The sequence below is a fragment of the Chryseobacterium sp. BGARF1 genome (assembly GCF_001677955.1).
GTDB lineage: Bacteria > Bacteroidota > Bacteroidia > Flavobacteriales > Weeksellaceae > Chryseobacterium.
Genome location: NZ_LELA01000089.1, coordinates 1 through 57,671 on the forward strand (window position 1 = coordinate 1; position 57,671 = coordinate 57,671).

47 protein-coding genes and 1 pseudogene (1 of these 48 running past the window's edge) are annotated in these 57,671 nt (G+C 32.9%); 12 read left to right on the plus strand and 36 right to left on the minus strand.

All coding sequences use genetic code 11. The annotated features are described in order from the left end of the window. The first annotated feature begins 225 nt into the window (after positions 1-225). From AB671_RS16480 to AB671_RS16490, 3 genes are all read left to right on the plus strand, one after another. A complete protein-coding gene (locus tag AB671_RS16480) occupies positions 226-1,017 on the plus strand; it encodes a S1/P1 nuclease (protein WP_066676642.1) in 792 nt (263 codons plus the stop codon). Positions 1,018-1,484: 467 nt separating this feature from the next. Beyond that, positions 1,485-2,351 carry an RNA polymerase sigma factor RpoD/SigA gene (locus tag AB671_RS16485; RefSeq protein ID WP_034757900.1) on the plus strand — a complete coding sequence of 289 codons (867 nt, stop codon included), beginning with the start codon at positions 1,485-1,487 and terminating at the stop codon, positions 2,349-2,351. Positions 2,352-2,640: 289 nt separating this feature from the next. Further along, positions 2,641-3,759: an FAD-dependent monooxygenase gene (locus AB671_RS16490; protein ID WP_066676640.1), complete on the plus strand. Its 1,119-nt coding sequence runs from the start codon at positions 2,641-2,643 to the stop codon at positions 3,757-3,759. Between the two features lie 31 nt (positions 3,760-3,790). On the opposite strand, the gene AB671_RS16495 is transcribed toward AB671_RS16490, so the two are convergent. The 7 genes from AB671_RS16495 to AB671_RS16525 form a co-directional block, all read right to left on the minus strand. Beyond that, on the minus strand, positions 3,791-4,264 hold the full coding sequence (locus AB671_RS16495) for a DUF3347 domain-containing protein (RefSeq protein ID WP_066676638.1): 474 nt from the start codon (positions 4,262-4,264) through the stop codon (positions 3,791-3,793). 54 nt (positions 4,265-4,318) lie between these two features. Continuing rightward, positions 4,319-4,684 carry a hypothetical protein gene (locus tag AB671_RS16500; RefSeq protein ID WP_066676637.1) on the minus strand — a complete coding sequence of 122 codons (366 nt, stop codon included), beginning with the start codon at positions 4,682-4,684 and terminating at the stop codon, positions 4,319-4,321. A 31-nt stretch (positions 4,685-4,715) separates the two neighbouring features. Continuing rightward, entirely contained in the window at positions 4,716-6,944 is a 2,229-nt protein-coding gene (locus AB671_RS16505; protein ID WP_066676635.1) for a TonB-dependent receptor plug domain-containing protein, read from the minus strand. A 43-nt stretch (positions 6,945-6,987) separates the two neighbouring features. Next, on the minus strand, positions 6,988-7,797 hold the full coding sequence (gene kdsA, locus AB671_RS16510; protein ID WP_066676633.1) for a 3-deoxy-8-phosphooctulonate synthase: 810 nt from the start codon (positions 7,795-7,797) through the stop codon (positions 6,988-6,990). Positions 7,798-7,959: 162 nt separating this feature from the next. After that, complete coding sequence (locus AB671_RS16515) at positions 7,960-8,484, minus strand: DUF1697 domain-containing protein (RefSeq protein WP_066676631.1); 525 nt, start codon at positions 8,482-8,484, stop codon at positions 7,960-7,962. A gap of 67 nt (positions 8,485-8,551) precedes the next feature. Then, on the minus strand, positions 8,552-10,039 hold the full coding sequence (locus tag AB671_RS16520) for a hypothetical protein (protein ID WP_066676630.1): 1,488 nt from the start codon (positions 10,037-10,039) through the stop codon (positions 8,552-8,554). 90 nt (positions 10,040-10,129) lie between these two features. Next, on the minus strand, positions 10,130-13,615 hold the full coding sequence (locus AB671_RS16525) for a DUF2723 domain-containing protein (RefSeq protein WP_066676629.1): 3,486 nt from the start codon (positions 13,613-13,615) through the stop codon (positions 10,130-10,132). Positions 13,616-13,840: 225 nt separating this feature from the next. Here AB671_RS16525 and AB671_RS16530 point away from each other — a divergent pair, with 225 nt between their 5' ends. From AB671_RS16530 to AB671_RS16540, 3 genes are all read left to right on the plus strand, one after another. Continuing rightward, the gene (locus tag AB671_RS16530) at positions 13,841-14,878 is read left to right on the plus strand and encodes a PLP-dependent cysteine synthase family protein (protein WP_066676628.1); all 1,038 of its coding nucleotides are present in this window, start codon (positions 13,841-13,843) and stop codon (positions 14,876-14,878) included. A 74-nt stretch (positions 14,879-14,952) separates the two neighbouring features. Next, the gene (locus AB671_RS16535; RefSeq protein WP_066676627.1) at positions 14,953-16,215 is read left to right on the plus strand and encodes an aminotransferase class I/II-fold pyridoxal phosphate-dependent enzyme; all 1,263 of its coding nucleotides are present in this window, start codon (positions 14,953-14,955) and stop codon (positions 16,213-16,215) included. Positions 16,216-16,392: 177 nt separating this feature from the next. Further along, a complete protein-coding gene (locus tag AB671_RS16540) occupies positions 16,393-18,588 on the plus strand; it encodes a B12-binding domain-containing radical SAM protein (RefSeq protein ID WP_066676625.1) in 2,196 nt (731 codons plus the stop codon). Between the two features lie 273 nt (positions 18,589-18,861). Here AB671_RS16540 and AB671_RS16545 read toward each other — a convergent pair whose 3' ends face one another. The 3 genes from AB671_RS16545 to atpD form a co-directional block, all read right to left on the minus strand. Next, on the minus strand, positions 18,862-19,692 hold the full coding sequence (locus tag AB671_RS16545; RefSeq protein ID WP_066676624.1) for a hypothetical protein: 831 nt from the start codon (positions 19,690-19,692) through the stop codon (positions 18,862-18,864). Between the two features lie 80 nt (positions 19,693-19,772). Beyond that, entirely contained in the window at positions 19,773-20,057 is a 285-nt protein-coding gene (locus AB671_RS16550; RefSeq protein WP_066676671.1) for a FoF1 ATP synthase subunit delta/epsilon, read from the minus strand. Positions 20,058-20,137: 80 nt separating this feature from the next. Then, on the minus strand, positions 20,138-21,646 hold the full coding sequence (gene atpD, locus AB671_RS16555; RefSeq protein ID WP_066676669.1) for a F0F1 ATP synthase subunit beta: 1,509 nt from the start codon (positions 21,644-21,646) through the stop codon (positions 20,138-20,140). A gap of 205 nt (positions 21,647-21,851) precedes the next feature. Here atpD and AB671_RS16560 point away from each other — a divergent pair, with 205 nt between their 5' ends. After that, a complete protein-coding gene (locus AB671_RS16560) occupies positions 21,852-22,772 on the plus strand; it encodes a bifunctional riboflavin kinase/FAD synthetase (RefSeq protein WP_066676623.1) in 921 nt (306 codons plus the stop codon). On the opposite strand, the gene AB671_RS16565 is transcribed toward AB671_RS16560, so the two are convergent. Beyond that, entirely contained in the window at positions 22,769-23,122 is a 354-nt protein-coding gene (locus AB671_RS16565; protein WP_066676622.1) for an MmcQ/YjbR family DNA-binding protein, read from the minus strand. The genes AB671_RS16560 and AB671_RS16565 overlap by 4 nt on opposite strands. Before the next feature lie 163 nt (positions 23,123-23,285). On the opposite strand from AB671_RS16565, the gene AB671_RS16570 reads away from it, so the two are divergent. Next, positions 23,286-23,942 carry an NAD(P)H-binding protein gene (locus AB671_RS16570; protein WP_066676621.1) on the plus strand — a complete coding sequence of 219 codons (657 nt, stop codon included), beginning with the start codon at positions 23,286-23,288 and terminating at the stop codon, positions 23,940-23,942. Between the two features lie 227 nt (positions 23,943-24,169). Here the strand turns inward: AB671_RS16570 and AB671_RS16575 are convergent, their stop codons facing one another. Both AB671_RS16575 and gyrA read right to left on the minus strand, forming a co-directional pair. After that, positions 24,170-25,219, minus strand: a complete 1,050-nt coding sequence (locus AB671_RS16575; protein ID WP_066676620.1) for a tetratricopeptide repeat protein — start codon at positions 25,217-25,219, stop codon at positions 24,170-24,172. Positions 25,220-25,248: 29 nt separating this feature from the next. Beyond that, complete coding sequence (gyrA, locus tag AB671_RS16580; RefSeq protein WP_066676618.1) at positions 25,249-27,840, minus strand: DNA gyrase subunit A; 2,592 nt, start codon at positions 27,838-27,840, stop codon at positions 25,249-25,251. 148 nt (positions 27,841-27,988) lie between these two features. On the opposite strand from gyrA, the gene AB671_RS16585 reads away from it, so the two are divergent. Then, the gene (locus tag AB671_RS16585; protein ID WP_066676617.1) at positions 27,989-28,303 is read left to right on the plus strand and encodes a DUF4286 family protein; all 315 of its coding nucleotides are present in this window, start codon (positions 27,989-27,991) and stop codon (positions 28,301-28,303) included. Positions 28,304-28,373: 70 nt separating this feature from the next. Here AB671_RS16585 and AB671_RS16590 read toward each other — a convergent pair whose 3' ends face one another. From AB671_RS16590 to AB671_RS16630, 9 genes are all read right to left on the minus strand, one after another. Next, complete coding sequence (locus AB671_RS16590) at positions 28,374-28,655, minus strand: hypothetical protein (RefSeq protein ID WP_066676616.1); 282 nt, start codon at positions 28,653-28,655, stop codon at positions 28,374-28,376. A 103-nt stretch (positions 28,656-28,758) separates the two neighbouring features. After that, complete coding sequence (locus AB671_RS16595) at positions 28,759-29,253, minus strand: GNAT family N-acetyltransferase (protein ID WP_066676615.1); 495 nt, start codon at positions 29,251-29,253, stop codon at positions 28,759-28,761. A gap of 3 nt (positions 29,254-29,256) precedes the next feature. Next, positions 29,257-29,769 (minus strand): DUF421 domain-containing protein, encoded by a 513-nt coding sequence (locus AB671_RS16600; protein ID WP_082987337.1) that lies wholly within the window; start codon positions 29,767-29,769, stop codon positions 29,257-29,259. Between the two features lie 100 nt (positions 29,770-29,869). Next, the gene (locus tag AB671_RS16605) at positions 29,870-30,274 is read right to left on the minus strand and encodes a hypothetical protein (protein ID WP_066676613.1); all 405 of its coding nucleotides are present in this window, start codon (positions 30,272-30,274) and stop codon (positions 29,870-29,872) included. A 243-nt stretch (positions 30,275-30,517) separates the two neighbouring features. Beyond that, a complete protein-coding gene (uvrA, locus tag AB671_RS16610; RefSeq protein WP_066676612.1) occupies positions 30,518-33,346 on the minus strand; it encodes an excinuclease ABC subunit UvrA in 2,829 nt (942 codons plus the stop codon). 203 nt (positions 33,347-33,549) lie between these two features. Continuing rightward, positions 33,550-34,476, minus strand: a complete 927-nt coding sequence (locus AB671_RS16615; protein ID WP_066676609.1) for a DUF3829 domain-containing protein — start codon at positions 34,474-34,476, stop codon at positions 33,550-33,552. Between the two features lie 22 nt (positions 34,477-34,498). Beyond that, on the minus strand, positions 34,499-36,376 hold the full coding sequence (locus tag AB671_RS16620) for a type VI secretion system baseplate subunit TssF (protein ID WP_066676607.1): 1,878 nt from the start codon (positions 36,374-36,376) through the stop codon (positions 34,499-34,501). A gap of 23 nt (positions 36,377-36,399) precedes the next feature. Next, positions 36,400-36,840, minus strand: a complete 441-nt coding sequence (locus tag AB671_RS16625) for a GPW/gp25 family protein (protein WP_066676605.1) — start codon at positions 36,838-36,840, stop codon at positions 36,400-36,402. 643 nt (positions 36,841-37,483) lie between these two features. Next, a complete protein-coding gene (locus tag AB671_RS16630; protein ID WP_066676603.1) occupies positions 37,484-38,896 on the minus strand; it encodes an APC family permease in 1,413 nt (470 codons plus the stop codon). 142 nt (positions 38,897-39,038) lie between these two features. On the opposite strand from AB671_RS16630, the gene AB671_RS16635 reads away from it, so the two are divergent. Beyond that, positions 39,039-39,548, plus strand: coding sequence for a DUF4920 domain-containing protein (locus AB671_RS16635; protein ID WP_066676601.1), 510 nt, complete (start codon positions 39,039-39,041; stop codon positions 39,546-39,548). 92 nt (positions 39,549-39,640) lie between these two features. Here AB671_RS16635 and AB671_RS16640 read toward each other — a convergent pair whose 3' ends face one another. Continuing rightward, entirely contained in the window at positions 39,641-40,750 is a 1,110-nt protein-coding gene (locus AB671_RS16640; protein WP_066676599.1) for a M14 family zinc carboxypeptidase, read from the minus strand. 853 nt (positions 40,751-41,603) lie between these two features. Between AB671_RS16640 and AB671_RS16645 the strand changes: the two genes are divergently transcribed. Continuing rightward, positions 41,604-42,131 carry a helix-turn-helix domain-containing protein gene (locus AB671_RS16645; protein ID WP_066764834.1) on the plus strand — a complete coding sequence of 176 codons (528 nt, stop codon included), beginning with the start codon at positions 41,604-41,606 and terminating at the stop codon, positions 42,129-42,131. Between the two features lie 653 nt (positions 42,132-42,784). Here the strand turns inward: AB671_RS16645 and AB671_RS16650 are convergent. The 6 genes and pseudogenes from AB671_RS16650 to AB671_RS16680 all read right to left on the minus strand — a co-directional run bounded on the left by AB671_RS16650 (position 42,785) and on the right by AB671_RS16680 (position 51,526). Further along, positions 42,785-42,967, minus strand: a complete 183-nt coding sequence (locus tag AB671_RS16650) for a hypothetical protein (RefSeq protein WP_066764839.1) — start codon at positions 42,965-42,967, stop codon at positions 42,785-42,787. 2,693 nt (positions 42,968-45,660) lie between these two features. Beyond that, a complete protein-coding gene (locus tag AB671_RS16660; RefSeq protein WP_066676814.1) occupies positions 45,661-46,680 on the minus strand; it encodes a T9SS type A sorting domain-containing protein in 1,020 nt (339 codons plus the stop codon). A 189-nt stretch (positions 46,681-46,869) separates the two neighbouring features. Then, positions 46,870-48,036 carry a proline dehydrogenase family protein gene (locus AB671_RS16665; RefSeq protein WP_066676816.1) on the minus strand — a complete coding sequence of 389 codons (1,167 nt, stop codon included), beginning with the start codon at positions 48,034-48,036 and terminating at the stop codon, positions 46,870-46,872. 63 nt (positions 48,037-48,099) lie between these two features. Continuing rightward, the gene (locus AB671_RS16670) at positions 48,100-49,029 is read right to left on the minus strand and encodes a UbiA family prenyltransferase (protein ID WP_066676819.1); all 930 of its coding nucleotides are present in this window, start codon (positions 49,027-49,029) and stop codon (positions 48,100-48,102) included. A 10-nt stretch (positions 49,030-49,039) separates the two neighbouring features. Then, positions 49,040-49,966 carry a mevalonate kinase gene (locus tag AB671_RS16675; RefSeq protein WP_066676823.1) on the minus strand — a complete coding sequence of 309 codons (927 nt, stop codon included), beginning with the start codon at positions 49,964-49,966 and terminating at the stop codon, positions 49,040-49,042. A gap of 74 nt (positions 49,967-50,040) precedes the next feature. Beyond that, positions 50,041-51,526: pseudogene (locus AB671_RS16680) on the minus strand (MFS transporter). An 84-nt stretch (positions 51,527-51,610) separates the two neighbouring features. Between AB671_RS16680 and AB671_RS16685 the strand changes: the two are divergent. Continuing rightward, complete coding sequence (locus AB671_RS16685) at positions 51,611-51,781, plus strand: hypothetical protein (RefSeq protein ID WP_157444232.1); 171 nt, start codon at positions 51,611-51,613, stop codon at positions 51,779-51,781. 15 nt (positions 51,782-51,796) lie between these two features. Here the strand turns inward: AB671_RS16685 and AB671_RS16690 are convergent, their stop codons facing one another. The 7 genes from AB671_RS16690 to AB671_RS16720 all read right to left on the minus strand — a co-directional run. Next, entirely contained in the window at positions 51,797-52,975 is a 1,179-nt protein-coding gene (locus tag AB671_RS16690) for an acetyl-CoA C-acyltransferase (protein WP_066676827.1), read from the minus strand. A gap of 24 nt (positions 52,976-52,999) precedes the next feature. After that, positions 53,000-53,386 carry a hypothetical protein gene (locus AB671_RS16695; protein WP_066676829.1) on the minus strand — a complete coding sequence of 129 codons (387 nt, stop codon included), beginning with the start codon at positions 53,384-53,386 and terminating at the stop codon, positions 53,000-53,002. Positions 53,387-53,557: 171 nt separating this feature from the next. Then, positions 53,558-54,643: a hypothetical protein gene (locus tag AB671_RS16700; protein ID WP_066676880.1), complete on the minus strand. Its 1,086-nt coding sequence runs from the start codon at positions 54,641-54,643 to the stop codon at positions 53,558-53,560. 76 nt (positions 54,644-54,719) lie between these two features. Continuing rightward, positions 54,720-55,403, minus strand: a complete 684-nt coding sequence (locus tag AB671_RS16705) for a hypothetical protein (protein WP_066676830.1) — start codon at positions 55,401-55,403, stop codon at positions 54,720-54,722. Next, entirely contained in the window at positions 55,369-55,923 is a 555-nt protein-coding gene (locus tag AB671_RS16710) for an RNA polymerase sigma factor (RefSeq protein ID WP_066676831.1), read from the minus strand. Before AB671_RS16710 ends, AB671_RS16705 begins: the two co-directional genes overlap by 35 nt. 109 nt (positions 55,924-56,032) lie before the next feature. Continuing rightward, entirely contained in the window at positions 56,033-57,415 is a 1,383-nt protein-coding gene (locus AB671_RS16715) for a nucleoside permease (RefSeq protein WP_066676832.1), read from the minus strand. A gap of 21 nt (positions 57,416-57,436) precedes the next feature. Then, positions 57,437-57,671, minus strand: the 3' end of a protein-coding gene (locus AB671_RS16720; RefSeq protein ID WP_066676833.1) for a bifunctional nuclease family protein. The gene runs 365 nt beyond the window's last position; the window shows 235 of its 600 coding nt (coding positions 366-600); the start codon falls outside the window, past its right edge; its stop codon occupies positions 57,437-57,439.

Here is a 57,671-nt window from a genome sequence, read left to right on the forward strand (position 1 = left end):
TCTCAAATTTTCATATTTAAAGATGTAATTTAATCTAATTTATTGATTTTCTAGTGTATTAATCTTTATTAAAATAGGATTTTTTAAAATTTAAAAAAAATTCAGGCAAAATTTAAAAATGAACTTTACATAAAATTAACAGTGCAAAAACCAACAAAAAATTATTTTAAAGGTAAATTTCCGTAGGGCTTACTTATCTTTGCAATTCGAAAATTATTTAAAGAAATGAAAAGTATTTATTCTAAAATTTTGCTTTTGGCATTCGTTGCAAGTTCTGTGTATTCTTATGCATGGGGATTAACGGGTCACAGAGTGATTGCTGAGATTGCAGAAAACCATCTTTCAGGAAAAGCAAAGAGAGAAATCAGAAAAATGTTGGGGCAGGAAAGAATGGCGTATTGGGCAAACTGGCCAGATTTTATTAAGTCTGATACTACAGGTGCCTGGAAACAAGCTTCAGCTTGGCATTATGTAAACATTGATCCCCAGACAGACTTTGTGGCATTTGAAAAAGATTTGAAAGCTCAGGCAGGAGCTAACCTTTATTCTCAGGTTAAGGTTTTATCTAGTCAGATTAAGGATGAAAAAACTTCTGAAAAAGACAGAAAAATTGCTTTAATTTTTCTTATTCATATGATGGGAGATTTGGCACAGCCAATGCACACCGGAAGATCAGGAGATCTAGGTGGAAACAAAATTAACGTTACTTACTTTGGAGATAAAACAAATCTTCACTCAGTTTGGGACGGAAAATTGGTAGATTCACAAAAATACAGCTACACAGAATATGCAAAGCTTTTGGATATTAAATCTAAGGATGAAGTAAAGCAAATACAATCTGGAACGTTAGAAAACTGGTTGTACGATTCTCATCAAATCGCTAATAAAATTTATGCTCAAACTCCGGATGGGTCTAAATTATCTTACGATTATCAGTATAAATTCAATGATACCATGGAAAGACAGCTTCTTTACGGAGGTTTAAGATTGGCGAAATTGTTGAATGATTTGTTTTAAGAGTTGATAGCTGATGGTCTTTAGTTGATTGTCAAACGACTTATATAATAGAGCGGAACTTCGATTTCGCTTTTTTTGTTCAGATACTTTTCTACTAAATCTCATAGGTTTCCGAAACCTATGAGGTTTTATGACCTTACGTTGTCACTAGCCCCGATAGAAACGACATCCTTTTTGGTGGCTGGTGCAACGAAGTGGAAGCGGCTACCAAAAAGATATAGTGGATAGTGGGAAAAAGCTTCAAATAAAATAAACGTGATTTGCATGAATTAAATATTTCATCATAAAAAAATATATTTCAGAGAAATTTTGATCTATAATCCTTGTTCTGAGGTAGAAGATTGATAATTTACAACTTTTTTTTTGAAATCATTTTAATTAAATAAAAAATAATTGTAACCTGTGTAACCTTTTTAATGTTTCAAACGTATAATATAATAGCAACTCTATTTTTGAGAATAAAATAAATGAGACAATTAAAAATAACCAAGCAGGTTACCAACAGGGAAACCGCTTCATTAGACAAGTATTTGCAGGAAATTGGTAAAGTAGAACTAATTACAGCAGACGAAGAGGTAGATTTGGCACAAAAGATCCGTGCAGGCGACAGAGTCGCATTGGAAAAATTGATCAAGGCCAACCTTCGTTTCGTAGTATCCGTATCGAAACAGTACCAAAACCAAGGTCTTTCTTTACCCGATTTAATTAATGAAGGGAACTTAGGATTGATGAAAGCTGCAAAAAGATATGACGAAACCAGAGGTTTCAAATTTATCTCTTATGCGGTTTGGTGGATTCGTCAGTCGATCTTACAGGCTTTGGCAGAGCAGTCTAGAATTGTAAGATTGCCTTTGAACAAGATTGGATCGATTAACAAAATCAACAAAGCTTACGCTCACCTTGAGCAGGAAAACGAAAGACCACCTTCTCCGGAAGAATTGGCTGAAGTTCTTGACATGAGCGAGGAAGATATTAAAGAATCTATGAAAAACTCCGGAAGACATTTGTCTATGGATGCGCCTTTGGTAGAAGGTGAAGATTCTAACCTTTATGACGTTTTACGTTCTGGAGAATCTCCAAGCCCGGATAAAGATTTGATGCTTGAATCTCTTCAAATCGAGATTGAAAGAGCATTGAACACTTTAACTCCGAGAGAGGCTGATTTGGTAAGATTGTATTTCGGATTAAACGGAAAACATCCAATGACTTTGGAGGAAATCGGAGAAACTTTCGATCTTACGAGAGAAAGAGTTCGTCAGATTAAAGAAAAAGCAATCAAGAGACTAAAACATAATACAAGAAGTAAGATTTTGAAGTCTTATTTAGGTAAATAATTTTTAGTTTAAATAATTATTAAGCGGAGTTTGATTTTTTCAGGCTCCGTTTTTTTGTGGCAATTTTTTAAGTATCTTCAACTCATTAAAAAAAATAAATTAAACAGCATGTTTGTCATTCAAAACGAAGCATAGCGAAGTGAAGAATCTCAACAATGAATATAATTATTAAACGAATTGAAAAATTGAAATATACCTTTGCCACGAATGCACGAATTTTTCTAATTATTATTAAAATTATTCGGGCATTCGTGGCTTACAAATTTAAAAGCAAAACTAAAATCATTAAATGAATCAAATTTCAATCTTCGGAGCCGGAATTGGAGGTTTAACTTTAGGAAATATTCTAAAACAACACCATTTAGATTTTACCATTTATGAATCTGCTCCGGAAATAAAACCTGTCGGAGCCGGAATTATGATGGCTGTGAATGCGATGAAGATTTTTGATAAATTGGGTTTAAAAGAGAAAATTGAAAGCCAAGGAAATAAAATTCACGGAATATTTATTACGGACGAGAAGCTAAAAACTATTTCTACAACGAATGTTTTGGCTTTAGAAAAGAAATTTAATTCTTGTAACGTTGCTATTCACAGAGCAGAACTTCAGAATATTTTAGCCGAAAATTTAGGTTTTGGAAACATTAAACTCAATCATTCTTTACAGCAAATTCAGAAGAAAGAAAACTACTTTTTAGAATTTGAAAATGGTTTTACAGCAGAAAGTAAAATCGTTTTTGGAGCCGATGGAATTCATTCTAAAGTCAGAAATAAAATCTTTAAAACCGGAAACATTCGAAATGCCGAGCAAAAATGCTGGCGTGGTTTAACCGATCTTGAACTTCCCGAAAAATACAACCATCATGCTTTAGAAATCTGGGGAAAAGGAAAACGTTTTGGTTTTGTAAAAATTTCCGACAAAAAAGTCTATTGGTATGCTTTGGTGAATGAAAATAAATTTACAGAAAATATTGATTTAACAGAAACCTTCAACGATTTTGATTCTTTGGTTTTGGACATTTTAAAAGCCACAAAACCAGAAAATATTATTCTGAATGATATTATCGACCTCGCTCCTATTCCGAAATGGTATGCTGAAAATCTTTGTTTGATTGGTGATGCAGCTCACGCAACAACTCCCAATATGGGACAAGGCGCTTGTCAGTCGATTGAAGACGCGTATGTGATTGGTAAATTATTAGAGAAAAATAAAAACTTCAATTCTGTTTTTGAAGAATTTCAGAATATCAGAAGAAAAAAAGTAGATACGATTGTTAAAAATAGCTGGACGATTGGTAAAATTTCTCAATGGGAAAAAGGAAATCAACTAAGGAATTTTTTGATGCGTTCGATTCCTGAAAGTATCAATCAGAAAATGGTAGAAAAGATTTTAAAGCTGGAGATATAAAAAAAGAAACTCAAATTGAGTTTCTTTTTTATTATTTTATTTCAGATTTTATCGAACCGCATTTAAGCATCGAACTTCCGTAGTAAGGATTGACAATTTGTTTTTCATTACTTAGCCAACTTCCATCCGCCATCGGACAATATTGTACGAAAATGGTTTTATCAGAAATTTTATTTTCTTTAGCAACAGCGATCATCACATCAGATAATCTGTAAAACGGTTTTCTCTGTGCATCGATATTTTTTGCTGATGAAATTGTTTTTGCATCTGATTTTAATGAATTCAACTTTTTCTCGTCTAAAGATTTTGAATTGACTGATGAAGCTGTTTTCAAAAATTCTCCGGCTGCAGCCGATGTTTTCTTAGGATCATCAGAAGCCAAAGCAGATTTTACGGAAATGTAATTCTGATATAGTTTTGATAATTGAGGGTTTGTTTTCGATTGTGCAGTTACAGATAGAACGGCAAATACTGAAAACAGAAAGGTGATGATATATTTTTTCATTTTTAATTAGCTTTAATCCTTCTGTAAATTTAACAGTTTTTTATTTTTTTAAATTTATTTAATATTTTCATCTTCCCAAACATCTTCATAGCCATTACAATCAATCAAGAATCTAAATCCTACATCTAAACCTAAATATTGAATAATATTAGGATTAATTTCTAATAAATGTTCGGCACACATTGGTTTAAAAAAATCATCATCATTTTTAAATTCACCAAACCAAATATACCAACCAACAGTTCCATTTTCACTAGAATGTCTCAAACCATTTACAGGCTGTAAAAAATAGTTATTTGAAATTCCAATATGCAGCTTTTTATTTATTGGACTCCATTTTGAAGTATATTTTTTGCAGATATCTTTTTGTTTTACCAAATGAGGATCCCAATTATCATCTTTCTCTAATAATTCTTTCATCAAAATTATATTGTATAGATTTAATGGAAATCTACTTTATTTTAAATTCAAGCTTTACATTAAAGAATCTTCCCGTTAAACGAACCGGAACAGGATACATGATACTACTATTCGCATCGGTAATCCATTGATTGGCAATTGCATTATTGATATTAAATGCATTAAAAACCTGCACTCCTAAAGTTAGTTCATCAAAATTGCTCAAGAAACCATAAGTTTGTTTTTTTGCTTCAGCATCTACAAATGCATACGAAAGTCCTAAATCTACTCTCTTGTAAGAAGGCAAAGTTTTTTGATACTGATAAGGATCTGTGAAAACCGGCGCACCATTTGGTAATCCCATCGCATAGGTTAAGGTAAGATTTACACGCATTTGCGGGAATTTCGGCATATAATCCTGATAAAACATTGCAAATCTGAATCTCTGATCAGTTGGTCTCGGAATATTTCCTCTTCCATCAATATTTTCAAAAACCCTTGCATAACTTACAGAAAGCCAAGAATCTACACCTGGTACAAATTCACCGAATAATCTTGTATCAATTCCGTAAGCGTAACCTGTAGCGTTATTTTGCCCTGAATAACGAATTCTCACATTATCCATATAATACGGAATTACATTATCCATTTTTTTATAATATAATTCTGTCGTTAATTTAAATGGTCTGTCTTCAAACTCAAATTCGGTTTCATTGGCCAAAATTGCCTGAATCGATCTTTGAGATTTAATATTTGAGTTAAAATTACCATTCAAATCTTTAATTTCTTTATAAAAAGGCGCCTGATAATAAACCCCTCCAGAAAGTCTGAACCACATATCGGTATTCCAATCAGGTTTTATGGCAAACTGCGCTCTAGGTGAGAAAATGGTTTCGTTATTGAAACTCCAGTGTGCTACTCTCGCTCCTGCATTTACCAAAACTTTACTCGCTCCCCAATAGAACTTCTGAGAATATTGTCCGTAAGCCGATAATCTTGTCGGCTCAATATGATTATTTCCCGCGATACTGTAAAATAGGTCTAAATCTGATGCATCAGGAAATCTAGGATCATCAACCGGATGCGGAATACTGTATCCTGAAGAATCTACCAGCTTCCATTCATTAGTTAGATCTCGAAGATTTTCTTTTTCATATTTAAAACCTAATTCAATATCAGTATTCACATTCGGTGAAAAGCGGGTTCTGAATTGTGTTCCGTATGTTCTTACAAAAAGATCATTTCTTGCGTGCTCTATTTGTCCGCCAACATCATAAGACGTGATTGGAGTTCCTGTAATTGGATCAAAAGTTTGGAGAATATAGCTTGATGCAATAGAATAATATTCTCTTTCACGGTTTTGATACGCAAAACTATCTAATGTAAATCTCCATTTATCAGACGGTTTGTAGTTTGCTGAAACTGTACCCATCATATTTTTATACTGGTCATTTTCTTTACCATTATAAAAAACTGAGAGATTAATGGGCTGATTTATTGTTCCAAAATCTACACTTCTCTCTTTCGGGATCATTTCGTAATCATTCTTAGAATAATATCCAATAAATGAAAGTGAAAGCTTGCTGTTCACATGATAATTCAGATAAGACTGAAAATCATAGTAGGTAGGATTAAAATCGGTGTCTTCATTTAAAGTATTCAAAACCAGATTGGTATTCCTGTATCTTCCAGAAAATAAAGCTGTGAATTTTTTGTTTCCGTTTTCATCTTCTTTTCCCGATGCAAAACCTGTTGTTAATCTTCCGCCAATTAAACTCGCTTCACCAGAAAGTTCAAATTTCTTAGGTTCACGATAATAAATATTTAAAGCTGAAGACATTTTATCACCATATCTTGGCTCAAAACCTCCTGCCGAAAAGTTGACCGCAGAAACCATATCCGGATTGATGATACTTAAACCTTCCTGCTGAGAATTTCTGATTAGAAAAGGTCTGTAAATTTCAATATCATTAATGTAGATAAGGTTTTCATCATAGTTTCCACCACGCACCATGTATTGTGAAGAAAGCTCGGTGTTTGAATTTACAGACGGAAGTGTTTTTAGCATTCCTTCTACGCCGCCAGAGATACTTGCGACATTTTTGGCATCTTTTGCTGAAATTCTTACTGCTGTAATATCAGTGGTTTTCCCGGTAACTTTTTTCTGGAAAACAACTTCCTCAATATTGGAAACCCTTGTTGTCGTCGTATCTCTTTTTCTTGCTTGTGAGAATATCAAGACGGGTACCATAAGGCTTAGTGGTAAAACTAGTTTTTTCAAAAGGAATTATTTATAATTTCTAAAATTAAGTATTTTTTAACAATTATAGTATAGATTCTCTAACTCTTGTGAGTTTTTGCAATAAATCTTCCAATAAATCTAATCTTAGCATGTTTGCTCCATCAGAAAGTGCTGTTTCCGGAGTTGGATGAGTTTCTATAAAAAGTCCGTCTGCACCAACAACAATTCCTGCTTTAGCAATCGTTTCGATAAGATCTGGTCTTCCACCTGTAACTCCTGAACTTTGATTAGGCTGCTGTAAAGAATGCGTAACATCTAAAATTACCGGAGCATATTCTCTCATTGTAGGAATTCCTCTGTAATCAACGATCAAATCGGTATATCCAAAAGAATTTCCTCTTTCTATAATAGCCACTTTTTGATTATTTGAATCAGTAATTTTCTGAACGGCAAACTTCATTGATTCAGGAGAAAGAAACTGCCCTTTTTTCAAAGTAACACATTTTCCTGTTTCAGCTGCAGCTACCAAAAGGTCGGTCTGACGAACCAAAAACGCAGGAATCTGCAAAACATCCACATATTGAGCGGCTAAAGCAGCATGCTCGTTCTCGTGAATATCTGTTGTGGTAGGAATATTAAAAGTCTCTCCTACTTTTTTAAGAATTTCCAAAGATTTTTCTTCACCAATTGTTGTGAAAGAATCTACTCTGCTTCGATTGGCTTTTTTAAAACTTCCTTTAAAAATATAGGGAATATTATATTTATTGGTCAGTTCAATTACTTTTTCCGCAATTCTTAACGCCATATCTTCGCCTTCAATAATACAAGGACCGGCAATTAAGAAAAAGTTTTTTGAATCTTTGTGCTGTATGTTATCTAAATGTTGAATCATTATTTTTATTTAAATTAAAAGTTCAGTAAAAATACTGAGAAAGTTTTATAATTGAAAATTATTTATAGACTTAACCTGTAAACGGTTTTTGGGGTTAAAAATTACTTTAAAAGAGAAAAATTTAAAGATAGCTTCGTTCCTCGCAATTACAAAAAGAGAGTATTAAAATTTTTTAAGAATCTTCTCAAAAGTATTAATATTTCTGCTGGTAAACTGGTCTTTCAGGCTTTTTTTGCCTAAAACTTTCCCAAAGCTAGAATCTAATGTATTTCCTTTTGAAACCTGCCAATAAAAGATATTATTAACGATTTCTCCTTTTTCGTTCTCAGATTTTGAAGCGTTCTGAAACTCATTCATTAGGATGTTTTCTACATTATCGTTTCCTACAAATGCATACGTGTGAAAATTTTCGTTCTTCTCAAAAGGATTTTTAAACCAAAACAATTCTGTTTCTTCTGCTGTCTTTACAAAAAGAAATGCTTCATATTTAAAATATTCAGACATTGCTTTTTCGAGAACAATCTTTAGCTCATCTGTATTTTTATCTGAACTAAAAATAATATTTCCCGAAGCTAAAATCGAACTTACATCTTCCATTCCGGCATCTTTGAACACCTGACAGACTTCTGCCATTTTCATATTGGTTCCTTTTACATTGACACCACGGAGAAAAGCACAGTATTGCATAAGGTTTAGAGTTTAGAGTTTAGGGTCAAAATTACTTTTTACTTTTTACTTTTTACTTTAATACAAACTACTTTACCTTTTCGTATAAATTATAATCTGTTCCTGAAGGTTTCAGTTTATAAATTTTTTCTAAAATCGGATAATCACTTTTCAGATGATTATTTATCCTGAATTCATTCAAAAGACGATAATGAGTTTTATAGTAGATTGAGTCTTTATCTTGAAACAAATCTCTGTAAGAAAGCATATATTTTGGTTTTCTGTTTTTTACAGTATTTATCCAAGAATTAGCTTTGTCTTTTTTAATTTCTTCCTGAATTTGTTTGTCAACCAACCCAACTTCATCAATCGTTTTTAAACCTGAGAAATACGGAATATAACCTGCAGGTTCTAGTAAAATCCATTGTTTTTTATCTTTTTCATACGTATTTAAAAATAATCCGATTGAGCGCCTGTAATTCCATTCGCCATTTCCTGTTGCAATAGAATGTACAGTTTGGAAAACCAACATTGGTAAAATATAAATAAGAACTAATAAAGTCAGCCAAAGATTTCGCTTTACTTTCTGTTCTAAAACAAAAATCAAAACCGGAACAAAAAGTAAAATCTGCGGAACCCAGTAATACCAATCGAACAAGCTTTTTTGCGAAAGAAAAACGATTTGTTTCGACCATGCAAAAAGAAAAATAATCCACAGAAAATAATTTCTTTTTTCTCTTTGTCTTATTAAATAAATAAAACAAAGAAGTTCAAAAAGGGCAATCACAATCGTAATAGGATTAAAATCTCCCGGTAATTTCAGCATTCCCCAAAAATTCCCGTAGTTTAATCTAAAATATTCTATATTTTGCTGTAAAGTAAATACCTGATCATACGCCAATTTCTTTGCAACGATTGTGTTATTTACCAATTCACCGAAGTAGAACCAATTGAAAGAAACACAGACTGCAACGCCTAAAATCCCACCTAAAATATAGCTCCATCTGATTTTTTTATTCCAAAAAACATCTACTAAAAATACAATTCCTAGGAAAATAACCGTGTCGATTCTTGTGAATAATATTAATGTTGGAAGTAAAATAAAAGCCCATTTTTTCTCTTTTTTGAAACCATAATACAACAATGCCATTTCAAGGAAAAACAGAATTCCATATTCCATTCCGAGGATTGAAATCTTTATGGATGGCGGTAAAATTCCAAATAAAAAGATGAAGATCGCTTTATGCCAATTGTTTTTAAATAAAAGATGTGACAGAAATAAACTTCCTATTGTAAAAAGCGTCGTATTAAAAATAAGCAACGGCTCTATAAAATTTTCTTTTCCAAAGATCAGATTAAAAATATAAGAAACAAAAACGTACAAATGCGTTGTAGAAGCTGAGATTTTTGTGGCTCCGTTAAAACCGATTACCCCATAATCCATGAGATTTTGAGCAACCCGCCAAGTGATAAATGCATCCTCCTGAATGTGATGCGTGAGTAAAAAATAAAGTTTTGCAATGATTGCAAAAAATACAGCGTAGATTGGGAGATTCTTATTTTGAGATTCAGCCATTGCGTTTTTTTAGTTATACAAAGGTAGTTCTAAATTTCAGGAATATCAACATAAAAAAACGGAACCGAAGTTCCGTTTTAAGTATTGATTTTATTGTGTTGCTTTAATAATCGCTGTGGTAATCTGATCTTCTTTTTCTTTAGCGTAAGTAGAATCAAATGGCTCCATTATATCAAACAAATATTGATAAAACGGGGTGATTTTCTGTACTTTTTCAGATTCTTTCATTGCCTTTTCTTTCCCCATTTGCTGAAGATCTTTAATGAATACATTAAATTTCTTATCAACGGGTTCAATAGATTTCACAAGATAATTGTAAGCTTTCTCAGGTTGTCCTAATTTTTTATAAGCATCAGTTACTGAAGTTACAACTAATGAATATTCCATAGGCTTTGATCTCATTGGCCTTCCTGCAAATCTTTGCTCAGACGGGCTTAAAGATAAATAATAATCATATTCTTCAAAAATTCCTTTTTTAAGAATCTCAGCCAACTTCAATCCTTTTTCTTCTTGTCCTGCAACGATATATCCGTAAACCATTGAACTTAAAGAACGAGGATCATTATATTTTTCTGCAGGAATTTCTTTTGCTGCAAGATCTAATATTTCTAAAGCTTTTGCTTTCTGTCCTGATAGAGCTAAAGCTGCTGCTGCTCTGCTTGCAGAACTTCTGTAGCCCATAATGTTTGAAGTTGCTGTTTCATCAAAATGAACTTTCAAGTCTTTGAAATTACCCCATCTGTAGTTTTTCACAACATTATATAATGAATTTCCATCTACTCTTCCCATTTCTCCATCGCTGCTTCTTGGCGTATGAATCGGAACCAATCTGTAGCTGAAACCGTCAAACTGAAGATATTCATCTAAGAAGAAAATATTTTCGCTTTCATAAACCCCTCCTGAAGAGAAATTAATCGGACGTTTCCAATCGAAGTTTGCCAAAATATCAAACATCATCAGGTTATTTTTGTATAAAGTTCCTGATTTATAATCAACCACAATCTGATCTACCGTATTAGGAAGGTCTGAAGCATTGATGATTCCTGCTTTCACTGCGTTTGCTTTGTTTACAGGAATTACAAATTTATTTACCGGAAGGAAATTATATTTTTCGTAACGCTCCTCACCAAAAATCATTTTTAAAACTTCATCTTTTTCAGGAGATTTCATTTTAATAAAATTCATTGCCTCTTTCAAAGTCATAGAATCCTGAACCAAATATTTCTGGAACGGCGCTATTGCACTTTCTGGAGCCCCAGCTTCTTGTAGATTAGCGATGATATTTTTCCAATCATTCTTTTTCATTAGATAAATCTGGTCATTCACACCATCTCTGTAATCTTCATGATTAAGCTGACTAGGAATAGGATTAGAATTATAGGTTTTTCTTTTTACTTGATCAATATTCCAAGGAGTTGATAGTAAAGTAAAATTAACCACTTTCACATCATCACGGAATCTCTCTGTTTCCTGCATTGCCCAAACCGGATAAGTATCATTATCACCGTAAACAAATAAAATATCTTCTTTTGGTAATGATTTTAATACTGAATAAGAATAATCGTATGCTGTATATCTGTTGCTTCTGTCGTGTACATTATAGTTTTGGAAACCCATCATAAATGGAACTCCTAACAAAATAACTCCGAAGCCTATATTTGCTGCGTTCGACTTTACTTTAGACTGTAAATACCATAAAATTCCTCCGGCTCCCAGACCAATCCAAATAGCGAAAGCATAGAACGAACCAACCATTGCATAATCTCTTTCTCTCGGTTCGAAAGGTTTTACTCCGGTATAGAAAATAATTCCGACACTTGTTAAAATAAATAAAGATAATATTGCATAAAATCTTCCAAAATCTCTGTTAAACTGGAAATAACATCCTAAAATACCCAATAATAATGGTAAGAAGAAAAATGCTACTGTACTTTCATTTTTGAATTTTGCAGGCATCGCATCCTGATTTCCCCAAAGAGCATTATCGATTGGTGCAATTCCTGAAATCCAGTTTCCTTTTGTGTTTTCGCTGTTTCCTTCAAGGTCATTCTGTCTTCCAACATAGTTCCACATCAAATATCTCAAGAAATAATATCCATTTTGGAATGAAATAAAATAATCCATATTCTGAGCCAAAGAAGGCTTTTGAACCGTGATTAAATTATAAGGTCTTACTTTTAAATAATCTGATGCGGTAATCGTTCCGTCTTCATATTTCGCTCTCAGTTCGTCGAAAATTTGTTTTGCTTCCGGGCTGTCTGCCACATCTTCATTTGCATAATTAAATTTAAAATCCGGTGCGCCGTACATAGAAATGTAATTTGACATTACATCTTTATCATCGTTGAACATTCTTGGCATTAAGCTCACATGAGACTTATCAAAAATATAATTAAAACGCTCACTCGTTTTTCTGTAAGTACCTGTTTTTTCGTCTTTTTCGTAAACTTCTCCAGTCTTTTTAGTTTTAAAACTACCGTCTTCGTTTTTCTGAATTCCGTTTGCATCCAGGAAAGCAGTATAGTTTTGACCGTAAATTGTAGGCCAATCTCCATATTGCTCTCTGTTGTAATAATCAAGCATACCAATTGCAGTATCAGGATCATTAAGGTTCATTGGTGGATTTGCATTGGCTCTGATCGGAATAACCATCCAACAAGAGAAACCAATAATCATATAAACTATAGATAAAGCTACCGTCTGAAAAATATTTTTCTTCGACTGTCTTGCATATTTTATAAGGAAATAACAAAGCGCTACCATAATGATAAAGCCAGCAATCGTTCCAGAATGAAAAGGTAGTCCTAAACCGTTTACAAAGAAGATTTCAAGTTTTCCAAATAAAGACATGATTACCGGGAAGATAATTTTAAATACAAGAATTAAAATTCCTAAAGTAATAAGGTTTGCAAAAATGAAATTTTTCCAGGTAAATGTATAGTTTCTTGCATAATAGACTAAACATACAGCAGGAATCGCAAGCATTCCCATCATGTGAACTCCTACCGAAAGACCTAAAATGAAGAAGATTAAGATAATCCATCTTTCATTGTCTTTCTCAAGATATTCGTTTTCCCATTTTGTAATCAGCCAAACTAAAAGTGCAATAAACATCGATGTCATCGAGTACACTTCACCTTCCACTGCTGAAAACCAAAACGTATCAGAAAAGGTAAAACACAAAGCTCCGATAAGTCCTGCAAAAAGAATAGAAATCTCCTGATGTTTTGTGATTTCTTCAAAATCTTTGTTGAGAAGTCTTCTTACGAAATGAGTGATTGTCCAGAACAAAAACAAAATTGTAAATGCGCTGAATAATGCCGACATTCCGTTGATCACGATAGAGTAATTTTCACCTTTTCCAAAAGCAAAAATGGCAGCTACTGCTCCCACAATCTGAAATAAAGCAGCTCCGGGAGCATGCGTTACTTCTAATTTTACTGCTGAAGAAATGTACTCACCACAATCCCAAAAGCTAAAATTGGGTTCCATAGTTGATAAGTACGTGAAAAATGCAATAACGAAAGTCACCCATCCGAGAAGGGTGTTCCATTGCCTAAAAGTCCAGTTTTTCATAGTATAAAATCAATTATGCGAAAATAAGGTTTTTAGATTAGTTTAAATTAATTTTAACAAATTTTAAAAAATATGGCGTAGTTTTTGTGTAGTTCGGTAGGCTGCAAGCAAAAATAAATCACCTATTTATACAAATAGCAAACTTATAATGAACTAAAAGTTTAGAAATTATTTATTTTTTTGTATTTTTGCGGTCAGATTTTTATTTGAAAAAAATAACAAATAATGAGTAATGTTTACGATAATATTCTTGGCTTGATTGGGAACACTCCTTTGGTGAAACTTAATACAGTGACTAAAGAAATTCCTGCAAAAATTTATGCTAAGTTAGAATCATATAATCCTGGACATTCCACAAAAGATAGAATCGCACTTCATATTATTGAAAACGCTGAGAAAAAAGGTTTATTAAAGGAAGATTCAGTAGTTGTAGAAACTACTTCCGGAAATACAGGTTTTTCACTTGCAATGGTTTGCATCATTAAAGGATACAAATGTATTCTTGCTGTAAGTGATAAAACAAAAGCTGAAAAAATAGCTTATCTGAAAGCTCTTGGTGCTACAGTATATATATGTCCTGCGAATGTACCTGCGAATGACCCGAGATCATATTATGAAGTAGCAAAAAGAATTGCTGCAGAAACCCCAAATTCCGTTTATATCAATCAGTACTTTAATGAGCTGAATATTGATGCCCACTATCAGACTACAGGTCCTGAAATTTGGGAGCAGACTGAAGGTAAGATTACTCACCTTTTTGCATGTACAGGAACGGGTGGAACTTTATCAGGTTCTGCAAAATTCTTAAAAGAGAAAAATCCAGATATTAAAATTATCGGTGTTGATGCAGACGGATCTATTTTGAAGAGTTTCCACGAAACCGGTAAAATTCACAAAGAAGATGTACATCCTTACCAAATTGAAGGAATGGGAAAAAATTTAATTCCTTCTGCTCTTTTATTTGATAAAGTGGATGAATTTGTAAGAGTAAATGACGAAATGTCGGCTTACAGAACCCGTGAACTTGCTTTGAAAGAAGCTATTATGGGTGGGTATACAACAGGAGCTGTTACTCAGGGATTAATGCAATATGCGCAGTCTCATGAGCTAACCGAAAATGATTTTGTGGTAATGATCTATCCTGATCACGGCTCACGTTATATTACAAAAGTGTACAGCGATAAATGGATGGAAGAACAAGGTTTCATCAACAACTGTTTCCATAACTATGATGAAGTTTTCAAAACAGAATTCATCAAATAATAAGAATAAATTAATACAAATTAAGCCTTTTAGTAATTTACAAAGGGCTTTTTTACATAAAACATACTCATACAATGGTAGATATTTTTGAAAGAATAAAACAAAATCCAGGGCCACTAGGTCAGTTTGCTGATTACGCAGAAGGATATTTTGTATTCCCAAAACTTGAAGGTCCAATTGGTCCGAGAATGAAATTTCAAGGTAAAGATGTAATTTTTTGGAGCGCTAATGATTATTTAGGATTGTGTAATCATCCTGAAGTATTGGAAGCTGATGCAAAAGCAGCAGCAGAATTCGGAATGTTTTATCCGATGGGTGCAAGAGCGATGTCTGGTGAAACTCAACAACATCAGCAACTGGAAAAAGAATTGGCAGAATTTACTCAAAAAGATGCTGCTTATCTTTTAAATTTCGGTTACCAAGGGATGGTTTCATGTATTGATGCTTTGGTGACAAGACATGATGTTATCGTTTATGATGCAGATTCTCACGCTTGTATCGTAGATGGAGTACGTCTTCACATGGGAAAAAGTTTTACTTTCAAACATAATGACATCGAGAGTTTAGAGAAAAACTTAGCGAGAGCAACCAAAGTGGCTGAAGAAAACGGTGGTGGTATTTTAGTAATCACTGAAGGGGTTTTCGGAATGAGAGGAATGCAGGGGAAACTAAAAGAAATTTGTGATTTAAAATCTAAATTCAATTTCAGACTTTTGGTTGATGATGCACACGGTTTCGGAACTTTAGGTAAAACCGGAGCTGGAGCTGGTGAAGAGCAGGGATGTCAAGATCAGATCGATGTTTACTTCTCAACGTTTGCTAAATCGATGGCAGGTTTTGGAGCTTTTCTTTCAGGTGATGAAAATATTATCAGATTTTTAAAATACAATCTTCGTTCTCAGATTTTTGCTAAATCTTTAACAATGCCAATGGTAATTGGAGGTTTAAAAAGATTAGAATTATTAAGAACACGCCCAGAAATTAAAGATAAATTATGGGAAAACGTAACTAAACTTCAAAACGGATTAAAAGAAAGAGGTTTCAATCTTGGAAACACAAATACTTGTGTGACACCAGTTTTCATAAAAGGAACGACGATTGAAGCAACCCTTTTAGCAAAAGATTTAAGAGAAAATTACGGTGTATTCACATCAGTTGTAGTATATCCTGTAATTCCAAAAGGAATGATCTTGTTGAGATTAATCCCTACAGCTTCGCATACAGATTCAGAGATTAACGAAACTTTAGCTGCTTTTGATGGCATCAAAGAAAAATTTGATACTGGCGTATATGCAGAAATGGAAAAACAAATGAATATCGAGTACAAGCAAATGTAATTTGATTTCGTTTAAATAAATATAGAACCGTTAGAATTTTCTAGCGGTTTTTGTTTTTGCCACGAATGCGCGAATTTATTGATGTTGTAAAAAATATTCGTGCATTCGTGGCAAAAATACTTTTCAAGATCTAAGCAGATTCTTAAAGATTTACAATAAATTTGCAAAAAATTCCTTTTGAAAGATCTTCTTCTTATTACTCCGCCTTTCACGCAACTCAATACCCCTTATCCGGCTACAGCTTATATTAAAGGTTTTCTTAATACTAAAAATATATCAAGCTATCAAATCGATTTGGGGATTGAAGTAATCTTGGAATTATTTTCAAGAGATGGAATTCAAAAAGTATTTGATACCGAAATTGATTTACAGAATATTTCAGAAAACTCACAGCGAATTTTTGCTTTAAGAGACGAATATTTAAAAACAATCGATCAGGTTATTTTATTTCTTCAGAATAAAAATCCTACTTTGGCAAGACAGATTTGTTCGATGAATTTTCTGCCAGAAGCTTCCAGGTTCAATCAGTTAGATGACATGGAATTTGCTTTCGGAAATATGGGACTTCAGGATAAAGCCAAGCATTTGGCTACTTTATATTTAGAAGATCTATCTGATTATATTGTTGAAAACGTAGATTCTGATTTTGGATTTAGCAGATACGCCGAAAGATTAGGAAAATCTGCTAATTCTTTTGACGAATTATATTCTAAATTAAATTCTGACCAGACATTTATTGATGATTTTACTTTAAAGATTCTTCACGAAAAATTAGAATCAGTTCAGCCAAAACTGGTGTGTTTCTCGATTCCTTTTCCTGGAAATTTATACTCTGCTTTTCGGTCAGCAAAATTTATAAAAGAAAATTACCCACACATTAAAACTGCAATGGGCGGCGGTTTTCCAAATACTGAATTAAGAGAAATTAAAGATGAAAGAGTTTTTGAATTTTTCGATTTCATTACTTTAGATGATGGTGAAGTTCCTCTTGAATTAGTTTATGAAAATGTTTGTCATTCTGAGCAAAGCGAAGAATCTCAATTCAAAAGAACTTTTTTAATTGAAAACCAAGAAGTTACCTATAAAAATAATTCTACCAAACACGATTACAAACAATCGGAAATAGGAACTCCGGATTATATCGATTTACAATTAGATAAATATATTTCTGTTATTGAAATTGCCAATCCGATGCATAGTTTATGGAGCGACGGAAGATGGAATAAATTGACAATGGCACACGGTTGCTATTGGGGAAAATGTACTTTTTGCGATATTTCTTTAGATTACATCAAAATTTACGAACCCATTTCTGCCAAAATTTTGGTTGACAGAATGGAAGAATTAATAAAAACAACCGGCGAAACCGGATTTCATTTTGTAGATGAAGCTGCTCCTCCCGCGCTGATGAGAGAGGTTGCTTTGGAAATTTTGCGAAGAAATCTTGTCGTAACCTGGTGGACGAATATTCGTTTTGAAAAAAGCTTTACTCAGGATCTATGTTTCTTATTAAAACTCTCGGGTTGCGTTGCGGTTTCGGGCGGTCTTGAAGTTGCAAGTGACCGATTGCTAAAGTTAATCGACAAAGGAGTTTCTGTAGATCAGGTGGCAAAAGTTACCAAAAATTTTACTGAGGCAGGAATTATGGTTCATGCATATTTGATGTACGGCTACCCTACTCAAACCGTTCAGGAAACTGTAGATTCTTTGGAAATGGTTCGTCAGCTTTTTAAAATGGGAATTTTACAGAGTGGTTTTTGGCATCAGTTTGCAATGACGGCACATTCTCCGGTCGGACAAAATCCTGAAGAATTTGGAGTAACACCAATTAAGCAGGAAATTAAGTTTGCTAACAATGATATCGATTTCAAAGATAAAACCGGGATCGATCACAGTAAATTTAGTTTTGGTTTAAAAAAATCTCTGTTCAATTTCATGCACGGAATTAATTTTGAAATTCCTCTGCAAGATTGGTTTGATTTTAAAATTCCAAAAACAAGCATTCATCCGGATTATATTCACGACTGTTTGTTAGATGAAGATCAATTTAAATTTAAAGGAAACTCTAAGGTTATATTTTTAGCAAAAAACGTAATCGCTGAGAATTACGTAAAAACAAAAAAACAAAACTCTTGGGCGTATACGAGAATTACATTCCATCTACGAACTAACATTGTTAAGATAGAGTTAGAACAGGAAAAAGCAGATTGGCTAATAAAAATTATCTCTGAAAATACTTTTGAAAATCCAAAACGTATTACCCTTCAGCAGCTCAAGCTCAATTTTGAAGAAACCCTTGAAGATTTTGAATTATTCTGGTTTTCAAAACCAATGCAGCAACTAAAAGAAAATGGAATTATTTTGAATCTGTAAATTGCAAACTTATACTTAAAGCATTATTTTTAAATTCTATTTAACGTAAAATTTTATTCAATTATATCAAATTTGTCATTCCGTAGAAATATCAGCAAACAATATTTTAAAAATTTCAATTTAGATTCCTACGGAATGACAAACTTTGAAAAAAACTAATCCTGAAAAATAAGTTTCCAGGATTTATATGTTTTGGCTAAAGCCAATGGAGTTGTTTATATTTAAAAAACGGGCTAAAGCCCGTTCCTATTGAATTTCTTAAATTATAGAGATTTATTTTTTATCTTTTTCAACTCCATCTTTTACAACTTCACCTACAATTATTTTATCTTGAACTTTTATAAAGCTAGGATCCAGGATTGCCATTCTTTCGGCAAGAGCTTTATAGGTAGGAAATTTCAATATAGAAGCCCTGCCAGACATTTCTCTGTACAAAGTAAACACTTTACCACCAGCTGTAGTAATTCTTTTTGTAGTGGTGCTGTATCTGCCTATTAATTTACTTTTAGCATCATATATTTCAATATCTATAAATGTCTTATCTGAAATCGTATCTTCAGAACCAAAACTTACCGGTAAATTGGTGAAATAGCCAACTGGAACACCATTACTTAAAATTTCACCTACATTGTTGACTGTAATATTTAATCTGTCAATTTTAGATCGTATGCTATAAGCTTCTTTTGTTTTTGTATCGAGCTTACGTTTGGGCATATTTTTGAAAAGTTCATCTAGATTTTTTACATTAATCCCTCTATCATCAATAATTTTTAAAGCTTTAATAGAAGTATATACTGCAGATTTTTCATCTCCAGAAAATGCAGACGGAGAAATATAATCCATATCTAAAGTTTTGTCGCGATTATAGACACGATTAAGCTTTACATAGCTATCTCTTACAGAATCTACTACGCTTTTATCAATAAACTCCATGGTAAAAATAGGAGTTTCCTTTAAATCCATAAAAGTATATTCTCCAGATTTACTGGTGATTTTTGCAACATGAATTCCGTCTAAACTAACAATGCCTCTTTTCGTTTTAATAATTTGAGCATTTAGAATGAAGCTCAAAACTGTAAAGAACATGATTAAACTTTGTTTCATAAAATCAGATTTTTACAAAGCATAAAAAAAGTGTAACCAAAGTTACACTTTTTTGAAAATATATTTAGCTTCGATTTTAATTATTCGCAAAGGATAATTCCTTTTTCGTTATTAAATTCTACAACACCGCTTTTGATAGGATAAGAAAAAAACTCGCTTTGATTTTCATTTTCTTTGGTAAAATTATTAGCATAAGCCTCCCCTACAGATTTTGTAAAAAGCTTTACTTTACCGCCAGATAATGAAGAAACAATTCCTGCGTGGTTTTTCATAAGGTGAAATTCACCATTTTTTCCGGGCAGCAATACTGAGTCTACTTCTCCTTCAAAAACTACGTATTCTGGTGTTAAAATTTTTATATTCATAGAAACAAATTTGAAATTTGATGTTTGAAATTTGAAATTACCATCGAATCTCAAATTTCAAATCTCAAATTGTTAATAATTTATGCGTTGTCCGCTAACATTTTTTGTCCAGCTTCGATTGCTTCCTCGATAGTTCCTTTCAAGTTGAAAGCAGCTTCTGGCAAGTGATCTAATTCACCGTCCATAATCATAGTAAATCCTTTGATAGTATCTTTGATATCTACTAATGATCCAGGGATACCTGTAAACTGTTCTGCAACGTGGAAAGGCTGAGAAAGGAATCTCTGAACTTTTCTAGCTCTGTAAACTACAGATTTATCTTCTTCAGAAAGTTCTTCCATACCAAGGATTGCGATAATATCTTGCAATGCTTTGTATCTCTGAAGAATTTCTTTTACTCTCTGAGCACAGTTATAATGTTCTTCACCGATAATTTCCGGAGCCAAGATTCTTGACGTAGAAGCCAATGGATCTACCGCTGGATAAATACCTAATGAAGCAATTTTTCTATCTAATACCGTTGTTGCATCTAAGTGAGCAAACGTTGTAGCAGGAGCCGGGTCAGTTAAATCATCCGCAGGTACGTAAACCGCCTGTACTGAAGTAATTGAACCATTTTTAGTAGAAGTAATTCTTTCCTGCATCGCACCCATTTCAGATGCCAAAGTTGGTTGGTAACCTACCGCAGAAGGCATACGACCTAAAAGTGCAGATACCTCAGAACCAGCTTGTGTAAAACGGAAAATATTATCTACGAAGAATAAAACGTCTCTACCTTGTCCTGTTTCACCACCGTCTCTGTAGTACTCAGCTAAAGTAAGACCAGAAAGTGCTACTCTTGCTCTTGCTCCAGGTGGCTCGTTCATTTGTCCGAAAACGAATGCAGCTTTAGAATCTTTCATTACTTCTAAATCTACTTTAGAAAGATCCCAACCTCCGTTTTCCATAGAGTGCATAAAATCATCACCATATTTGATAATTCCTGATTCTAGCATCTCTCTCAAAAGATCATTCCCTTCTCTCGTTCTTTCACCTACACCGGCAAAAACAGAAAGACCTCCGTGTCCTTTTGCAATATTGTTAATCAATTCCTGAATCAATACAGTTTTACCTACACCTGCACCACCGAACAAACCAATTTTACCTCCTTTTGAGTAAGGCTCTACTAAGTCAATTACTTTAATACCTGTGAATAAAACTTCTGCAGAAGTTGAAAGTTGATCAAATTTCGGAGCTGGTCTGTGAATAGGAAGACCACCTTCCTTAGAAATATTTTGAAGCCCATCGATAGCATCCCCAACAACGTTGAATAGTCTTCCGTTTACGGCATCACCGATTGGCATAATAATAGGATTTCCGTATCCGATTACTTCCTGACCTCTTTTAAGACCATCAGTTGCATCCATTGCGATACATCTTACAGTATCTTGACCGATATGCTGCTCTACTTCTAATACTACTTTTTCACCGTTTTCTTTTGTAATCTCCAAAGCATCATAGATACTTGGGATAGCTTCTACATTATTAAAAACTACGTCGATTACAGGACCAATAATTTGAGAAATTTTTCCTTTAATTTGGTTTGCCATTGCTAAATTTTTTCTTGGTGCAAATATAACAAATCTTACTAAACCTGCAATTGGTAAAAAACAGATTTTTATCATACTTTTTTGACAATGTAACAATATAACAATTTAGCGATATACCAATCATTTCGCTATCAAAACATTGGTATATTATTACATTGTTAGATTGTTACATTATACTTATATTTGCAGTCAAATTTTTTTCATCTTGAAAGTTTTCAGAAATTTTAACGATTATCCCTCTCAAAAGCCTCTGGCGTTATCTTTGGGAATGTTTGACGGAGTTCATCTCGGTCATAAATGTATCATCGACGAACTAAAAAAAGTGGGCTCTGCTCATCATCTGGAAACGGCAATTCTTACTTTTTGGCCACATCCCAGATTTGTGTTCAATCCTAATGAAGACCTTAAACTTCTAAATACATTAGATGAAAAGACTTTATTAATGGAGAAATATGGCATTAATAATTTATTTTTAAAAGAATTTGATGATGAGTTCAGAAACCTTACGGGTGAAGAATTTGTGCGTCATATCTTAATTGATAAATTAAACGTAAAATATTTGATCATAGGTTACGATCATTCTTTCGGGAAAAATAAAAGCGGAAATTTTAAATTGCTTCAAAAACTTTCTAAAGAATTAGACTTTGAGGTTGAACAAATGGAAGCTATTAACATCCACGAAAATAATATCAGCTCTACAAAAATCAGAAATGCTTTATTGGCAGGTAATATTTTAGAGGCCAACGAAATGCTGGGTTACTCCTACTCTGTTTCCGGAACGGTTGTTCATGGGAAAAAATTAGGCAGAACTATCGGTTATCCAACCGCTAATATTGAAACTGAAAATCTAAAATTACTTCCTAAAAAAGGTGCTTATATTGTTGAAGTTCTTTTAAAAAGCAAACAATATAAAGGGATGTTAAGTGTTGGTACAAACCCTACCGTTAACGGAGAAAAATTAACCGTTGAAGTTTACATCGTTGATTTTGAAGGAGATATTTACGATGAAAAAATCACCGTAAAATTCAGAGACTTTCTTCATGAGGAAATTAAATTTGAAGGTCTGGAAAAATTGATTGAAAGGTTGGATGAGGATAAAATATTGACGGAAGCTTTTGATTTCTAGCTATTCAAAATTTCTTCTTTCGCTTTTTTGGTCAACGACTTAAACACCAAATCATATGATTGGTCTATCATTTTTAAGATTAGATTTCTTTTTAAGCCATCTAAAGAAACAGAATTCCAGTGGGTCTTATTCATGTGAAAAGCACCTGTGATTTGTGGATGCTGCTCACGAAGTTCTTGGCTCCATTCGGGATCTGTTTTTACATTGATACTTAAAGGCTGTCTTTCTAGAGACATCAGTAGAAAAATTTTGATTCCTACTTTTAAAACTAAAGTTTCGTTATCGAACGGAAAACTTTCTGTCACTCCTTTTTTTGCAAGACAATAATCTAAAACTTGGTTGGCATCCATTTCGTATGAGTAATAAGTAATTGGTAATGAATAATAATTGATAAGTGATAAATTATGATCGATGATTTAATTTACCTAAAGATCTTTTATCTTTTATCTTTTATAATTATCTCAAATTTAGTAAATTTAAAAAGGAAATAATCATGACACAAAACTATTTATTATGAAAGCTTTAGTAATCGGTGCTACAGGTGCTACAGGGAAAGATTTGGTAAATCAATTGTTACAGGATAACGATTTTGAGGAAGTGAATGTTTTTGTAAGAAAACCTCTTTCAATTCAAAATAAAAAGTTAAAAACTCACATTGTAGATTTTGAAAAGCTCGAAGAATGGAAAGATCTTGTGAAAGGTGATGTTGTATTTTCTTGCCTTGGAACGACTCTAAAAGTTGCAGGAAGCAAAGAAGCACAGAGAAAAGTTGATTTTGATTATCAATATCAATTTGCAAAAGCGGCAAAAGAAAATAATGTAGATGATTATATTTTAGTTTCGGCTTATGGAGCCAATCCTACATCAAAAATATTTTACTCTAAAATGAAAGGCGAGCTTGAAGAAGCCGTAAAAAAGCTTCATTTTAATAAAATTACAATTTTCAAACCTGGAATGCTCGAAAGAAAAGATTCTGAAAGAACGGGAGAAGTTTTAGGTAGCAGAATTATTAAGTTTGCCAATAAGCTTGGGCTTTTTGAAAGTCAAAAACCTTTGCCTACAGACATTTTAGCTAAAGCAATGATTAAATCTTCAAAAATAAAAAGCAATGGTTACTCGAGCATCAAGCTTGGAAATATTTTTTGTTTTGCTGAGAAAAGCAATACTTAAAACCTGCTAAAAACTTCAATTAGAATAAACTCATTCTCTCGCAGATTTTAAAAATTGTTAAATTGCCACGAATTCACGAATATTTTTTAACAAATGTATTTCGTGCATTCGTGGCAGTTTAACTTTTATACTTTTAAATAATAAAATTTAGACAAACTGTTAATAATTTAAAACAAAAAAATCGCCTCAAAATGAGACGATTTTCATTAGTATAAATCTTTAAAATATTATTTTGCTTTAGCCTGAAGTTCAGCTTCTTTAGCTTTCATTTCAGTAACTTTAGCTTGATTTTTAAGCATTCCGTAAATATCCTTCAAAATCACAACTGCATCGATATTATTCGGGCTTGCCTGATACCATTTTTCAGCATAAGGTAATGCTTTAGCAAATCTTTCTTTTCTTGCTTCAATTAATGTTGTTGCTTTATCTGGATCAGATTTTCTGATTGCGTTGATTTCTTTTACAGCTTTATCGTCATCACCAATAGAAGTATAAACTAAGTTTTGGTAAGCATTGTCTTTCAATTTAGCATCATTTGCAGCCAGCTCAATTGCTTTATTAAATGAAGTAATTGCATCAGCTTCTGTAGCAGGATTTTTTGACTGTAAAACTCCTAGATTATACCAATTAGTAGCGTCATTAGGATTTTTTGCTAACTGATCTTTAAGATTTGTCATAAACTGATCGGTCTTACCTGTAGCATACAAAGCAGAACCATGATACTCTTTTAATTTAGCATTATTAGGAAATTTTGCTAATCCTTTTTCTATAATTGCTAAAGCTTCATCATTTTTCTTTGCATTTAAAAGCAATGTAGACAAAGTTTCATATAAATCTGGCTCTACACTTTTAGATTGTTCCGTTTTAAAATCAGAATAATCTTTCGAAGTTTTCTTAATTAAATCCCAAGTTGCTTTATCATAAGCAGAAACTTGTCCGGTTTTGTTTTCTTTTGCCGTGTAAGTTGTCTGAACCCCAGTATACCCAGAATTAATTAAATCAGTATAAATTTTTATAGACTCTTCTAAGTTATTTGCTAATGCATAACTCAAACCAGCATAATACTTGTACGTTTTGTCGTCCTGACCGTTTGCTTTTAATAAATCATAAAGCTCTATAAACTTTGGTCCAGCAACCGTATAATTTTTTGCATTATATGCATCCATCGCTACTTTATTAGTAGCTTGCACTTGAGCATTTATTTCTTTTTTATCATCTTTCTGCCCAAAAGCAAAAACTGAAGAAACGATTGCTATACCTAAAATTAGCTTTTTCATAAATATGAATTTTTAATTATATTGTTATATTATTCTTCAGATTCTGAATTTTCAGTTTCGTCAACCGAGTTTTCATTTTCTGCATTATTTTCTATTTGTGACGAAACGTTTTCTTCAGTTGAACTATCTTCCGCAGATTCTTCACCTTCAATACCTTCTTCTTCTACATCTTTGTCCATTTCCACTTTTGCGATGGCAGCAATTTCGTCATTCTTTTTAAGATTGATCATTCTTACCCCCTGAGTATTTCTACCCATAACACGCATTTCATCCATATTCATTCTGATGGCAACGCCAGATTTATTGATAATCATCAATCCATCTTCGTCTGTAACATTCTGAATAGCAATAAGATTACCTGTCTTTTCAGTGATATTTAAAGTAATAACACCTTTTCCACCTCTGTTGGTAATTCTGTAGTCTTCTACTGCAGTTCTCTTACCGTACCCTTTTTCAGATACCACAAGAACCGTTTCGCGCTCTACATCGTTTACAACAATCATACCAATAACCTCATCATTTTCCTCCATCATAATACCACGTACACCGATAGATCCTCTACCCACTTCTCTTACCTTTTCTTCAGGGAAACGAATACATTTACCGTTTTTCGTGGCAATCATGATTTGAGATTCACCATTGGTAAGATAAGCACTTAGCAATTGATCATTTTCTCTAATCTCGATAGCATTGATACCATTTACTCTTGGTCTTGAATAAGCTTCTAAAGATGTCTTTTTGATAGTACCATTTTTAGTAATCATTACCACGCTCATCTGGTTGATGTAATCTACATCTTTCAGATCATTGGTTCTGATATATGCTTTAATCTTATCATCTGGTTCAATGTTGATTAAGTTTTGTACAGCTCTTCCTTTTGCAGTTTTAGAACCTTCAGGAATTTCAAATACTCTCAACCAATAACACTTTCCTTTTTCAGTAAAGAACAACATATATTGGTGGTTGGTTGCCGAAACGATATACTCTAAGAAATCTGAATCTCTTGTTGTAGCCGCTTTATTACCTACACCACCTCTACTTTGGATTTTGTATTCTGATAGCAACGTTCTCTTCACGTATCCTGCATGAGAAATCGTAAGAACAACCGCTTCATTTGGAATAATATCTTCAATAGACATCTCCCCTCCAGAATAATCGATTTCTGTTCTTCTTTCGTCGCCGTATTTTTCTTTTACTTCAGCTAATTCTTCCTTAATAATTTGGAATCTTCTTGGTTCATTCGCCAAAATATCTTCTAAATTATTAATTTCTTTCATAATCGCATCATACTCATCACGGATTTTATCAAGCTCCATTCCTGTAAGACGAGCCAAACGAAGATCAAGAATTGCCTGAGCCTGAGTTTCTGATAAATCAAACTCCTGAATAATTCCTTCTTTTGCTGCTTGCGGATTGGCACTGTGACGAATAATTGCAATAGCTTTATCTAAAGAAGTCTGAGAACCAATCACTTTCATGAAACCTTCAAGAATGTGGGCTCTTTCTTTAGCTTTTTTAAGTTCGTATTGAGTCCTTCTTACAATCACCACATGTCTGTGCTCAACAAAATGGTGAATAATGTCTTTTAAATTCAGCTGCTCAGGTCTTCCGTGTACCAAAGCAATATTGTTTACACTGAAAGACGTTTGTAGTGAAGTATACTTATAGAGCATGTTCAGAACTACATTCGGAATTGCGTCGTTCTTTAATTCATAAACAATACGCATCCCGTTTCTGTCTGACTCATCTCTGATTTCGTAGATACCAACGATTTTATCGTCTTTTACCAACTCAGCAGTTCTGGCAATCATTTCAGCTTTGTTAACCTGATATGGAATTTCGGTTACAATAATCGCGTTTCTGTTATGAACTTCTTCAAAACTTACTTTTGCTCTCAAAACTACTCTTCCTCTTCCTGTATGGAAAGCGTCTCTTACGCCGTCATATCCGTAGATAATTCCACCGGTAGGAAAATCAGGAGCAACAATATGCTGCATCAATTCATCGATGGTAATTTCTTTATTATCAATATATGCAGCAATTGCGTCTACCGCTTCAGAAAGATTGTGAGGAGCCATGTTTGTCGCCATACCTACTGCGATACCAGAAGTACCGTTTACCAAAAGATTTGGAATTTTTGTAGGCATTACAGTGGGCTCCGTTAAACTATCATCAAAGTTATTTTGAAAATCTACCGTTTCTTTATCAAGATCTGATAAGATATCGTCTGAAATTTTCTTTAGCCTTGCTTCGGTGTAACGCATTGCTGCAGGTGGATCACCATCCATAGAACCGAAGTTACCCTGACCGTCAACCTGAGGATAACGTAAACTCCAAGGCTGAGCCATTCTTACCATTGCGTCATAAACTGAAGAATCTCCATGTGGGTGATATTTACCTAAAACATCCCCAACAATTCTTGCTGACTTTAAGTATTTCCTGTTAGAGAAAACCCCTAAACCATACATACCATAAAGCACTCTTCGGTGTACCGGCTTAAGACCGTCTCTTACGTCTGGTAATGCTCTCGAAACAATAACTGACATTGAATAATCAATGTAAGATGATTTCATTTCATCAACAATGTTGATAGGAATTAATCTTTCTCCTTCTTTTTGCATATATAAGTTTTATTATAATGATAATCAGACTTTTAAAAATTGGTCTGAAAACTATTTATTTTGAATAATTAATAACGTGCTAAGTTACAAAATTTTTACCGATTTTTGCCTGAGAAATTAAGCAAAATGTCTTAAAAAAAATTAAAATATGAGTGTATTAAGTATAACTTTTCATTGCATAAACAGCAGCATCGATGAGTGGGAAAATTATGTGGATGAAACCTTAGTTTTAATGGCTGAAAACCTTCTAGATGTCGATAAATATATCTTATCTGAAGTTCACAGCGATTTTATTGAAGAAGGAAAGAACTACAACCTTCTTTTGATCTTTGATGACGATGAAAAAAGAACAGATTTTATGGAAAGTGAATTATTAAACATCTCAGAAAGAATCGAAACAAAATTTGGGCAAGATGTAATGATTTTCAACACTTCATTGAATCCTAAGAAAAAGAAGTTTTAAACAAACCTCAACTAAAATATCTACGGATAAATAAAACAGGCTGCCTCATTATAGAGACAGCCTGTTTTGTTTATAAATTTACTACAACAACCGGTCTGCTATGATATACTCGCGGATGTCTGTTTTTTTTATGAGAATAATGATACGGTCTTGCCGGTTTATAATAATGCTTCTTATAATGTCTCGGGGCTTTATAATAAACAACTTTTTTATATTTTGGTTTGTGATGACCATGATGGTAATGTTTTTTATGTGAACCATGACCATGCCCTCTTTGAAAAGGTGCAGCCTGATAAAACACAATTGAAAAAACAATTAAAAACAGTCCAATTACTTTAGATAGCATTTTCATAAAAATCAATTTCAAATTAGTAAACCAAAATTACAATACTGATGCCAATAATTGTTTACAGCTAACTTTTCCGTAATTTTTAAGAAAATTTTATCATTTCCGATTAAAAAATATTCGGACTTCTTCTTTCCATCATAATTAAATCTTTCCATTCTCCATGAAGCTGACCAATTTTATCTCTTTTACCAACAATCCTGAAGCCGTTTTTCTGATGAAATTTAATAGAAGCTTCATTTTCAGGGAAAATATTTGACTGTAAAGTCCAGAATCTGTGGTTTTCACTATCGAGAATCAACTTTTTTAAAAGAACCGAACCCAAACCCTTGCCAAGATAATTGGTGTCAAAATAAATACTTACTTCAGCAACGCCTTTAAAACAATCTCTTTTACTTACGGGTTTTAAAGCACACCACCCAACCACTTCATTGTTCTCATTTTCCAAAACCCATCGGCAGTCATTTAAAAAGCTGGAATTCCAGGCTTCTGAGCTTGGTAATTCGGTGTCGAATGTGGCAATTCCGCTGTCAATTCCCTGTTTGAAAATTTCTAAAACCTTGGTTTCGTCCTGCGGAAGCATTTCTCTTATCTCGTAGTTCATTTTTTAATGATATTTTCTTTTATTTTTTCTTTTAATTCTGGAATAGTGAGTCTGCTGATCATCTTTATCCTCAGAGATCACACTGATATTTCCATCCACCTCCAGAATAGCAAGCTTTACATTATCTATCGTTTCTACTCCATGCTCTCTGATCGCTTCATTCAATTCATCAAAAGTAATTTTCACTTTTCTTAAAGCAACCTGATCTACCCTTCCATCCTTTATTAAAATTACAGGATCAGCTTCCATAAAACTTGCAAAGCCACGATTAGCAAACATCAACCTTTTTAAAGTAAAATTAGCAGCAAATAAAACAAGCGCCGCAACAATTCCGCCTTCTAATGACGTATTTTCGCCAACCATTGCATTCTGTACCGCATTGGAAATCAGCAACAGCAAAACAACATCCCCTGCGTTGAGTTGCGAAAGTTGATTTTTCCCAAACAAACGGATGGCGATTACCATAAAAAGGTAAACGCAAAGCGAGCGGATAACTACATCAAGAATAGGATTCACGGCAGATAATATTTAAAATCAAATGTATACAATTACCTGAAATAAAAAAACTGCTTTTTCAAGCAGTTTAAGGAGAATTATATAGTTTGTTTCTATTGAATTATCTGTTGTTGATGTCTACTCTTACAGGCATTACAAAAGATGAAGCCAGCATATTTTCATTAAGTCTGTTGGCATCCACTTTATATTGAAGATGAGACAATACATTTTCTATTTCTTTACTTACATTTTTGCAGTCACCTTTTGAGCGTACATTGATAATTTTACCGTTTTCTGCAATATCAAATTTTACTTCAGAGTTTACAACTCCTTGTTTATAATCCTGACTGGTAAAGTCGAAATTAGCCATCAATAGATTTCTAATCTCGCTGAATGCATCATTTTTATTTAACTGAACCTCCTGAATAGTATTATTTGAAGTTGTCTGAGCCTTTATGTTACCTGCAATTGCTGTTAATCCTAATGCGAAAAGAGAAGCAACAAATATTTGAATTTTATTTTTCATAACCATTTGATTTTAAATTATATATTAAACTTGTTTTGAATTCTAAATCAAAGATATAAAAAAATATTCATACAAATTTCACATTGAGTTAACATTGAGTTAACATTAAAACATAACAAACTGATATACAGGTTTTTAAAATTTTAAAATAATTAAAAAGTTAACATTGGGAATTAATATGATGCAAAAAAAAAGGCTAAACTCAAAAATTTAGCCTATATAATTAATTGAAGATTAATATTTTTACATCTCCTTCTTCAAATACTTCCCTGTCAAACTCTTCTTCGACTTGATAATTTCCTCAGGAGTTCCTTTGGCAATGATCTCACCGCCGTATTTTCCACCTTCTGGGCCAACGTCAATAATATGATCGGCTAATTTGATAACATCCATATTGTGTTCGATGATGATGAATGAATTTCCTAATTCAACCAATTTATTAATAGCATCCATCAGGATCTTCACGTCTTCAAAATGAAGTCCCGTTGTTGGTTCATCAAGAATGTATAAAGTATTTCCCGTCTGTCTTTTTGCAAGTTCTGTTGCCAGTTTGATACGCTGTGCTTCACCTCCTGAAAGAGTTGTCGACTGTTGTCCCATTGTAATGTAACCCAAACCAACATCCTGCAGAGTTTTTACTCTTGCAAAAATCTTAGGGATCGGCTGGAAGAAATCTACCGCTTCATCGATCGTCATATCCAATACATCTGAAATCGATTTTCCTTTGTAACGAACTTCCAAAGTTTCTCTGTTGAAACGTTTTCCGTTGCAGGTTTCACAATGCACGTAAACATCCGGTAAAAAGTTCATTTCAATCACTTTCAAACCGCCACCCTGACAAGTTTCGCATCTTCCACCTTTTACGTTAAAAGAAAATCTTCCAGGTTTGTAGCCACGAATTTTAGATTCAGGCAATTCTGAAAATAAGTTTCTAATATCGGTAAACATTCCGGTGTAGGTTGCAGGATTTGAACGAGGTGTTCTTCCAATCGGTGTTTGGTCTACATCTACAATTTTATCGATATTATCAAGACCTTCGACTTTTTTGTAAGGTAAAGGTTCCTGAACGGCTCTGTAGAAATGCTTATTCAGGATTGGATATAAAGTTCCGTTGATCAATGAAGATTTTCCGCTTCCTGAAATCCCGGTCACAACAACCAGTTTTCCCAACGGAATATCAAGCGTTACATTTTTAAGATTGTTTCCTGTGGCACCTTTTAGTATAATATTTTTACCATTTCCTTCTCTTCTCACTTCCGGAATGGCAATTTTTCTTTTTCCTGTAATATAATCTGCGGTAATGGTATCGGCTTTTAGCAAATCTTTCGGCTTCCCCTGCCAAAGAATTTCTCCACCAAATTTTCCAGCTCTTGGACCAATGTCTAAGACCTCATCGGCTTCCATGATCATATCTTTGTCGTGCTCTACCACCAAAACAGAGTTTCCGATATCACGAAGATTTTTTAATGAATTGATTAGCCTTTCGTTGTCCCTTTGATGCAATCCGATACTTGGTTCATCTAAAATATAAAGAACGTTGACCAACTGCGAACCAATCTGTGTTGCCAGACGAATTCTCTGAGATTCACCACCCGAAAGGGTTTTTGAACTTCTGCTCAAACTTAAATAATCTAATCCTACATCTAATAAAAACTGAAGTCTGGTTTCGATCTCCTTTAAAATTTCATGAGCAATGATTGATTTTTTTTCTGAAAATTTATCTTTTACATCAGCCAACCATTCTTTTAAGTCTGATAAACTCAAACCGTTGATTTCAGCGATGTTTTTACCATCAATTTTAAAACTCAAACTTGAAGGCTGAAGACGAGCTCCTTTACATTCGGGGCAGGTTTCTTCAGTCGTGAAATGTCTTTCCAATAAAATTGCTTCGTAAGATTCTCTTTCCTCGATCAATTCTTCCATAAAAGGAATCAAACCATCAAAACTGATCTTGATCTTTTTGGAAATTCCTGCGTATTTTAAATCTTTATTGAACTCTTTATTACAACCATTATAAATATAATCTAAAGCTTCTTCAGGAATATCTTTAAAAGGTGTTGCCAATCCTAAACCAAAAATTTCAAGAATGTTTTTAATTTGAGTAAGTACAAATTTATTAGATTTGATATCTTCCAAAGGCAACAAAGCACCTTGGTTGATCGACAATTTGTTATTTTCTACAAAATAATCGGTATTGATTTTTTTAATTGTTCCTAAACCTTTACAACTTGGGCAACTTCCTTTTGGTGAGTTGAAAGAAAAAGTATTCGGTTCCGGTAAAGCCAATGAATGACCGGTTTCCGCATCCATTAAATTTTTTGAGAAATATTCGATCTCGGTACTTCCCAGTTTTTGAATTCCAATTAAACCTTCTCCCATTTCCATTGCAGTTCGCAACGATTTTTCCATTCTGGCTTCGGATGCGCTTTCCCCAATGATCCAACGGTCAATTACAATATCGATGTCGTGTGTTTTGTAACGGTCAAGTTTTAAATCATATTCAATGTCTTGTAATTCACCATCAATTCTTGCCTGTCCGTATCCTTTTTTGGCCATCTGAACAAAAAGCTCATGATAATGCCCTTTTCTGGAACGCACCACCGGCGCCATCAACATGATTTTTTCGTTCTTATAATTTTCTTTAATGGCATCAAGAATCTGGTCTTCGGTATAGCTCACCAACTTCTTCCCAGTTGTTTGAGAATAGGCATCAGAAACTCTTGCAAACAAAAGACGAAGGTAATCGTACAATTCTGTAACGGTTCCTACGGTTGAACGAGGGTTTTTGTTGGTTGTTTTCTGCTCAATAGCAATTACCGGAGACAATCCTTCTATCTTATCAACATCAGGACGTTCTAAACCACCCAAAAACTGTCTCGCATACGCAGAGAAAGTTTCAATGTAACGACGCTGACCTTCCGCAAAGATTGTATCAAAAGCCAATGAAGATTTTCCACTTCCCGAAAGACCTGTAATTACAACCAATTCGTTGCGCGGAATTTTTACATTAATATTTTTAAGGTTGTGTTCACGAGCTCCGTAAACTTCTATATATTCAGTTGATTTACTCATAATTTGGGGTGACTTTACCTGAAAATCACGATGTGCAAAATTACGGAATTTTATGGAATTTATCGTGTTAAAAAATGTTAGTTTCTCATCTGTGAAATTGGAGATATATTGTGTGTTTTGATTTTAAATATATCCAGTTTTTACGCTATAAAAATACCGATGAAATTTTCCATCGGTACTTTTTATTTAGTTGATATTTTAATTTATTTCACAAACGAATTATAAGAATTCAAAACAGATTCGTAAGCAGAATCCATTTCCTGAATATTGCTATCCGGAATTTTTCCTGTTGACTTTGAATCTCTGATTAACTTTCTGAATTTATCTAAAAAGTCAGCGGCTTTTTTGTTTACATTTTCAAATTCAGTTTTTTTGTAAGCGTACTGCTGTTCTTTTACATTAAAAACTTTTTTGCTGTTATCTGCAACCACTTTTTCAAACTCATCATATTTTTTCTGAGCTTCTGCTTCATTAAAACCTCCTGCATATTGCTTGTCTAAAACTTCTATTACAGAATCCATAGAGCTCATTAAGCTTTTAGAAGAAAGTATAAATTCTTTCATCGGATGGTCTTTAAGAATCACCTCTTCTGCGGCATCAGTTGCAGGTTTTATTTTTGTTAAAATATTTTCTGCCGCCGTAAAAAATGCCTGAGCTTCTGCGTCGATATCTTTTTTCAAAGCTTCAGCTTTTGCTCCTTTATCGTCTTTGTAATCTTCGGACGTGATATATGATTTTAGTTCTTCAAATTTTTTTCCTATGCTTTCTTTCTTCGCTTTATAAGTATTAAAATCTGCTTCTACAACAGTTTTATCTTTTTCAAAACCAGAAGGGACTTCTTTTATTTTACTAAGTGCATAATCCATAGAACTAATTATCACCGGCATGCTGTAAACCGTTTCTCCTTTAGATTTTTTCACTGCTGCTTCGGCATACTTCACAATATTTTCAATATATCTGGAAGAGCTTTTATAAGAATCTAAGAAATCGTTATTAAAATCTATTATCGCCTGAGATTCGTTTTCTCCGGCTTTCAGAACGGCATTTCCTATTTTATCCATTCCTTTTTTACAGCTTACACTTGCCGCACTCAGCGACAAAGCCAGTGCAACCATCATTACTTTTTTCATATTTTATATTTGGATGTTAAAATTAATTTTCAAAAAAATCGGTGTCTTCGTTGCTTATTTTCACAAGATACTCTATTCCATCGATTGCTTTTGCTACGATTTGGTTTCGCAAAATGTTTGCCATATTTTCCCAATACATTCTTCCGTAGAAAGAATAATTGTTGGGTACAATTTCCACCTCAACGGTTCTTACAAAACCTTCTTTTGGTTTGTTGCTGATCATCGTTCCGCGTTTTACACGAACATCTTTCAGCTCATCTTTCAAAACCATTCGGCAATAGTTTTTTACATCTTCCAGAGAAATGATCTTATCTCTCGTCGTTAAAGCATATTTGTAAGCCTGAATACTATCTGAACCTTTCTGCTCTTCCGCTCCGCCGATTGTTTCCGTCAACAAAATCATCGACTGCGATTTCAATTGGTTTGAAAGCTCGGTTCCGGGACGCATATGATTGGCAAAAGTGCAGTGCGTAATCCAAAATGAGGCGTAGGTATGGTCTGTTTTTTCGACGGGTTCCATGATGACGTAGTTAAGTTCCTGCCTGATGTTTCTTTTGGCATTATTTACTTTTTGCACCATCGATTTCATCTTATCAGACATCTCTCCCAACATTCCTTTTACATTGTCTCGGTTTAATAATGAAAATGCTGCAATCTCATCTCTTGTCAGTTCAAGAACGTTAGAGATCATATCTACTGCATTCCTGTTATTGAAACGTTCCATTCCTCCTTTTCTTACCGTGTACAACCCTTTTTTAAGATTATCTGAAGGCGTGAAAGGAATTTCGGTGTATTTTCTACCGCCTCCGTCCTGAACCTCATCTACATACAGAAAATGTTCAGCCTCTTCGGTAATCAACGGAATATTATTTCCCATGATATCTAAACTATACTCTGTTTTTTTCCAGCCTCGATTGTACACCGGAAAGGCATTTAAGACAAAAGTAAAGTTATCTAAGATTTCTGCAGAAAATTGGGGAGGAAACTCAAAAGTAAGCCATAAAAATTCTTTTCCGTTCAGATATTTTTCTATTTCTTCTCTCCCTTTTAAGAAGTCTAAATTCTCCGGAAGTTCTTTCGTGAAAAGATCCCTCGAAAGTCCTGTAACTTCAACAAATCTATGACGGTAAATATTTTTAATATCATCAATAATTTTTGTTTTTATTGATTGTTCATGAAATAGCTGTTCGTATCCTTCAGCTTCATTATTTTTCACATAAGATATTCCTTCTTTGATGAACATAGGATTTCCGTTGCTTGAAACGGTACTGTATGGTAAAAGCTTGTAAACAAAATCAAGATGCTCAAATGCGGGATTTGAACAATAAAGGCTTAATGTTTTCGGAAACTTTTCGTTGGTAAATTTTGAAACATCAATTCCAATGGTTACTTTCCTGTAATCTTCCGGTCTTCCCTGAAATCTGGAAATTGGAATTTTATTTAATCTTTCATCTAAACTGTAGCATGTATTTCCTACAAACATAATTGCGGTCTGTGCTTTGTTTGTTCTTACACTACCAACTGGTGTGAAAGGAATATTCAGCTGTTTATCTGATTCCGATTTTACAGTGGAGTTCATGTGTTTTTTGAAAAAAAACTCAGTATGTTCCAGCAAAATTTCTGATGACTCATATGGCGCGGTGTAAGCTAAAGCATGAGCCGGAATCGGGTGTGTATAAATGGAGGGTGTTAATAGCTTGGCAAGCTTTTCTAAGATTCTTGCATTAACGGTTTGAATTTCATTATTCGCTTTAAAAACTTCGGTGCTGAATGCATCAATCAATAATTTTACAAAAGGATCTAGCGACTGAGGGCTTTTCAGCCCCCAAACTTTTGTAGCATTCTGAAGCATTCTTGCTTTTACGGATTCTTTGGAATAAATATTCTGATCTAAATTCATAAATTTTTTTTACAAATAAATATTTAGTCGATGGACATGGGGCTTAGAAAAAGTTCGGTAGAAAAACTGAAACGCTCGCCTGTAGCTTCCATTTTTGCATTGATTCCTATTTTCACTTTTTTCTTGATTTCCGTATGTTCTTTGGTATCATAGTTATGCTCTACAAGTTTTACATGGGCATCAACTTGTGGCTGTACAATTCGTGGCTCGTATTGTAAGATTTGTCTTTTAAGACTTTTTACAAATACACTTTCCCAAACTGCTGATGTTACGCCATTATCGAATTCCAGATTCCAAACATCGTTTCCGTAGTTGTCATCATATCTGTTCTCGCCTTTTTTTGTCGTGATTAGAAGCATGATGTTATGAGCGATGCTTTCCCCCATATCGCAGGTATCGATACTTCCCCCTTCAGACATGAGTGTAGAAGGCACAAAAGGCATTCTGTAATTTGGTGTGTCCATAAGTGATATTTCGCTTTTTTCTTTGGTGTTACTTAAAATGAAATACCAATTTAATCATTTTTGAGAAATAATGAGTTATGGAATATTAAAATTATTATTAAAAGTAAAGGATTTTTGTCCGTTTTGAAAAGCTATGAACTTTCACATGGAAATTTATTGATGTATTAGGCAAAATTTGAAATAAGAATACTACTGAATTTTTCACATCATTTTACAAATTTTTTTTAACGCAAAGATTTAGAATTAAATTTTATGTTTAAGAAATAAAGGCCAATAAATTTGCTTCGCTAAGCTTGACAAAAAACTGTAAAATCAACTTGGTGATTTTGTTTAATTAATTAAAGAACAGGAATTAAATTTTGTGTAAAAAATACAACGATAATTAAAATGAATACTTTTCAGTTACTTCTTTATTTGAACTTTCTAAAAAACGATGTCAAGGTTTGAAACCTTGGCATCGTTAATCTTAAATTTAATCAGTTGATGAATGAGATATTTTTTGAATAGTGCCGAATTTTATAGCCCCGATTGAACGACATGTTTGAGCTCTTTTTATTGATTTTTTGGAGATGGTAAAGCTACTGCCGAAAAAGCAATAAAAAAGCGAGTAGTGAAAGCGGGAATTAGCTTCTAAAAAAAATTATTAATCTGTTTTTTTATTTCTATTGATAAGATAGTAAACGGGCAAACCGAGAAGAACAATTAAAAATCCCGGCCAAGTGTATTGCTGTTTGTAAATTAAAAGTAACACACAGAAAGTAGTTCCAATTAAAAGATAAACAATTGGAGTAATTGGGTACAGCCAGGTTTTGTAAGGTCTCTCAAGATTGGGTTGTTTAATTCTCAAGTAAATTACTCCGAAAACGGTAATCATATAGAACAATACGATGACAAATGAAATCATGTCTAAAAGATTTCCGTACTGTCCGCTCAGACAAAGTAGCGAAGCCCAAACTCCCTGCATCCAAAGCGCATTTCCAGGAACCTGATTTTTGTTGTTGTCAACGGCAGATTTAAAGAACAATCCATCTTTTGCCATCGTCTGAAAAACTCTTGCTCCGGCTAAAATTAATCCGTTGTTGCAGCCAAATGTAGAGACCATCACCAAAACAGCGATAATTACAGTTCCTGCACTCCCAAAAATATTCTGTGAAGCGGCAACCGCCACTCTGTCATTAGCCGCAAAAGCAATCGAATCTCTATCTAAAGCATTAATGTAAACAAAATTTACTGCGATATACAACAACATTACTGCAGAAGTCCCCAAAATCATTGCCTTCACAACATTTTTCTTAGGATTCTCAATTTCGCCAGAAACAAAAGTTACGCTTTCCCAGGCAACCGAACTAAACACCGAACCAACCATTGCGGCAGCGATTCCGCCCATCAAAGTCATACCAGAGATAGATTCCCACCCCGATTGTAAAAAAATGCCTTTATCGTCCTGTTTTAAGTTATTGAAAGAATCTGTTCCAAAGCTGAAATTTTCAGCCAGGTGAGAAACGTCTACTAAGATAAATCCTAAAGCTATTAAACCCAGCAAAGCAATAATCTTTGAGCCTGTAAAAACATTTTGAAGTAGTTTACCGCTTTCTACTCCTCTTGTATTGATATAGGTCAGCAAAATAATAACCGCAATTGCCAAAATCTGAATCCATGTAATTTGAAATGTTCCGCTTTGAAATATCGGCGCAGCATTATTTAATTCAGGAACAAGGTATGCTGTAAATTTCCCGAATGCCATTGCAACCGCAGCAATTGTTCCGGTCTGAATCACGGTAAACAATCCCCATCCGTAGAGAAATCCCATTTTTTTACCAAAAATCTCTGTAAGGTAAGTGTATTGCCCACCAGCTTTTGGGAAAAGCGATGACAGTTCGCCATAGCTTATTGCTGCAGCAACGGTCATAATTCCGGTGATTACCCAAACGACAATCATCCAGAACCCAGAACCCAGATTTCGCATCATATCGGCGCTTACGATAAAAATTCCGCTTCCAATCATCGAACCCATTACCAACATAATGGCGTCCCAAAGTTTTAGTTTTTTCTGCATATTCAAATATTCCGTTCAAATATAGATAAATCTGCAATTGTTTTTCAATTTTGTTTTCGATTTCTAAATGACCTGTTTTTTATCAAGTTTATAATCATTCTACATTCAATTATTATTGTTAATTTTGGAAAAAATATTAATAATGAAATTTAAGGCAATATTAGTTTTAGCTGCAGTAAGTGTATCGACTTTGGCTTTTGCTCAGGAAAAGAAAAAAATGGGTCCGCCGGAAGGCAATGCAATCGTAGGAGACACTTATGGGTCTGCGGTAGCTTCTTCTGTTGAATCTAAAGCTATCTCTGTTGAAAAATTAGGCAAAAAGCTTAAGAAAGAAAATAAGAAAGTTGAAAACGTAGCGGTAAAAGGAAAAGTAACTGACGTTTGCGAGAAAAAAGGATGTTGGTTAACCATTCAAACTGAAGACAATTCTCAGTTTTTTGTAAAGATGAAAGATTATGCATTCTTCGTTCCAACAGCTTTGAAAGGAAAAACAGTTGTACTAGACGGAACTGCTGAAAGAAAAGTAACTTCTATCGACGAGCAGAAACATTATGCAGAAGATGCTAAAAAACCTCAGGCAGAAATTGACGCAATTACTCAACCTAAAGAGGAAATAAGATTTGTAGCCAACGGAATTAAAGTGGTTAATTAATCAGATTTAAAAATACTGTTTTGATATGCTTTGATTTTAATCAGCATGCAAGAACATAAAAATAAAACGCGGAACAAATTGTTCCGCGTTTTCTAGTCTTCTATTTTAAAATTTACTTCCCCATCAAGTTTAGGATATTTGGTATCGGAAATATATTTTTTTCCGGTACAGTCAACTTCCAGCCAACCTTTTCTTTTCTTTACATCTCCCGCCTCTATCACAAAAGGGATAAATGATATCTCATCTTTTCCTTCTTCATGAATTTCTCTATACTGAACTGCAATATCCAAAATACATTCATGGTTCGTATTTAATTTTACGTTTCTGTAAATAACATCATAATGCGTTTCTTGGTTTTCGGGAATCTCCTGATAAGCTTCCCAACCTGTAGTATCAGAATTGAGTTCACTAATTGATTTTAATGCATAATACAAAGCAAGTGTATAATATTTTCTTGTTTCTTTTCTTGAATAATCATCAGCAAAATGTCCGCCTTCAAAAAGAATGGTCGGCATTCCTGCTTTTATAAAATTATCTCCCGTAGAAGTGGGATAAAACTCATCAGAATATCTTCCAATTTGATTAGGAATTAATTCTTTCAAGTGGTTGTAAACATCCGCAATTACCGCCATGCATTTTTTACGGTTATCAGTAACAGTTCGCTCTATATTTTCTGAAGGCGCCAAAAAGGAAAGTGTTGCAGGATGAATTCCATCGGTGGTAAAAATTGTACGTTGCTCATGAAGATTCAGCGCATAGTCGAATTTCTTTGATGCAGCCAGATTCTTCAAGAATTTAATCTCTTTACTCGCTTCATTATGAAAGTCTCTGTTAAGGTCTATTTCCGAAGCATTCAGCCTAGTCCATTTTTCAGAACCATCAGGATTTAACATAAAAATAAAATCTAAACTGATCTTGCTGAACAACTCTTCTTTTAATTCGGGTGCTTTATCTAAACTCTTCAATAGGTCCAGCATTGCATGGGTCGCATTAGATTCGTTCCCGTGCATTTGTGACCAAGCAAGAATATTGATCTCACCAGTTCCTAAACCTAACTTATAAATTGGTTTATCTAAATAAGACCTTCCAATCTCTTGAATGTAATCTTTGAGATTAGTCTGTAAGTAAGAAAATAATTTTTCAGGAGAAATATATCGATTAGGGAAATCAGGGTGTGCAGTATAGAAATGTTTAAAGTTCATTAATAATAATTTACATTTTTCAAAAATAACAATTTTGGCTATAAAAATAAAATTTACACATGTAATATTGTCAAACAACACATATTGACATTTTGTCTGTTAGTTAAATTGTGGATTAACAATATTTCAAACACTACTGTTTAATATACTAGAAATCAATACTTTACAATATTTAAATAAAGTGATTAATAAATAATCCTTTAAGTGGTAATATTTCTATTTTTCCACAAATGAGAATAACTAATTTAAACAAATTATTTGTGGATAATTTTGAATTTTATCCATATATACAAATGTTAATTGTTGGTAACTTTGATTATAATCCCTCTTAATATGTGCAAAATACATCTCCAAATAACACTTTTGATTGAATATCTTAAAAAGGAACATTCATAACAAAGAATATTATTCATGAAAATTACCAAAAGTAGTTAGCAATACCAGATAACAATTATGCTTTCCTAATTTAAAGGTAGAAGCACATGCTAAAATCTCCCTTACAATCAAATTTAAACCCTCTTCTACTCCATTAGTCAATAAAGAAGGTCAGAAAGTTTATTAATGACAAGAAGAGAGAATTCACCCGTAGAATTTACTCTCAATTATTTTTCAAATTTACATTATCATCTTAGTTTTTCGTTTATTTTAAATGGAATCTTATCAGCAATAGATTGTGGAAACATTGTTTAATAATTTATTTTTCTAAATTTTACAATTGTATCAAAATACTGTAAAACAAACACTTACACCTGTTTACTTTTGTACATTTACTAATTTACTCCTATTTACATTTGTATTTGTCTTTTGTAAATTTATTATTTACATTTGTAAATACAATTTAATACCTTCTTGTATGAGTTTAAATGAGAGAATTTCAAAAGTTATAGAATATTCAGGGTTTACACCGTCTGAATTTGCAGATGAAGTGGATGTACAACGGTCGTCTATTTCTCACGTAACATCAGGAAGAAATAAACCTTCTCTAGAATTTATCATTAAAATAAAATCTCGTTTTCCTGAAATTTTATGGGATTGGTTAGTTACTGGAGACGGCGAAATGTTAAAATCTGAACTTCCCGATACAGAAGAATCCGTAATGGAAGGAAAGGTAATACCGACTTCCCTACCCGACTTATTTACCATGATAAATAACGATAAAGATTTTGGTGGCGAAGAATTTGAAGAACCAGCCATGATTGAGAACCCTCCAGAATCCGTTAAAACGCATCAAAGTAAAGCAAACGAAAAAATATTCGATTCTCAGCAATTAGAAAAACCAAACGAACAAATCATCAGTCAAGTCATTGAAAATCAACCAAGTAAAATAAAACGAATTATCTTATTTTACGAAAATGGAAAATTTGAAAGTTTTGAACCATAAGAAAGCCTAATTTAACAACTCAAGCTCATTGCAAAGATAAAATAGGAGTTAAAAAGTTTAGTGCATTGAAGTCTTACTCCTATACTGAAATTACACTTTTGTACCGTTTATTTGATGTAATTTCTTCATCCAAACCTTTCAGAATTCCAGTCATTCCACACGTTAAACTATTAGTCTCAACAAAAATTATTTGGGCTTTTTCAGGCCTATTTATATTAAAAACTTGAAGAGGAATCACAATAATTGAAGCTCAAATTTTAGGTTTCAAACACAAGAAAACAACTATTATTTTGGCAATTTACAACCCTAAAAATACATTTTTATTCTTTCAATATGGCCTAATTTGCTAGTCAAAAACTTTCAAAATTCTCAACATTTTACCGGCTAAATTATTAGTTTCAACAGAAATTATTTGAGCTTTTTAGGACTATTTATCTTGAAAATTTGAAGAGAAATCATAATAATTTAAGTTCAAATTTTAGTTTTCAAACACAAAAATACAACTGTGATTTTGGCAATTTTCAACCTTGAAAACTCATGTTCACTTCTTCAATTTAATGCAATTTACTCATCAAAAACTTTGAAAATTATCGTAATTCTTTCTGCCTAATTCATAATTTGAATAGAGGGAATTTCACCTTTTTAAGAGTTGTTTATCTTGGGAAATTGAAAGAATTCGGCAATAATTTAAGCTCTATTTTTATATTTTCATACAAAAAATCGACTGTTATTTTAGCAATTCTCAGGCCTGAAATTACATTTTCACGCCTTCGATTTGACGTATTTTGCTCATCTGAAACTTTCAAAATTTTCGAAATCCCCCCTGCTAAATCCATAATTTGAATAGAAATAATTGAACTTTTTTAGAACTATTCATCTTGAAATTTCGAGAAAAAATCACAATAATTTAAGCTCAAATTTTGGTTTTTAATCATAAAAAAACGACTATTATTTTAGTGATTTTCAACCCAGAAATGCATTTTTATTCTGTCTATTTAAAGTAATTTAGTCATCTAAAACTTTCAAAATCTTCTTGACTTTCTTTTATAAATCTAGAATTCAATAGAAAAAAAATTAAGCTTTTTTAGGGTTATTTATTTTAAAAACGTGAAGAGAAATCACAAAACTTAAACCTAATTTTAGTTTTCAAACACAAAAAAACTACTGTTATTTTAGCAATTCTCAACCATGAAACCACACTTTTGGCCCTTAGATTTGATGTAATTTACTCATCAAAAACTTTAAAAACTTCAGTAATTCTTCTTGCCAAATTCACAATTTGAATAGAAATAATTTGACCTTTCTAAGGTTTAATTACCTTAAAGTTTCGAGAAAAAAAGACATTAATTCAAACTCAAATTTTATTTTTTAACTATAAAAAACAACGGTTATTTTAGCAATTCTCAACCTTGAAAACACCTTTTTACTCCTTCGATTTAATGCAATTTATTCATCTAAAACTTTCAAAAATCACGTAATTATTACCCCTAAATTCATAATTTGAATAGAGATAATTCGACCTTTCTAAAGTTTAATTACCTTAAAATTTCGAGAAAAAATAAGATTGATTTAAGCTCAAATTCTAGTTTTCAAACACAAAAAATCAACAAATATTTTGGCAATTTTCAACCCAGAAAACACATTTTTGTTCCGTCGATTTGGTATAATTTATTCATCAGAAACTTTCAAAATTTCAGTAATTCTTTCTGCAAAATTCATAATTTGAATAGAGAAAAACTGAGTTTTTTAGGACTACTTAAATTAAAAATTTCAAGATAAATCACAAAAAATTAAGTTCTATTTTGGGCTTTAAGTACAAAAAAGCAATTGTTATTTTTGGCAATTTTCGACCCTGAAATTTCACTTTTGTTCCGTTGATTTAATATAATTTACTAACCTAAAATTACAGTAATTCTTCCTGTTAAAATCATAATTTTAGTAAAGAAAACTTGAGCTTTTCAGGATTATTTATCTAAAAAAAACGAGGAAATATCATAATAAATTAAGCTTGTTTTTAAGTTTTTAAGAATAAAAAACCACTATTATTTTGCTAATTTTAAACCTTAAAAATACATTTTTGCTCCTTCCATTTGATGTAATTTACTAATCTAAAAATTCACAATTTGAATAGAAATAACTTGACCTTTTTAAGGATTATTTATCGTAAAAATACGAGGAAATATTATAATAATTTAAGTTCGTTTTTGGGTTTTCAAGTACAAAAAGCAACAGTTATTTGGGCAATTTCAAACCTTAAAAACACATTTTTATTCCATCGATTTGATGTAATTCACTCATCAAAAACTTTGAAAATTTCAGTAATTCTTCCTACCAAATTCACAATTTGAACCGAGATAATTTGACCTTTTAAAGAATTTTTCATCTTAAAAATTTGTGAAACATCACATTGATTTAAGATAAAATTTTAGTTTTCAAACATAAAAAAGCAACTATTATTTGGGTAATTTTCAATCCTGAAAAAACATTTTTATTCCGTCGATTTGGTGTAATTTATTCATCAAAAACTTTGAAATTTTCAGTAATTATTCCTACCAAATTCATAATTTGAATAGAGATAATTTGACCTTTCTAAGGTTTAATTATCTTAAAAAACGAGGAAATATCATCATAAATCAAGCTCGTTTTTTAGTTTTCAAGTACAAAAAACCACTGTTATTTTGGCAATTCTAAGCCATGAAAATACATTTTTATTCCCTCGGTTTGGTGTAATTTGCTAATCAAAAATTTCCAACATTTCATCCGTTAAATTATTAGTTTCAGAAGGGGAAATTTGAACTTTTAAAGGCTTAATTATCTTAAAATTTCGAGAAAAATCATAATAATTTAAGCTCGTTTTTTAGTTTTCAAGTACAAAAAAGAAACTTTTATTTTGGTAATTCACGGCATTTTGTTTCTTTAATTTGATGCAATTTGCTCATCTAAAATCTTCAAAACTTTCGGAATTCTTCCTGCTAAATTCACAATTTAAATAGAGATAATTTGACATTTTTAAGGCTTACTTACCTTCAAAACTTGAAGAGAAATCATAATTATTAAGTTCGTTTTTTAGTATCTCAAACACAAAAAAAACTTTTATTTTGCCAATTCTAAACCCTGAAAAAACATTTTTATTCCGTTCATTTGATACAATTTGCCCATCAAAAATTTTCAAAATCTGAGTAATTTTTCACATAAAATTCATAATTTCAATAGAGAAAATTTGAACTTTTTTAGGATTATTTATTTAAAAAAATGAGCATGAATTTCACAATAATTCATGTTCATTTTTTAGGTTTCAAACAAAAAAAACAACTGCTATTTAGGTAATTTAAAACTACTAGAAAGGCTTTTACTTTCCTTTTTTGAACAAAAAAAAGAGTTTGTTTCACGACGAAATTAAATGGGTTGAGAATCTTTTATATTAAAACCATTCTCCGATACAAGGTCGAAAAAAATCATAAAAAAAGTCCGTTTTCACTAGTTATGAAACGGACTCTTTAGTTTTAATTATTTATTAGACCTATAAAAATTACAGTTTTATAAGTTTTGTAATTTTTGGGCTTTCATTATTTAAAATTTTAAGAACATAGTTTCCTTTTGGAAGATCTGATACATTATATTCTTCCGAGCCTTTTAAAACTTTTACAACTCTTCCTGTTGCATCCATCACCTCAACAGAATCTATTTGAAGCTTTCCTGGATTATTAATTTTAAAAGTATTCTTTACGGGATTAGGATAAACCTGTATTCTATTGTCATATTGCACCACCTCTTTTGTACCTAAAGTTGCAGAAGTGTAAGTGATAACAAATGGCATGTCTATAGGTACATCTGGTGCTGTAGTAGGGTTTCCTGTATCTACAGGTGATGACCATACTCCTCCTACTGCATCTAGTTGCTTAGCATTAAAAGTAGGCAATCCCCTACTGTCTAGAATAGCAACAGTTGGAAGGAAACTTGCATTAGCAAGAACTACATTTTGCAACTGATATTTTATCCAATAAGTACCAGCGCCTAAAGTAACGGGCGTATTTGCTGTTACTTTCCATACTTTTCTACTTGTTGCAGGTGCTGTAGTAGTAACAGGAATAATACTACTTCCTATTCTGTATATATTTGAATCTACACTAGAACTAAATCTATTGGTAGTATCATCTCCAAATACACTAACAGCTCCAGCAACAGATGGGTCTGAGCTATAGATATTTACCCTAACTGTATTGAATGGGGAAGTTGTTCCTGTATAATTTGTCTGATAAGCAAAAAAATCAATACTGCTTATCTGCCACTGAGAACCTACAGGTATTGTAAAATCATCTGCAAGAAAAAAGCTTGCTGTTGCAGAGCTATATGTACCTCCTAATCCTAAACTTGTATTAGATTCTGTAGTATTTCCAGCATTATTCTGAAGTTCAGACCACGTGTATCCGGTAGGTGCAGCACCACCGCTTTTAGATGTAGCTCCTGTGCTTAGTCCTCCATTACTAAGGGTTTGTGCGATTGAAAAATTTGCTAAAAGAATAGTAGCAAAAAGTAATTTTTTGTTCATAATTATTAATTTTTATTGGTAACCTAAATATAGTTAAAACCTATTTAACTGGCAATAAGTACGTTACAAAAAAAACAATAGATTATTAATAAAATCAATAATGTTTTAACAAAAACAAATCAAAAAAACTAACAACAACAAAAAAAACTTCGCATTCAACGAAGTTTTTTTAATATAGGATGAAAAAAGTTATTTCTTTCTTCTATCAAGTTCTTTTTTAATTAAACCCAATTCTCTTCCGGTTTGTCCAGCTACTGAAGTATTTTCTCTTGCTCTTCTTGTAAGATAAGGAACTACGTCTTTTACAGGTCCGTAAGGAAGATATTTTGCGGCATTATATCCTTTATCAGACAAATAAAATGTAATGTTATCACTCATTCCGTAAAGTTGCCCAAAATAGATGTGAGGATTATTATTTTCCAGTCCTTTAGCCTTCATTTTATCCATCACCAATTCAGATGAGATTTCGTTGTGAGTTCCGAAGAACGCAGAAACTTTATCTAAATGATTCATCACAAAATCAATTCCTGAATTGTAATTTTTGTCGGATGCATCTTTGCTTGGCTGAATAGGGTCTGCATACCCTTTTTCTGCAGCTCTCGCTCTTTCTTTTTCCATATACGCGCCACGAACGATCTTATAACCAATAAAATAATTTTTTTCTCTTGCTCTCTGAAGATTCTGTTCCATATATTCAAGACGGCCGGTTCTGTACATTTGAATGGTGTTCCAGACAATCGGTTTTTCCTGATTATATTTTTCCATCATCTCTTCACAAAGCTGGTCTGCTGCGTCCTGCATCCAGGTTTCTTCAGCGTCAACCATCACTTTTTTATCGTGCTCATGACAAAGTTTACATACCTCGTCAAATCTTTTTACCACTCTTTGCCATTCTTCTTTTTGGCTTGAAGTCAGTTCTGCATTTTTTCCAACAGCTTCATAGAGATCAATTCTCCCGAATGCGGTAGGTTTAAAAACAATAAAAGGAATTGCAGGATTTCCTACAGAAAATTTAATGATGTCTTTAATTTCCTGACACACTGCATCAAAGGTTTCTTCATCTTCTTTCCCTTCAATCGAATAATCAAAAATACTTCCAACCCCTCTTTTGAAAAGCTGTTTTACCGCTTTCATACTCTCTTCACGAGTTTCTCCACCTACAAATTGCTCAAACAAAGTGTTCTTCACAATTCCGTTAACGAATGGGAAATTATTATGGACGGTAAAATTCAGGACAGAAGTTCCAAGGCTTGTTAAAGCAGGCTGTTCAATCATTTTAAACATCCAATAGGCTTTTCTTAATTGTGCATCCGTTTTATCAGCAAATGCAACTTTGGTATCGTTGAAAATGGGCATTCCTTTTTGTTAATTTAATTTTGCAAATGTAAGAATAACCTGAGCTTTTTTAAAGCTTTTTTTCTACAATTTACCTTCAATTCCATTCAGTAGCATTGCAAGAATACCAATGAAAACCCAGAAGCGTAAAATATTGAGCGTAAGAAACTTAGTTTTTCTTGAAGAATTTAAAAGCAAATAAACACAGATAACCATGACAAACAAACCACCGGTAAAATAATAAGACATAAAACCTGAAATTCCTGTTTTGAGAATAAGTTTCATCGAAACTGCCATTGTTACAATCAACAATGAGATAAGAATGGTCTTGGTATTTTTACTTTTAAAATAATTTGGAATTGTGGTGTAACCAAAAGCTTTATCAACACTTTTCGTTAGTGTATCTTTCACAATATCAATACATAAAAGAATCAAAAACAAAAAAATAGCCATTAAAAAAACCTTCTTTGAAAAAGTCTGATAATAAACCATCATCCCGAAAAACGGATATAATGTTAAACTGACGAAAGTAAGGTTATTCAGAATTAGAATACGGCTCAGTTTATGGCTATAAAACCACATAAAGAACTGATAAACAACAAAGAAAATTAAAACCCTATACGAAATAAAACTTGCTACACCGAGCGAAATTACCGTTAAAGCCAAATATACATACAGAAAATATTTCTGCTGAATAAAGCTCTGAATTCTTGTACGAAACGGTTTTACAATATAGTCTTTTTCGATATCGTAAAATTGATTGATGATTCCACCGGCAAGAATACTTAAAACAGTACAGAAAATAATCCCGTGAACTTTAAAATCAAATACAAATTTTCTGAAAGATTCTTCCTGATTAAAAAGAAAAAAAGTAGAAACGTAAAGCGCAAAAGTAAGCAAAATAGCCACAAAAAAACGTGCACCTAAAAGAAAGCCCACGAATTGTGATAATCTGTAAAACAAAGATTTTTGGATATAATTTTTCTGTTGGAAACTTTCTTTTTCAGAACTCATCCCCAACTTTTTAGAATCTGTAAATCACTTCTTTCTGGAAACCGTCAAGCATTTTTTCTGCTTTTTCGTAATCTTTAGTAAAGCCTAAAATATAGCCACCTCCGCCACTTCCACAAAGTTTTAGGTAATAAGCATTAGAATCTAATCCTTTTTTCCAAATGTTAAAAATACTCTCAGGAATCATCGGACGGAAATGTTCGTAAGCCCAGTAAGAAAGCTTTTTAAGGTTTCTAAAAAATGGGTTCATATCTTCTTTAAGAAAAGCTTCGATACAAGCATTATTGTAACGAATAAACTCTTCTTTTAATGTTTTACGAAAACCTTCAGTCTTCATTTTTTCAAAGAAAATTTGAATCATAGGACCTGTTTCGCCCGTAATTCCTGAATCAATCAAAAAAATAGCTCCTTTTCCTTCTTCACCTTTCGGGATTGCTACTTTATCTAAATTTTCTTTATTTTGGATAAGAATTGGAAGATTCATATAACAAATCAAAGGATCCATTCCTGAACTTTTACCATGGAAATAGCTTTCCATTTCACCAAAAATAGCTTTTATGTTTTTTAAATCGTCCTTAGAAATTGTTTCTGGATTATGTTTTGTGAAGCAATATTTTTCGAAAATAGCGGCAACTAAAGCTCCTGAACTTCCTACGCCATATCCTTGAGGGATATTTGAATCGAAGAAAAGTCCTTTTGAAATATCTTCTTTAAAACGGTTTACGTCTAATCTAAATTGCTCAGGAAGGTTTAAATTTTCAAGATAATCAGCATATTTTTGCAAATGCTGATTCGATTTTTTTTCAAATTCTGAATCCGAATCTGAAAACTTTAACGTGCCTTTATAAAAACTGTAAGGAACTACAAGACCTTGTGAGTCTTCTATCATTCCATACTCTCCGAAGAGAATTATTTTGGCGTAAAATAAAGGGTTCGTCATTGTGTGTTAAAAATCTTTATGCAAAGTTACTATTATTCTGCTGAATATTAACAAATTTTAAGCCATTGTGTAACTTATATCTTAGTTTTTAAGAATCTGATAAGAATTGCTCCCGCTGCAAAAAATGCAGACATCGAAATAAATGCATATTGCATATTGCATATTGTGAAACTTTTGAATAAACACACTGAAGATAAGCATTCCGGTAATAATTGCAATTTTTTCAAGTACATCATAGAAACTGAAATACGTTGTATTTTCCATAGAATTTTCAGGTAAAAGTTTTGAATAAGTAGACCTAGACATTGCCTGAAGACCTCCCATTACCAAACCAATTAAACCAGCCAAACCATAAAACTGAAGCTGAACATTTGGATTTTCTTTGTTTAAAGAATACGCAGATAAACAACAAGCAATCCAGATAATCACAGCAATGGTGATTACATTTTTATTTCCAATTTTTTTAGATAATCTTGAAAATAAAAACGCTCCAAAAATTGCAATAATCTGAATAACTAAAATCGTAATAATCAATTTATATTTATCGGCTTCTTTAGGAAAAATTACTGTACTTCCGAAAGGAACTGCCATTAAAAAGATGGTCTGCATCCCTACACTGTAAAAGAAGAAACTTGACAGGAAAAATTTCAAAGCTTTGTCTGAAAAAAGCTTGTTCCCTACACTGTATAGTTCTCTGAAACTCTCTTTCGCAATATCTTTATAAAAACTGATATTATCTTTTAAAACTTCAAAAAAACCTCCTTGTTCCTGGTGTTTTTTAAAGATATTTTTATAGTTTAAGAGCACTAAATCTTTAGGAAGTTTCTCTTTCACATCTCCAAACTGCGGTAAATGTTTGAATGTATATTGTGAAAAACCAAACCACCAAGCTCCCGTTAATAAAAAGCTGATTCTGATATAAATTTTAGCCTGATCCGGTCCTTTTGCAACCACCTGAATTAAAACCAAACAGATAATCAATAAAACTACAGAACCAATATATCCATAAATATATCCTTTAGCAGACAATGCATCTTGTTTATCAGGAGTAGCAATATCTGGTAAAAACGAGTTATAAAACACTAAACTTCCCCAAAACCCGACACTCGCAGTAATACTAAAAAGCAATCCTAAAAAGATGTTTTCCATACCTGTAAACATCGCTAATCCCATACAAGATGTAGCTCCTAGGTAACAGAAAAACTGAAGAAATGATTTTTTATTACCAATCGTATCTGCCAAAGAAGATAAGAATGGAGACAATAACACCACTAAAAAGAATGAAATCGCATACGAAAAACTTAATACCGCTTCCGGCTCATAAGCATCCCCGAAGATCTTAATCATGTTTCGCACAGGAATTTCCTGAACTTCTCCTGCCTCCGGAACAAACTCCTTTTTATTGTAAGCAGTCGTAAGAATTGTATAGTAAATCGGGAATATCGCAGAAGTAATCACCAAAGAATACACAGAGTTTGCCCAGTCGTAGACTGCCCAAGCTTTCATGATTTTTGGATTATTTTTTATATTTTGAGTAGGTTGAATTTCAGTTTCAGACATTTTCAAATGAGTTAGTTGCACAAAAATAGAAAAACCGCTGAACATTCGGCAGTTTTTATTTTTTTTAGTCTAAATTTTATTGATTTGTTAAAATTAGACGTAGTTGAAAAATATATAAACATTGATAAAGGTGTCGCTTCTACGTTGCTTTCAATGTTTTCTCTTAATTTTAGTTACAAAGGTTTGGCTCCTGCGGCGCAAGTTTTATTAAACATAAAAAAACCAAAAACACGAATGCTTTTGGTTTCAATATAACAATAAAACTAAATTTTACATGTTTTCGATAACGATTGCCGAAGCACCACCACCACCATTACAGATAGCTGCAGCACCATATTTAGCGTTATTTTGCTTTAAAACATTGATTAAAGTAACGATAATTCTTGAACCAGAACTTCCAAGCGGATGTCCCAAAGCTACTGCTCCACCGTTTACGTTTACTTTAGCAGCATCTAATCCTAAAATCTTATTGTTTGCCAAACCAACTACAGAGAAAGCCTCGTTAAATTCGAAGAAATCGATATCTGAAACTTCTAAACCTGCTTTTTTAAGAGCGATTGGTAAAGCTTTTGCAGGAGCTGTTGTAAAGTTTTCAGGCTCGTGAGCTGCATCAGCGTAAGAAACTATTTTAGCCAAAGGAGTTAATCCTAATTCTTCCATTTTCTCTTTAGAAACAAGAATTAAAGCAGAAGCACCGTCATTTAAAGTAGATGCATTAGCCGCAGTAACCGTTCCTTCTTCTTTTTTGAAAACCGTAGGAAGTGTAGGTAGTCTATCGAAATTTACCGCTTTATATTCTTCATCTTCTGCGAAAATGATAGGATCACCTTTTCTCTGTGGAATTGAAACAGGAACCACTTCTTCAGCGAATTTTCCTTCGCTCCAAGCTTTTGCAGATCTTGTGTAAGATTGTATTGCAAATTGATCCTGATCTTCTCTTGTAATGCTATAATCTGTGGCACATTTTTCTGCACAAACTCCCATGTGAACTTTGTTGTAAACATCTGTAAGACCGTCTAAAATCATTCCGTCCTGCATTTTTACATCACCTAATTTTGTAGCATTTCTTGCATTATAGTAATGAGGAACCATCGACATGTTCTCCATACCTCCCGCAATAATTACATCTGCATCACCTGCTTTAATCGCCTGTGCAGCCATTGAAACAGCTTTCATTCCTGAAGCACAAACTTTATTGATCGTTGTAGACGGAGTTTCGTTTGATAACCCTGCTCCTAAAGCAACCTGTCTTGCCGGAGCCTGACCTTCACCTGCCTGAAGAACATTCCCCATATAGATCTCCTGAACGTTTTTAGGATCAAGATTAATTTTATCTAATGCTCCTTTTACCGCAGCAGCGCCTAATTTTGTAGCTGGAACTGTTGCTAAACTGCCCATAAAACTTCCGATTGGAGTTCTTACTGCGGAAACGATGAATACTTCTTTCATATTTTTTTTCTTTTATACTATAGTTTAATTTTCTCTTTTAGATTTCACGAAAAGCATAATTAATACTCCTAAAAACTCTGCAAACCACCCATATTGTAGTTTTACCGTTCCGGCTAAAGCTTTCGTCCAAGATTTGAATGGTAAAAAGCTGAAGTAGCTTGAAGCCTGATATTTTATTGCAAATAAGCTAAATACAAATAAAATAAGTAAAAATACAGCAAAAGTATTGACAAGTTTTGCGCGGTTATTTACAATCCCGAAAAGTGCACATGCACAGAATATCCAGCAGAAAATCGCCAAATAATGATCGAGTTGCCAGTAATTCCAGTTTCCTATAATAGGAACATGAACAAGTGGTAAAAAGCTGCCCACCACGACCAAAAGTAATCCTAAAAGCTGTAAATTTTTCATTACTTTATTTTACAATTTTAAATGAATCTTAGAATGCCAAAATACAAAAAAAAACATACTTTTTGTAAGTATGTTTTAAAATCATTTATTTAAGAATGATAATACTATTTAGATAAAATTATTGCGTAAAATTTATCAATTATTTAATACTAATTTAATTTTGATAGATATTTAAAAATTAACACTCAACAATTCCAATCCAATCTGAAGACCATATTTGCTTGTAATCAATGCATCATTATTAAAAGTTGGAGTAAAATCTTTCTGAATGAATAATGCAACTCCTCCATATCCAATTCCAATTCTCGCCCCAGCAATGACGTTATTTACACCAACCATTACCCTCTCTTTCTCCACTATTTTTTTTGTGTAATCTGTAGAATATTTGTTATAGATTGTACTTCCCGTTTTTATACCACCATAAAATCCACCAGTCACATAAAACTGTGTTTTTCTGCTATCAATATATTTCACCCCTTCATAATCTATATATTTTGGATTCAAAACCCATCTTAACTCTAAAGGAATCGTAATGTATGAATTGTAAATCAACGTTTTTTTCAAATGACCTTTGGCAAAATCCTGCAGAAATAAATTTTTTCCATCCTGAGCAAATACTTTATTGTTCTCTGGAGTAAAATAATCGACGCGCAATCCCAAACCCGTACGATAAAAAACTGGACTTGTAAACTTCCCTAATTGATTTTCATATCTTAAATAGGTATAGACCGACAAATTATTACTGGTACGCTTCACATCAGAATTTTTATTATAAAAACCAAATGGCTTATCCCCAGAAGTAAGTGATGGAGATACAAAACTTGCGGTAAGTTTTATAGAATGCAAATAATCTTTCGGTAATTTTACTCGTTTATTATTAAAAATACCCAATAATCCACTTTGGGGGTCGATTGTGAGACTGTAGCGTTTATCAGGATTTAAGACGATGTTTCTCACCATTTCTTTAGTAGAATTTTCCAAATTGCCTTTTTCATTTTCAATCTTTTCATTAAGAATGTTTTGATATCTTTCAGCTATTTCAGTTTTCTGTTTTTGTATTTCTTCTGTTGAGGATTTTCCTTTAAAGTTTTTATCAAGTTTATCTAACTCAATATTCATTTTTACTTTTTCTGAAAGAATGATGCTATCGATTTTTTTGGTATAGGTATTCATTTCAGAATGGATGTTCTTATCATTCTGACCAAACGCCAATGTAGAGATTAGAAGTGTGGAAAATAATGTAATTTTTGTTTTCATATGATGATTATTTTTAGACATAATTGTACTGCCATTTACTTGTAAACAGGTACTTATACAGACATTTTAATTTTGATTATTTCGAAACGATAGAATCAGCAAAAACATGAACTCCAAACACTTGTAAAGAACTCGGACGTTTAAATTTTAATTTTGAAGCATCAAGTACACCAAACTGGCGGTGATTTTTTATTTCAACTCTCGTTTTATCTAATTCTCTACCTAAAAGTAAATCTTCAGCATTAATGTAAGAAGCTTTTTTTCTTTCGGCAATTACGGGTTTCATAACAGGTGTTTCAAATTTCTCAGCTAAAACAGATGGAACTTCGATTACTTTATTTTCTTTTTCAGTTACTGCTAAAGTTTCAGGAAGCCTTGATTCTACAGTTAATTTCTCTGAACCAAAAATCTTTTGATTATTTTTTATAATAATTTCGGAAGAAACCAAATTTTCTACATTCTCAGTTGGAATAATAGATTCAACAGTTTTCTTTGCCTTTGGTCTATTATACGGAGTTTCTTGGGATACAATTGTTTCTTTGGAACCAGAAAACTGATTAGAATTGTAATAAAACAAAGTTCCAAATGATAGTAAAAGAACAATTACTGCGGCATATTTCCACCATTGAAACGAGGGCTTTTGCACCGTTTCAGAATCATTATCTAACCCAAGTTCAATTTGTTCCCAAAGATTCTTAGAAGGCTTTATTTCGAGGTTTTCGTAGTCAGTTTTTAACTGTTTCCGTATGTTTTTGTCCATTTTCTTTTGCTTTTAAATAATCAGCAATCCATTTTTTGGCTTTGCTGAGCTGACTTTTACTTGTTCCTTCAGAAATATTCAGAATTTCAGCGATTTCCTGATGCTTTTTATCTTCAAAAACGTAGAGATTAAAAATCAATCGATAACCCGTCGGTATTTTAGAAAAAATTTCTTCAATATTGATTTTATTTAGATTCTCCTCCAATTCTTCTTCAGGATAATCATCTGCAATTTCAATATCTGCGTATAGAATATTTTTGTTTTTCCTGACAAAACTTATAGAATCGTTGACGACAATTTTCCTCAGCCAAAACGGAAAGCTTTTCCAGTCATTACAATCATTGATCTTATTGAAACATTTCAGAAAAGCATTCAATAAAATATCTTCTGCATCATGAATATTATTCGTGTAAGAATTCGCAACCGCCAACATTTTAGCTGAAAACAAATCGTAAAGCTCTTTCTGGGCTCTCCGATCTTGTTTTTTTGCAAGTTTAAAATTCTCTTCTAAATGCTTCATTTACTAGTTTCTATCTATAAGACGGTGCAATTTGAAAATGGTTGCCTAAAAATAAAAAAAATTGCACTTTTTTTCAAAAGTGCAATTTTATATTTAAATATTAGTTCAATTAATGATTAATATTGGCAACCGCTTTAGGATCATGTTTATGTTTAAATAAAATCCAGAAAAATATAGCCAAAACGAATGAATAAGCAGCAAAAGAAAGCCAGATATTCTGCCAATCTTTCATCATTACTGCTGTTGATAAAGTTCCATCAGCATTAACTGCCGCATGAAAACTATTTTTAAGAATATCTAAAAACGTCTGATTATCTGGTGTTGTCTGAAGATAAGTAGACAATTCTGTAACGGTAGTAAATTTATGAGTAAAGAATTTATCTATTGCCCAACCTGCAGCATAACTTCCAAAAAGAGCTCCAAAACCGTTGGTCATCATCATAAACAAACCTTGCGCCGAAGAACGAATCTTTTTATCTGTAGTGGTCTCAACAAAAAGAGAACCTGAAATATTAAAGAAATCGAACGCCATTCCGTAGACAATACATGACATGATAATCAAACCTAAACCATATCCCTCTGGAACTCCATAAGCAAAGAATCCGAATCTTAGAACCCAGGCAAACATTGAAAAAAGCATTACTCGCTTGATACCGAATCTCTTCAAGAAAAACGGAATTGCCAAAATAAACAACGTCTCTGAAACCTGAGAAATCGACATAATTATGGTTGACCTCTGTACTACAAAAGAATCAGCATACTTCGGAAAGTGTGAAAACTCACTCAAAAATACATCTCCATAAGCGTTTGTCAACTGTAAAGCTGCTCCTAAAAGCATTGAGAATAAGAAAAACAATGCTGTTTTATAGTTTTTGAAAAGCTTAAAAGCATTCAATCCAAGTTGTTCTGATAGAGGTGCATCTTTGTCGATAAGCTTCTGAGGCGGGCATTTTGGTAATGTTAAAGCATAAATTCCAAGAATAATTGCCGCAACTCCTCCAATATAAAACTGGCCTTCTGTTGCTTTATTTCCTGTAAGATTAGTCACCCACATTGCCACAATAAAACCAATTGTGCCCCAAACACGAATCGGTGGAAAATCTTTTACAACATCTAAATTGCTGTTCTTTAAAACTGTATAAGAAATAGAGTTTGCTAAAGCAATTGTAGGCATATAGAAACACATTGCTACCAACATTACTGAAAAGAATGAGTTGGGATCTGTACTATGTGGTAAAATAAAAAGGGTGATTCCGTAAAGAATCTGTAAGGCAGAAAAAATCTTTTCGGCATTTATCCATCGGTCAGCAATAATTCCAGTGATCGTCGGCATGAAAATCGAAGCGATTCCCATGGTTCCGAAAACAGCTCCAAACTGCGTTCCGTCCCACTGTTTTGTACCGAACCAAAAATTTGCCATCGTAATAAGCCAAGCTCCCCAAACAAAAAACTGTAGAAAGCTCAGGATGGTCAATCGTAATTTTAAATTCATTTTTTAATTGTAAATATCTCTTTAATCTATTTTCTTTTTTCGCCTTTTGATTTCCTCCTGAATTTCAAGAGCGGTATCAAAATCTTCTTCTTTTACGGCTTCATCCAACAATTTCTGCAATTCTTCCATTGAAGCAGAGGTCAAGCCGTCTTCGACTTCAATAGTCTCAGAAAAAGTTTCATCTTCTTTAGCTACTTCTTCTAGTTCTAATAAAATTCCGGCTTCGTTTAAAACCTGTTGTGTGGTGTAAATTGGA

Excerpts from the sequence above, each read along its gene's own strand:
- AB671_RS16480 (WP_066676642.1), top strand. The coding sequence starts at position 226 with ATGAAAAGTATTTATTCTAAAATTTTGCTTTTGGCATTCGTTGCAAGT.
- AB671_RS16485 (WP_034757900.1), top strand. The coding sequence starts at position 1,485 with ATGAGACAATTAAAAATAACCAAGCAGGTTACCAACAGGGAAACCGCT.
- AB671_RS16490 (WP_066676640.1), top strand. The coding sequence starts at position 2,641 with ATGAATCAAATTTCAATCTTCGGAGCCGGAATTGGAGGTTTAACTTTA.
- AB671_RS16495 (WP_066676638.1), bottom strand. The coding sequence starts at position 4,264 with ATGAAAAAATATATCATCACCTTTCTGTTTTCAGTATTTGCCGTTCTA.
- AB671_RS16500 (WP_066676637.1), bottom strand. The coding sequence starts at position 4,684 with ATGAAAGAATTATTAGAGAAAGATGATAATTGGGATCCTCATTTGGTA.
- kdsA (WP_066676633.1), bottom strand. The coding sequence starts at position 7,797 with ATGATTCAACATTTAGATAACATACAGCACAAAGATTCAAAAAACTTT.
- AB671_RS16515 (WP_066676631.1), bottom strand. The coding sequence starts at position 8,484 with ATGCAATACTGTGCTTTTCTCCGTGGTGTCAATGTAAAAGGAACCAAT.
- AB671_RS16520 (WP_066676630.1), bottom strand. The coding sequence starts at position 10,039 with ATGGCTGAATCTCAAAATAAGAATCTCCCAATCTACGCTGTATTTTTT.
- AB671_RS16525 (WP_066676629.1), bottom strand. The coding sequence starts at position 13,615 with ATGAAAAACTGGACTTTTAGGCAATGGAACACCCTTCTCGGATGGGTG.
- AB671_RS16530 (WP_066676628.1), top strand. The coding sequence starts at position 13,841 with ATGAGTAATGTTTACGATAATATTCTTGGCTTGATTGGGAACACTCCT.
- AB671_RS16535 (WP_066676627.1), top strand. The coding sequence starts at position 14,953 with ATGGTAGATATTTTTGAAAGAATAAAACAAAATCCAGGGCCACTAGGT.
- AB671_RS16545 (WP_066676624.1), bottom strand. The coding sequence starts at position 19,692 with ATGAAACAAAGTTTAATCATGTTCTTTACAGTTTTGAGCTTCATTCTA.
- AB671_RS16550 (WP_066676671.1), bottom strand. The coding sequence starts at position 20,057 with ATGAATATAAAAATTTTAACACCAGAATACGTAGTTTTTGAAGGAGAA.
- atpD (WP_066676669.1), bottom strand. The coding sequence starts at position 21,646 with ATGGCAAACCAAATTAAAGGAAAAATTTCTCAAATTATTGGTCCTGTA.
- AB671_RS16565 (WP_066676622.1), bottom strand. The coding sequence starts at position 23,122 with ATGGATGCCAACCAAGTTTTAGATTATTGTCTTGCAAAAAAAGGAGTG.
- AB671_RS16570 (WP_066676621.1), top strand. The coding sequence starts at position 23,286 with ATGAAAGCTTTAGTAATCGGTGCTACAGGTGCTACAGGGAAAGATTTG.
- AB671_RS16575 (WP_066676620.1), bottom strand. The coding sequence starts at position 25,219 with ATGAAAAAGCTAATTTTAGGTATAGCAATCGTTTCTTCAGTTTTTGCT.
- gyrA (WP_066676618.1), bottom strand. The coding sequence starts at position 27,840 with ATGCAAAAAGAAGGAGAAAGATTAATTCCTATCAACATTGTTGATGAA.
- AB671_RS16585 (WP_066676617.1), top strand. The coding sequence starts at position 27,989 with ATGAGTGTATTAAGTATAACTTTTCATTGCATAAACAGCAGCATCGAT.
- AB671_RS16590 (WP_066676616.1), bottom strand. The coding sequence starts at position 28,655 with ATGAAAATGCTATCTAAAGTAATTGGACTGTTTTTAATTGTTTTTTCA.
- AB671_RS16595 (WP_066676615.1), bottom strand. The coding sequence starts at position 29,253 with ATGAACTACGAGATAAGAGAAATGCTTCCGCAGGACGAAACCAAGGTT.
- AB671_RS16605 (WP_066676613.1), bottom strand. The coding sequence starts at position 30,274 with ATGAAAAATAAAATTCAAATATTTGTTGCTTCTCTTTTCGCATTAGGA.
- uvrA (WP_066676612.1), bottom strand. The coding sequence starts at position 33,346 with ATGAGTAAATCAACTGAATATATAGAAGTTTACGGAGCTCGTGAACAC.
- AB671_RS16615 (WP_066676609.1), bottom strand. The coding sequence starts at position 34,476 with ATGAAAAAAGTAATGATGGTTGCACTGGCTTTGTCGCTGAGTGCGGCA.
- AB671_RS16620 (WP_066676607.1), bottom strand. The coding sequence starts at position 36,376 with ATGAATTTAGATCAGAATATTTATTCCAAAGAATCCGTAAAAGCAAGA.
- AB671_RS16625 (WP_066676605.1), bottom strand. The coding sequence starts at position 36,840 with ATGGACACACCAAATTACAGAATGCCTTTTGTGCCTTCTACACTCATG.
- AB671_RS16630 (WP_066676603.1), bottom strand. The coding sequence starts at position 38,896 with ATGCAGAAAAAACTAAAACTTTGGGACGCCATTATGTTGGTAATGGGT.
- AB671_RS16635 (WP_066676601.1), top strand. The coding sequence starts at position 39,039 with ATGAAATTTAAGGCAATATTAGTTTTAGCTGCAGTAAGTGTATCGACT.
- AB671_RS16640 (WP_066676599.1), bottom strand. The coding sequence starts at position 40,750 with ATGAACTTTAAACATTTCTATACTGCACACCCTGATTTCCCTAATCGA.
- AB671_RS16645 (WP_066764834.1), top strand. The coding sequence starts at position 41,604 with ATGAGTTTAAATGAGAGAATTTCAAAAGTTATAGAATATTCAGGGTTT.
- AB671_RS16650 (WP_066764839.1), bottom strand. The coding sequence starts at position 42,967 with ATGGATTTAGCAGGGGGGATTTCGAAAATTTTGAAAGTTTCAGATGAG.
- AB671_RS16660 (WP_066676814.1), bottom strand. The coding sequence starts at position 46,680 with ATGAACAAAAAATTACTTTTTGCTACTATTCTTTTAGCAAATTTTTCA.
- AB671_RS16665 (WP_066676816.1), bottom strand. The coding sequence starts at position 48,036 with ATGCCCATTTTCAACGATACCAAAGTTGCATTTGCTGATAAAACGGAT.
- AB671_RS16670 (WP_066676819.1), bottom strand. The coding sequence starts at position 49,029 with ATGAGTTCTGAAAAAGAAAGTTTCCAACAGAAAAATTATATCCAAAAA.
- AB671_RS16675 (WP_066676823.1), bottom strand. The coding sequence starts at position 49,966 with ATGACGAACCCTTTATTTTACGCCAAAATAATTCTCTTCGGAGAGTAT.
- AB671_RS16690 (WP_066676827.1), bottom strand. The coding sequence starts at position 52,975 with ATGAAAGAAGTATTCATCGTTTCCGCAGTAAGAACTCCAATCGGAAGT.
- AB671_RS16695 (WP_066676829.1), bottom strand. The coding sequence starts at position 53,386 with ATGAAAAATTTACAGCTTTTAGGATTACTTTTGGTCGTGGTGGGCAGC.
- AB671_RS16700 (WP_066676880.1), bottom strand. The coding sequence starts at position 54,643 with ATGAAAACAAAAATTACATTATTTTCCACACTTCTAATCTCTACATTG.
- AB671_RS16705 (WP_066676830.1), bottom strand. The coding sequence starts at position 55,403 with ATGGACAAAAACATACGGAAACAGTTAAAAACTGACTACGAAAACCTC.
- AB671_RS16710 (WP_066676831.1), bottom strand. The coding sequence starts at position 55,923 with ATGAAGCATTTAGAAGAGAATTTTAAACTTGCAAAAAAACAAGATCGG.
- AB671_RS16715 (WP_066676832.1), bottom strand. The coding sequence starts at position 57,415 with ATGAATTTAAAATTACGATTGACCATCCTGAGCTTTCTACAGTTTTTT.